Below are 57,671 nucleotides of genomic sequence, written 5' to 3' on the forward strand. Positions count from 1 at the left end.
TATCTGCTGGCCAGCCTGCTGCTGCCCGATGTCGCCGCCAGTCTGCGTGGTCTATACGGGGCCGAGGTCGCAGGGCAACTGAATCTCAGTCTGGGCTGGTGGCTCAGCGGCATTGGCGTCAGCCTCCTCGGCGCTCTGCTGGCCGGTGCCAACAGTTTGTTGCGAGCGGCGCGCCTGCCGCTGCTGGCGCTGGCCGATGCTCAAGCCTGGCAGCAGGCACATGCTCGCTGGTTGCGTCGTCAGGGTTGGGTGGCCGTGATCTTTGCCGTCGTGGCGGTCGTCGCACTTTGGCTGGGCGATTCGCTGGGATCAGGCTTCGTCATGGTCTCCGCATTGTTACTCGGCGCGGCATTGGGGCTGCCCGTTTTACTGGATGCAATGCTCGGCGGATTGTTGAAGCGCGGCCACTCGGTCACCGGTCAGTGGTTTTTCGCCGACTGCAGGCAACAGCTACCCACGCTGAGTCTGGCCTTGATGGCGTTGCTGCTGGCAATGGCCGCCAACATCGGCGCAGGCAGCATGACTTCGGGCTTCCGTGAAACCTTCAATAGCTGGATGGCACAGCGTCTGACCGCAGAGCTGTACGTCAGCCCCCAAGACCCGACCCAGGCTGAACCGCTGCAGCGCTGGCTGAGCCAGCAACCGGCGATCACGGCGGTGCTGCCCAACTGGCAGGTGCCGATCCAATTGCACGGCTGGCCCGCCGACCTGTTTGGTGTGATTGATCACAGCACCTACCGCCAGCACTGGGAACTGCTCGACGCTGCGGCGGGCAACCCTTGGGATCAACTGGCCGAGCAGGACACGATCATGCTCAGCGAGCAAATGGCCCGGCGGCTGAACGTGCGCCTTGGCGATACCCTGCCCCTTCCGATGCCTGGCGGCCCCTGGCCGGTACGCATCGTTGGCATCTATGCCGACTACGGAAATCCGAAGGGCCATCTGCTGGTCAATTCCACGAAGCTGCTTGCCCACTGGCCGCAGCTGAAACCGGTCCGGTTCAATTTGCGGATCGCCCCGTCCGACATCGCCCCTCTGATCGCCTCGCTGCAGAAGCAGTTCGTTCTGGATGACAGCCGCATCATTGATCAGAGCCAGCTCAAGGGCTGGTCCAGCCAGGTATTCGAGCGCACGTTCGCAGCCACTGCCGCCCTCAACAGCCTGACCCTGGGTGTAGCGGGCATCGCGCTGTTCATCAGCCTGCTGACCCAGAGTCAGAGCCGCCTCGGGCAGCTTGCACCGCTCTGGGCGATGGGCGTCACGCGACGACACTTGATGCTGCTCAACCTCGCTCAGACCTGGATGCTGGCGGTGCTGACCGTGATCCTGGCATTGCCGCTGGGCATCGCTCTGGCCTGGTGCCTGAATACCGTGATCAATGTACAGGCCTTCGGCTGGCGATTGCCGCTACGGGTCTTCCCGTGGCAATTGTTGCAGTTGATGAGCCTGGCGGTTCTGGCGACATTGCTCGCATCGGCCTGGCCGCTGTTCAGACTGTACAGAAGCCGACCGAGCGATCTGCTGAGGACCTTTGCCGATGAACGTTAAGTGGCTGGTCTTGATGGTCGCCCTGTTGCTGACGGCCTGCGATGACAAACCGGTCCCTGAATCCGGCTTCGCCGGGCTGGGCGACAAGGCGGACGCTTATACCCAGGTTGTGCCGGGCCGTGTGTTCGCTTTTCCAGAGGATCACGGACAGCATCCGGGTTTTCGGATCGAGTGGTGGTACATCACGGCCACCTTGAAAAATGACCAGGATCAACAATTCGGCGTGCAATGGACACTGTTTCGCATCGCGTTAGGTCCTGGCACTGAAAATGGCAGCGGATGGCATGACGGCACGATCTGGCTAGGGCATGCTGCCGCCACATCAGCCACGGGACATCACTTTGCAGGGCGCTCCGCACGTGGCGGCGTGGGGCAGGCCAACGTGACGACGACGCCGTTCTCCGCCTGGATCGACGACTGGTCGATGAGCAGCGACTCCAACACAGAAGATCCTCTGGCCAGTATGCACTTGGTCGCCAGTGGTGAGGACTTCCGTTATAACCTGCACCTGACGTCCAAGAAGCCTTTGGTACTGCAAGGTGACAAGGGTTACAGCCAGAAATCCGATGCAGGCCAGGCTTCCTATTACTACAGCCAGCCTTTTTTCGATGCCAAGGGCCGCGTAGAAATCGAAGGCAAAACCTATCAGGTCACCGGCAACGCCTGGCTGGACCGGGAGTGGAGCAGTCAACCCTTGACCGCCAATCAAACCGGCTGGGACTGGTTTTCCCTGCAATTGGCAGGTGGCGAGCGGCTGATGCTTTACCGGATTCGCCATAAGAATGGCGAGCACTACGTCACCGGGAACTGGATAGCGGCTGATGGGAGCACTCAATTGCTGAACGCGGGTGAAGTCAGCCTGGAGCCGCTCAACCTCACGGATATCGGCGATCGCCAGTTGCCTACACGCTGGTCGATCAAGATCCCCGGCAAGCACCTGGACATCACCACCAAGGCGCTCAACTCCAAAGCCTGGATGGGTCTGAATATCCCGTACTGGGAAGGTCCGGTGACGTTCGATGGCAGCCAGCGAGGCGTCGGCTACCTGGAGATGACCGGGTATTGAACGGCGTCCAGCCTGACATAAAGCTGCACGTAATCCGGGCTGCAGGCCGATAGCCACGCCCAGCGAGAGCCCCTTCTTATAACTTTTTGATCTAAAACTACCGCGATTGGCTCGGGTCAGTTTCTGGGTGACTGCACTTTCTCAGTCACCTCCCCAACGGAAACCCGGTAAGGACTTATGTGCGGATTAGCAGGTGAACTACGTTTCGACCATCAACCAGCGGACCTTGCCGCTGTTGAACGTATTACCCATGAGCTGGCGCCTCGCGGCCCGGATGCGTGGGGGTTTCACAGCCAGGGGCCGATTGCCCTTGGTCATCGCCGACTGAAAATCATGGACCTGTCCGATGGTTCGGCGCAGCCCATGATCGATAGCCATCTGGGCCTGTCGATGGCCTTCAACGGCGCGATTTATAACTTTCCGGAATTGCGTGCCGAGCTTGAAGCGCTGGGTTATTCGTTCCATTCCGGTGGCGACACTGAAGTGCTGCTCAAGGGCTATCACGCGTGGGGCGCAGACATGTTGCCCAAGCTCAATGGCATGTTCGCGTTCGCCATCTGGGAGCGCGACAGCAAGCGCCTGTTCATTGCTCGTGACCGACTGGGCGTCAAGCCGCTGTACCTGTCGAAAACCGACAAACGTCTGCGCTTCGCCTCGTCGCTGCCTGCGCTGCTCAAGGGCGGTGACATCAGCCCGCTGCTCGACCCGATTGCACTCAATCATTACCTGAATTTCCACGCCGTGGTGCCTGCGCCGCGCACTCTGCTCGCGGGTGTGGAAAAGCTGCCGCCCGCCAGCTGGATGCGCATTGATGCCAGTGGCCAGGTCGAACAAAAAGTTTGGTGGACACTGCCGTACGGTCCTCACGAGGACGAGAAAAACCTCACGCTGGAAGACTGGCGCGACCGCGTACTGGACAGCACCCGCGAAGCCGTGGCGATTCGCCAACGCGCTGCCGTGGATGTCGGTGTACTGCTTTCGGGCGGCGTCGACTCCAGCATGCTGGTCGGCCTGCTGCGTGAAGTAGGTGTCGAGGACCTGTCGACATTCTCCATCGGTTTCCAGGATGCCGGTGGCGAGCGTGGCGACGAGTTCCAGTATTCGGACCTGATCGCCAAACATTACGGCACCCGTCACCATCAGCTGCGCATTCAGGAAAGCGAGATCATCGAGCAGTTGCCCGCCGCGTTTCGTGCGATGAGCGAACCGATGGTCAGCCACGACTGCATCGCCTTCTACCTGCTGTCCCGTGAAGTGGCCAAACATTGCAAGGTGGTCCAGAGCGGCCAGGGCGCAGATGAACTGTTTGCTGGCTATCACTGGTACCCACAAGTCGATGGCGCGAAAGACCCGGTTGCGGCCTACCGCGATGCCTTCGTCGACCGCAGCTACGCTGAATACGCTGAAACCGTGCAGCCCAAATGGCTGACACCCAACGATGCGGCCGGTGATTTCGTACGCGACCACTTCGCCCAACCCGGTGCCAGCGCGGCAGTCGACAAGGCCCTGCGTCTGGACAGCACCGTGATGCTGGTGGATGACCCGGTCAAGCGCGTGGACAACATGACTATGGCCTGGGGCCTGGAAGCACGTACGCCGTTCCTGGATTATCGCCTGGTCGAGTTGTCGGCGCGCATTCCCGGCAAATTCAAGCTGCCGGATGGCGGCAAGCATGTGCTGAAAGAAGCCGCACGCATGGTCATTCCGTCCGAGGTCATCGACCGCAAGAAAGGCTATTTCCCGGTACCAGGCCTCAAGCACTTGCAGGGCGACACCCTCAATTGGGTGCGCGAGCTGCTGACCGATTCCAGCCAGGACCGTGGCCTGTTCAATCCGGCCATGATCGACAAGCTGTTGACCAATCCCGAGGGCCAGCTCACGCCACTGCGTGGCTCCAAGCTGTGGCAACTGGCTGCGCTGAACCTGTGGCTCAGCGAACAAGGACTGTGATCCATGAAACAGAATGCGACGACTTATAGCCAACGCCTGTTGCGCCGACAGTCGCCCTCGTATGAACGTCTGCAAGCGCGTTTCGCCGAAGACGGCAGCCAGCCGGATGCGGAGCCGCTGGCCCTGCACTGCGGCTGGGGGCGGCTGCTGATCGGCCATACCTTTCCGGATCCGGCGGCGCTGGCGCAGGACCTGCTCAACGAAAAGCCCGGCGAGCGTGACATTGCGCTTTACGTGGCCGCCCCGCAACAGGTTCTGGCGCAGGCCCCGCAACAGCTGTTTCTCGACCCTTCGGATACCTTGCGTTTGTGGTTCAGCGACTATCGCCCGGCGCATCGCGTGTTCCGTGGCTATCGCATCCGCCGTGCTCAGAGCGAATCCGACTGGCAGGCGATCAATAACCTGTACCTGGCGCGGGGTATGCTGCCTATCGATCACTCGCTGTTGACTCCTCGTCATCAGGGCGGTCCGGTTTACTGGATCGCTGAAGATGAGAGCACCAACACGGTGATCGGCAGCGTGATGGGCCTGAACCACCAGAAAGCCTTCAACGATCCAGAAAAAGGCAGCAGCCTGTGGTGCCTGGCGGTGGATCCGCAATGCACGCGTCCCGGTGTCGGTGAAGTGCTGGTCCGACATCTGGTCGAGCATTTCATGAGCCGGGGTCTCAGCTACCTCGACCTGTCGGTGCTACATGACAATGAACAAGCCAAGGCGCTGTATGCCAAGCTGAATTTCCGCAATCTGCAGACGTTCGCCATCAAGCGCAAGAACGGCATCAATGAGTCGCTGTTTCTCGGCCCAGGCCCGCAGGCGGAATTCAATCCCTATGCGCGGATCATCGTCGAAGAAGCCCACCGCCGCGGCATCGACGTGCAGGTGGACGACGCTGACGCCGGGCTGTTCACGCTCAGTTACGGCGGTCGGCGCATCCGCTGCCGCGAGTCGCTGAGCGATCTGACCAGCGCGGTGAGCATGACCTTGTGCCAGGATAAAAGCCTGACCCATCGAGCGCTTAAAGCCGCAGGCTTGCGTTTGCCTGCCCAGCAGCGGGCCGGCAGTGAAGAACAGAACCGTGCCTTTCTCGAGCAACACGGTCAGGTGGTGGTCAAGCCGCTGGATGGCGAACAGGGTCAGGGCGTTGCCGTGGACCTGCGTACGCTGGAAGACGTGCAGAACGCCATCGAACGTGCCCGTCAGTTCGATACCCGCGTGATTCTGGAAAGTTTTCACGAAGGCCTTGATCTGCGTATCGTCGTGATCGGTTTCGATGTGGTGGCGGCGGCGATCCGTCGCCCCGCTGAAATCATTGGTGATGGTCGCCACACCATCAAACAGTTGATCGAAGCGCAGAGCCGCCGCCGTGAAGCGGCGACCGATGGCGAGAGCCGCATCCCGATGGACGAGGAAACCGAACGTACCGTACGTGAGGCTGGCCACGACTATTCGAGCATTCTGCCGATGGACGAGCGCCTGGCTGTGCGTCGCACCGCCAATCTGCACACCGGTGGCTGTCTGGAAGATGTCACCGCGATCCTGCACCCGGTGCTGGTCGACGCCGCAGTACGTGCTGCACGAGCGCTGGACATTCCGGTGGTCGGTCTGGACCTGATGGTCCCGGCCGCCGATCAGCCCGAGTATGTGTTCATTGAAGCCAATGAGCGCGTCGGACTCGCCAATCACGAACCTCAACCTACTGCCGAACGCTTCGTCGATCTGCTGTTCCCGCACAGCCTGCCTGCGCACACCTAGACAGCTCCAGGTCCCGGGCCGAAGCGACGACCTGATCGTCGCTTGCGCCCGGTGCTTGCCGCTTTACCCAAGAGGAGCCTTCCATGACCCCTGCAACCATCCCCGATCCGGATCTGAAGTACCTGCAGAAAGTTCTGTTGGAAATGCTCGCGATCCCAAGCCCGACCGGTTTCACCGACACTATCGTGCGTTACGTCGCCGAGCGTCTGGAAGAACTCGGCATTCCGTTCGAACTGACTCGTCGTGGCACCATTCGCGCGACGCTCAAGGGCAAACAGAACTCGCCCGACCGCGCCGTCTCTGCGCACCTGGACACCATTGGTGCCAGTGTTCGCGAGGTCAAGGAAAATGGTCGTCTGGCCTTGGCGGCCGTTGGCTGCTGGTCGAGCCGCTTTGCCGAAGGCAGTCGGGTCAGTGTGTTCACCGACACCGGTATCATTCGCGGCAGCGTACTGCCGCTGATGGCCTCCGGGCACGCATTCAATACTGCGGTCGATGAGATGCCGATCAGTTGGGACCATGTCGAGTTGCGTCTGGATGCCTACTGCACCACCCGCGCCGACTGCGAATCGCTGGGTATCGGCATCGGCGACTTCGTGGCCTTCGACCCGCTGCCCGAGTTCACCGAAAGCGGGCACATCAGCGCTCGACACCTCGATGACAAGGCTGGTGTTGCCGCGCTGTTGGCCGCGCTGAAATCCATTGTCGACAGCGGTGCCGAGCCGTTGATCGACTGCCATCCGCTGTTCACCATCACCGAGGAGACCGGCACGGGTGCTGCGGGTGTGTTGCCGTGGGATGTGAGCGAATTCGTCGGCATCGACATCGCCCCCGTCGCGCCGGGCCAGCACTCCAGCGAACATGCGGTCAGCGTGGCCATGCAGGATTCGGGCGGCCCTTATGACTATCACCTGTCCCGCCATTTACTGCGCCTGGGCGTCGACAATGAATTGCCAGTGCGCCGCGACCTGTTCCGGTATTACTACAGCGACGCGCACTCGGCCGTCACTTCCGGCCACGATATCCGCACTGCCCTGCTGGCCTTCGGCTGCGATGCGACTCACGGTTACGAGCGCACGCACATCGACAGCCTCGCGGCCCTCAGCAAACTGCTGGGCGCCTACATGCTCAGTCCGCCGGTGTTCGCCAGCGACGCTAAACCGGGTCAGGCTTCACTGGAACAGTTCAGTCATCAGATCGAACACGATGCGCAGATGGAGTCAGACACCCGCGTGCCACCCGTGGACAGCCTGATCGGACAGAATCGCGAAGAGAACTGATCGAAAAAAACCGGTCGACAACGCAGCAAGGCCATTCCCGTGCAGGCCTGACGGGCGTGGTCTTGTTCGCCGGAACAGGACTTTGACCGCCTCACAAATTGCGACACCCTACGCTGCACACTATCATCGCCGGCTATCGACACGAGAACCGCCATGCTCATTCCCTACGACCAGCTTGAACCCGATACCCTCACCCGCCTGATCGAGGACTTCGTCACGCGGGAAGGCACTGACAATGGCGACGAGACGCCGCTGCAGACCCGCGTTCTGCGCGTACGTCATGCGCTGACCAAAGGTCAGGCGGTGATCTTCTTCGATCTGGAAAGCCAGCAGTGTCAACTGATGCTCAAGCACGACGTGCCCAAGGAGTTCTTTGACTGAAGGTCAGGCAGCCGGCGACCCGGATTGCTGCTGCGCCAGCTTGTTGGCGATACGCCGGAACACTTCGGCGCGGTGGATCTTGATGTCCTTGGGCGCATCGATGCCCAGCCGGACCTGATTGCCATTGACCCCCAGAATCTGCACGGTGATGTCATCACCAATCGAAAAGGTCTCACCGATTTCCCGCGTCAGTACCAGCATGTTCAACTCTCTTGTTGTTACAAAAGAGTCAGCGTGCAGTGCCGGACGGAGGGCAGCAATACGGTGTTGGCAAATCAGTAATGCCCTTCAAGCGCATCGGAATGCACCGAAGGACATGCCCTACTTTCAAGCCTAAAACGTAGGAAAACTCTCTTCTTACGCGCCCGACCGACACGAACGGTCAGTGCGACTGCCGGGCCTTGGCACGCATTTTCCCGCACATGACCGTCATTTCGTCGTACATCGCCTGCGGATGCTTGCGCTTCAATTCCCAGGCCAGGCGGCCCTCTTCGTGCGGCAGGATCATGAATTCGCCTTTGCCGACCTGCTCGAAAATGTGGTCGGCGATGTCACTGGCGGTGATCGGGGACTTCTCCAGCAGCCTGCCAATCTGCGCTTTCATGGAGGGCGTCGGTCCACGAAACGAATCCAGCAGGTTGGTCTGGAAGAACGAAGGGCAGACGACGTGCACATCAATTTCCTGATCGCACAACTCCACCAGCAGGCTTTCCGACAGCGCGACCACACCGGCTTTGGCAACGTTGTAGTTGCTCATCGCCGGAGCCTGCATCAAGGCGGCCATGGACGCGATATTGATGATTTTGCCCTTGCTGGCCTGGAGCATCGGCAGGAACGCCTTGCAGCCCTTGACCACGCCCATCAGGTTGATTGCGATCTGCCAGTCCCAGTCTTCCAGCGACAGCTCATTGAAGAACCCGCCTGACGCCACGCCCGCGTTGTTGACGATAACGTCGATGCCGCCGAAACGCTCTTCACAGGCCTGAGCGAAAGCGGTGAGCTGGCTGTAGTCGCGTACATCGCAACGCTGGACGAAACCGTCACCGCCCGCTTCGCGCACCATCGCAAGGGTTTGCTGCAGACCGGTGTCGTTGACGTCCGACAACGCCAGCCGCCAGCCTTCGCGCGCCCAGCGCAGTGCAATTTCACGGCCCAGACCCGAGCCTGCGCCGGTAATCATGATGCGGTTCTGCATAACGGAATGCCTTGTGATGTACGGGAGTAGACGGAGTGTAATCACAGCCGGGCCTGTGCATCCCCACCATCAAGACGCTGAATGCCTGGAGCAAACCCGCGGCTCAGCCGTGCCGCAATCTGCGAATTCCACGTACCAGCAACACGCCGTAGATCGATGCGTTGATCAACACAACGATACCGCCAAGCCAGAGCTGGATCTGAGGCGTAAGAGCTGCGGGATAGATCAGCGGGATCAGGTAATGCTCGATAAAACCGCCTTCATAACCCTGCTCGCCCGCCCGACTGCGCAGGGCATTTTCCAGCGGCGTCAACGGGCAATACAGGTGCAGGAATTCGACAGCCACGCCCCACAGCATGGCCGGGACGTGCAGCAGCGCCATCCATGACCAGCGCAACACGAACACGCCACCCAACAACACGAACAGAATGAACAACAGGTGGAAAAGCACCACACTGTCGGCAGCAAGGCGGTAGATCATTGGCACATCCTGAGTGATTTTAGAGCCATGACGCCGAGGCTTTAATTGCCCGTTAGTTCAATCTTTTATCACCGTTTAGCGAAGTATCTGCATCGGTAAAACCTGCAACGACTCAACTCAAGCCATTGATATAGAACAGTTTTAAAAATTGTAAGTTTTTATTCAAACCCGGTCGAACCTTTCATGAACCGCCAGAGTCGGATGTTTCAAGCAGGTAAAACTTTACGCCTTAGAGCTGGAAATTTTAACTGCAGGACCTCTAACCGGATTACAAGAAGGAACTCACCATGGGCATCGGCACTATTCTTATCATCGTTCTGATTCTGCTGCTGATCGGCGGCCTGCCGGTCTTCCCGCACTCGCGCAGCTGGGGCTACGGTCCGTCGGGCGTGATCGGTACGATTCTGATCATTCTGCTGATTCTGGTGTTGCTCGGCAGGATATAACCCGTCCGACAAAAACCCCGCTGTTGCCAGCGGGGTTTTTTATTGCCTTGTGTTTACCCATGAAAAAAGCAGCCCGAAGGCTGCTTTTCAATGCTGCATGCCGCTTAGTGTGACACCGCACCACTGGCACCCAGGCCGGTCTGCGAACGTACGAACTGCGGGAAGAACAAGGCGCGCTCGCCCTCCGCCGCTTTCGACTTGTCGGTGATGGAGAAGAACCAGACACCCACGAACGCGATGGCGATGGAGAACAACGCCGGGTATTCGTAAGGGAAGATGGCTTTCGGGTTATGCAGGATCTGCACCCAGATGGTAGGGCCCAGCACCATTAGCACGACCGCACTGATCAAGCCCATCCAGCCGCCAATCATAGCGCCACGGGTGGTCAGGTTCTTCCAGTACATGGAAAGCAGCAGGATCGGGAAGTTGCAGCTCGCCGCAACCGAGAACGCCAGGCCGACCATGAACGCGATGTTCTGGCTTTCGAAGGCGATACCCAGCAGGATCGCCACGACCGCCAGGGCGATGGTGGTGATCTTGGAGATGCGGATCTCATCCTTCTCGTTGGCCTTGCCTGCCTTGATCACGCTGGCGTACAGGTCATGGGACACCGCCGAGGCACCAGCCAGGGTCAGACCGGCAACCACTGCCAGAATAGTGGCGAACGCCACCGCAGAGATGAAGCCCAGGAACAGACTGCCGCCCACGGCATCCGCCAGGTGAACCGCCGCCATATTGTTACCGCCCAACAGCGCACCGGCTGCGTCCTTGAACATCGGGTTGGTGCTGACCAGCAGGATCGCGCCAAAACCGATGATGAAGGTCAGGATGTAGAAGTAGCCGATGAAACCGGTGGCGTAGAGCACCGATTTGCGGGCTTCCTTGGCATCACTCACGGTGAAGAAGCGCATCAGGATGTGTGGCAGGCCGGCAGTACCGAACATCAGTGCCAGGCCGAGCGAGAACGCCGAGATCGGGTCTTTCACCAGGCCGCCAGGGCTCATGATCGCTTCACCTTTGGGGTGAACCTTGATCGCCTCGGAGAACAGCATGTTGAAGTCGAAATTGACGTGTTTCATGACCATCAGCGCCATGAACGAGGCACCGGACAGCAGCATCACCGCCTTGATGATCTGTACCCAGGTGGTGGCCAGCATGCCGCCGAACAGCACGTACAGGCACATCAGGATACCGACCAGTACCACGGCAACGGTGTAATCCAGGCCGAACAGCAGCTGGATCAGCTTGCCTGCGCCGACCATCTGGGCAATCAGGTAGAACGCAACCACAACCAGCGAACCGCAGGCCGACAGGGTACGAATCTCTTTTTGCTTCAAACGATAGGACGCTACGTCGGCGAAGGTGTACTTGCCCAGGTTACGCAGGCGCTCGGCGATCAGGAACAGGATGATCGGCCAGCCCACCAGGAAGCCGATCGAGTAGATCAGGCCGTCGTAGCCGGAGGTATACACCAGCGCGGAAATACCCAGGAAGGACGCTGCCGACATGTAGTCGCCTGCGATGGCCAGACCGTTCTGAAAACCGGTGATCTTGCCGCCTGCGGAGTAGTAGTCCGACGCTGTCTTGTTTTTCTTCGACGCCCAGTAGGTGATGTAAAGCGTGAAGCATACGAACAACAGGAACATCACGATCGCCGAGACGTTCAGGGGTTGTTTCTGTACCGCCCCGGTCAGGGCATCTGCCGCCATGAGGGCCGGCGCACATACGGACAGGCCGAGGGCCACGGATAGACGACGAATCATTGCTGAGCCTCCTTGAGAATCGCATTGTTCAGATCGTCGAACTCGCCATTGGCCCGGCGCACGTAAATGGCCGTCAGGATGAATGCCGAGACAATCAGGCCTACCCCGATCGGCATCCCCCAGGTAATCGATGAGGTCGCGCTCAGTTTGGCACCCAGGATATGCGGCCCGTACGCAATCAATAAGATGAATGCGGCGTAAAGCCCGAGCATGATCGCCGAGAGAATCCAGGCGAAACGCTCTCTCTTGGAAACCAGCTCCTTGAATCGCGGGCTGTTTTGAATCGAGAGGTAAATGCTGTCGTTCATTGTTTTTGTCCTCGCAGCACAGATGAGATGTCACGCAATCCACTTTAGTCGGGTCCGGCGCGCACTCCAGACGACCTTAGTATTAGAACGACATTAGTTGTAGATCGACGGCTCTGCCGGATATCGGGAAAAGATCATGCAGCCAGCGCTTCACAACCTCCGGCGCCGGACAGACAAAAGGCCATCTGGCTGAAGTGCCAGATGGCCTTGAAAGGCTTGAAGCAGAAGCGTCAGGCGTTATTTGGCGGTCCAGGCGGCAACGCGATCAGGGTGCTTGGCGACCCATTCCTTGGCAGCGGCTTCAGGCTTGGCACCGTCCTGAATGGCCAGCATCACTTCACCGATCTCGTCCTTGGAAGCCCACTGGAATTTTTTCAGGAACGCCACCACGTCAGGCGCTTTTTTCTCAAGGCCCAGGCTTGCGACGTTGTCGACGGTCTCGGCAGCGCCATAGACGCCCTTGGGATCTTCCAGGAAGCGCAGCTTCCACTTGGCGAACATCCAGTGCGGCACCCAACCGGTTACGGCGATGGATTCGTTCCGCTTTTCCGCCCGGGTCAGTTCGGCAATCATGCCTGCGCCGGAGCTGGCCTGCAGCTTGTAACCGTCCAGCCCGTAATCCTTGATGGCCTGATCAGTCTTGATCATCACGCCCGAGCCTGCGTCGATGCCAGTGATCTTCTTCTTGAAGGAATCATCGGTCTTGAGGTCTTCGATGGTCTTGGCTTTCACGTACTCCGGCACGATCAGGCCGATCTTGGCGTCCTTGAAGTTGGGGCCGTAGTTGACGACCTGATCCTTGTACTTGCTGTAGTACTCGCCATGCGTACCCGGCAGCCAGGCGGACAACATCATGTCGAGCTTGTCGGTGGCAACCGCCTGCCACATGATCCCGGCGGCCACGGATTGCAATTTCACGTCATAGCCGAGCTTCTGTTTGAGCACCTCGGAGGCCACGAAGGTGGTGGCCACGCTGTCGGACCAGCCCTCTACATAGCCAATGGTCAGCGTCTTGGTTTGAGCAAGGGCCAGCGTGGAGCTGACAGCAAGTACCAGAGCGGCACCCGCGCCCAGGATTTTTCGCATCTTCATCGTCACTTCCCCGGAAGTCCTGCACCGACGAATGTCGGGCATGGTTAACGTTGTTCTTCAGGACCGCATGCCTGCCCGACTTTGGGGCAGGCTGCGACCTGCACGCTTCGATCGCTCCTGCGCGCAATGACACGCACCGCAACGCCACCTTGATCATCGACCTGCGCCGTGATCCGGCATGCTCTGCCTGCGACACCGGGACAACGGGAAACGACATCACACAGCCATCAACGACACGGCCAGGCGAAAAGCGTCCTCACCCTCATCTGTTTTTTGCGTACCGGACTGACCAGCGTGACGTCGTTTCACGAGAGAGTCGGCGCACGGGCCCGCTTGCCAGCCAGCGACACGCACCACGCTGGTTCGTCATGAAAGCGGAAACAGGATGTGTTACCGCTACCTCACTTGTGCCTCCCGATTCGGGTAACACGGAAACATACAGACCGTTTTTTGGTGCTACGCCCATCGAATAAAATTATTAAGCCATTGTTTTTATTGAATTTTTAAAAGTTGGCACAGCTTCTGCTATCTCTCCTGCACAACAAAAACAATAAATGCGCAGCAAACCAATAAGAACAAGACGTAACGGCTCTGACATAACAAGAACAACACGGACAGAGACGCAGCTAACAGATTTTTTTGGAGTGGATCAGCTTTACAGGGACTTCGGCTCACGAGGCTCCGCAACCGGACAGAGAACAATAAAACTGCCTCAAGGTAGCTCCAGAACCGGTTGGACCCCGACGTTGTGCAGACAGAGGGTTAAAGTGAATCAGCGCTCAAAAAAATACGTTTGCTCTTGATCCCGGATGGGGATCGCACAAGAACGCAGTAAAGGGACAGGTCGCCAAAAACAACAACAGGCCGCCCTATAACAATAAAAAGAGCACGCAAAACACATTAGAAGGAGAGCTCCGGCTCTCCTTTGTGCTGTCTGGCGTTCAGGTTTTATTTCCAGCGCAGCGAATCTTTTCTCGACGCGGCCCTCCAACCCCGTTCTGATACGCCGATATACCGTCTGAAACGGAACGACAGCGCATGTGCACCGGCAAAATCCGGTGGTGTGGAAAAAAAAGCACAGATCTGCATTGCAAAATCCACAGACCGTGTATTGTTCCGTCAGGTTTACAAGGTTCGCACCCGCAATGCGGCACTTTGGCACTACACCGGTGGTCATAGCCTGCGTACCTCATCAGCACTTCTTTCCCAAGGGATTTAGTCATGCTCCGTTTTCTGCGCTTCGCTACCGTTATTGGTGGCCTGTGTTTAAGTGCGTCCGCTCTGGCGACGAATGTCGACCCCGCCACTTATGGCTACCCGCTGACTAATCCGTTCGAAGCGACCATTGCAACAACACCTCCGGACCTGCGTCCCGACCTGCCCGATGACGAAGACATCGATCAGGATGTCTACACGCTCAACCTTCACCCTGAGCGGGAGTTCACCCTGCCCGACAATTTCTGGGCGGTGAAGAAGCTGCACTACCGGCTGGCCAGGCAGGATCACGCCGCGCCGCTGATTTTTCTGATCGCGGGCACCGGCGCGCCTTACAACAGCACCATCAATGAATTCCTGAAGAAGCTCTATTACGGCGCGGGTTACCACGTCGTGCAGTTGTCGTCGCCCACCAGCTACGACTTCATGAGTTCGGCCTCACGCTTCGCAACACCCGGCATCTCAAAGGATGACGCCGAAGACCTATACCGCGTGATGCAAGCGATTCGCGCACAACAGGCGCAACTTCCAGTGACAGACTATTACCTGACCGGCTACAGCCTCGGTGCGCTCAACGCAGCGTTCGTCAGCCAACTGGATGAAACCCGTCGCAGCTTCAACTTCAAGAAAGTGTTGTTGCTCAACCCGCCGGTCAATCTTTACACCTCGATCAGCAACCTCGACAAACTGGTACAGACCAACGTCAAGGGCATCAACAACACCACCACGTTCTATGAACTTGTACTGGCCAAGTTGACGCGTTACTTCCGCCAGAAGGGCTACATCGATCTCAACGATGCCCTGCTGTTCGACTTTCAACAGTCCAAGCAGCACCTGACCAATGAACAGATGGCGATGCTGATCGGCACCTCGTTCCGCTTCTCGTCAGCCGATATCGCGTTCACGTCCGATCTGATCAACCGCCGCGGCCTGATCACGCCACCCAAGTTTCCGATTACCGAAGGCACCAGTCTGACCCCGTTCCTCAAGCGTGCCTTGCAGTGTGACTTCGACTGCTACCTGACCGAACAGGTCATCCCGATGTGGCGCGCCCGCACCGATGGCGGCAGCCTGTTGCAACTGGTCGATCAGGTCAGCCTGTACGCCCTCAAAGATTACCTGCACAGCAACACCAAGATCGCGGTCATGCACAACGCTGACGACGTGATTCTGGGTTCCGGTGACCTAGGCTTCCTGCGCAAGACTTTCGGCGATCGCCTGACCGTTTATCCGTACGGCGGCCATTGCGGCAACATCAATTACCGCGTCAACAGCGACGCCATGCTGGAGTTCTTCCGTGGCTAAACGTCTTTTACTTCTTGCCGCCCTGCTCTGCGCAAGTACCGCACACGCCGCTGACGCGGCCACCAGCAACAAGGCCGAGCATCCGGCGACCGTTGCCCGCCAGCTGGACGCCGACGGTTTCACTCAGCCACTCAAGTCGCTGCAGTTCAACCCGGGCCTGGATCAGCGTGAGTTCGAGCGTGCGTCCATCAACGCCCTGGAAGTCTACGACCCGCTGGAATCCTGGAACCGCCGCGTCTACCACTTCAACTACCGCTTCGACGAATGGGTGTTCCTGCCCGTCGTGAACGGCTACCGCTACGTGACACCGGGCTTCGTACGCAGCGGTGTCAGCAACTTTTTCAGCAACCTGGGCGACGTGCCCAACCTGCTCAACAGCCTGCTGCAGTTCAAGGGCCAGCGCTCGATGGAAACCACCGGCCGCCTGCTGCTCAACACCACCATCGGCATCGCCGGCCTGTGGGACCCGGCGACCATGATGGGCCTGCCGCGCCAGAGTGAAGACTTCGGCCAGACCCTGGGTTTCTACGGCGTTCCAGCGGGTCCTTACCTGGTACTGCCGCTGTTCGGCCCTTCCAACCTGCGTGACACCGGTGGGTTGCTGTTCGATTACACCGCCGAGCAGCAGATCAACTTCCTGAACGTGGCAGAAGTCAGCAATGATCATCCGGAGATCATCGTGTTGCGGGGCATCGACAAGCGCTACGTGACCAGCTTCCGTTACGGTCAACTGAACTCGCCGTTCGAGTACGAGAAAGTGCGTTACGTGTACACCGAGTCGCGCAAGTTGCAGATCGCCGAGTAAGCGAAGCGCGCACAAAAGACGGCCAGCCCGAGTGATCGGACTGGCCGTTTTTGCAGCTGAATCGAGCCAATCACAAACAGTGCCACGCTCGACATATCGACTGGCACGATCAATTACAGCAGTTTTTCAGATCTTTTTATCGATTGGACAGGCATACCATGGCACCCATTGCCACCTGTTCAGGAGAGCCTTTTTCCATGTCTCAATTTCGTAAAGTACTGTCGATTCAGGCCGGCCAACCGACCTCAGATGGTGCTGGCGTACGCCTGACACGCGTGTTTGGCGGTCAGGGCGTTGAGCAGTTCGATCCGTTTCTGATGCTCGACGAGTTCGGCTCCGACATGCCGGACGACTACATCGCAGGCTTCCCGCCGCATCCGCATCGCGGATTCGAAACCGTGACCTACATGCTCGAAGGCCGTATGCGCCATGAAGACCACATGGGCAATGTTGGCCTGCTGCAGGGCGGCGGCGTGCAGTGGATGACGGCTGCGCGCGGGATCATTCACAGCGAAATGCCCGAGCAGGAGCAAGGCGTGATGCGCGGCTTTCAGCTGTGGCTTAACCTGCCGGGCAAGAACAAGCTGGCCGACGCCAGCTATCGGGATATCCAGCCGGAAAACATTCCCCGGCTGACCACGCAGGCGGGCGTGGACGTGGTAGTGATCGCCGGCCAGTTCGACGACGGACTGGTGCAGCAGACCGGCGCAGTGCAACGTCCTGACACTGAGCCACTGTATTTCGATTTCCACATGCCGACAGGCAGCCGTATCAGCCCGCGCATTCCGCAAGGCCACCGTGCGCTGCTGTACGTGTACGAAGGCAGCCTTAAGGTCGAAGGCTGCGCGCAATCGATCGGCGCCAGCCGTATGGTGCGTCTGGCTGACGAAGGTGAACTGCAACTGGACAGCGCCGAGGGCGCACGGGTGCTGCTGATCGCCGGGCGCCCGTTGCGCGAGCCCATTGCGCAATACGGCCCGTTCGTGATGAACACCCGCGAAGAAATCGAGCAGGCGCTGCGCGATTTTCGGGATGACCGTCTGACCGCGTGATACCGCAGGCCTCCTCCTGACGACGAGGAGGCCTTCTTCATGGCAGCCGCAGAAACCGCTTCAGTTCGGCACCCTGCGCAATCGCATCGTGCCGCCCCAGCTCGATCAACTCGCTGCAATATCCGGACTCGAACAGCAGATAGCTCAACACGCTGGCCCCACTGGTCTTGGTCGCTCCCGGCCCGCGCAGAAAGGTGCGCAGTGCAGGCGGCAATTCGCGACGGTGGCGAGCGGCGATCTGGTCCAGCGGCTGGCTTGGCGAAATCACCAGCACCTCCACCGGCGCCAGGCCTGGCTGAGTGCGGGCCTGCTCGTCAGCCAACAATGCGCTGGCGATGTTCAAACGCTCGAGCAGTTCGATATCGCTTTCAAGGTTATCGATGAACGTGCTGTTGAGCATGTGGCCGCTGATCTGCGCCAGACTCGGCTGCGCACCGCTTGCCGGACGAGGCGCCGGTTTTTTGGGCTGCAGGCCGCGCGGATTACCACTCACACCGATAACCAGCACCCGGTTGGCACCCAAATGCAGGGCCGGACTGATCGGTGCCGACTGACGCACGGCACCGTCGCCGAAATACTCATCCTCAAGCTTGATCGGCGCGAACAACAGCGGAATGGCTGAACTGGCCAGCAGATGCTCAACGGTGAGCTGAGTGGGCCTGCCGATCCGCCGATGACGCAGCCAGGGCTCGATGGTGCCGCGCCCCTGATAGAACGTGACCGCTTGTCCCGATTCGTAACCAAAGGCGGTCACTGCTACCGCACGCAGATGATGTGCTTCGATGGCCGCGTCGATTCCGCTGAGATCCAGCCGTTCGGTCAGCAAATCACGTAACGGCGAGCTGTTGAGCAAGGCAACCGGAATGTTGCGGCCCAGCCCGGTCATGCTGCGGCCAAAAAACCGGCCGGCCTGACGGATGACACCGGGCCAGTCACTGCGCAGTACCTGATGGCTGCGAAAGGACTGCCAGAACTCGGTCAACTGGTGGATGGCGATCCGAAAATGCAGCGCACCACTGGCCAGCTTCACGGCGTTGATCGCGCCTGCCGAAGTACCGACGATTACCGGAAAGGGATTGGCAGAACCGGGTGGCAACAGGTCGGCAATGCCGGCCAGGACTCCCACCTGGTAGGCGGCTCTGGCACCGCCGCCTGAAAGAATGAGCCCGGTGACGGGCTCGACATCGTTTGCAACAGGGATCGCTACGGCGGATTCTGGCATCTACAACTGACCTCGATGATCAACGACGCTTTTTATTTATGTTTCTTATATAGCTTCGGTTCACCGGCGGGTCGACTCTTGAAGCGTCGATGCGCCCAAAGATATTGCGACGGGCACTGTGTGACAGCACTTTCTACCCATTGATTGATGCGCAGACAATCGGCTTCGTCGCTCTCGCCCGGAAAATCCTGCATCGGCGGGTGTATGACCAGACGATAGCCGCTGCCGTCCGCCAGACGCTGCTGAGTGAACGGCACTACTTGAGCGCGCCCCAGCCTGGCGAACTTGCTGGTCGCGGTCACAGTCGCTGCCTGGATGCCGAACAATGGCACGAAGACGCTCTGCTTGGCGCCGTAGTCTTGATCCGGCGCATACCAGATGGCCCGGCCGGAGCGCAGCAGCTTGAGCATGCTGCGCACGTCTTCACGCTCGACGGCAAGCGAGTCCGGATTGTGACGCTCGCGTCCACGCCGCTGGATGAAGTCGAACAGCGCATTGCGGTGTTCGCGGTACATCCCGTCGATGGTGTGCTGCTGACCAAGCAGTGCGGCACCGATCTCCAGTGTCGTGAAGTGAAACGCCATCAGAATCACACCTTCGCCCTTCTGCCGGGCGTTGTGCAGATGCTCCAGCCCTTCGATATGGGCCAGCCTGGCCAGGCGCTGTTTCGACCACCACCAACTCATGGCCATCTCGAAGAAGGCGATGCCGGTGGAGGCGAAGTTCTCTTTCAGCAGTTGCTTGCGCTCGGCAGCGGACAGGTGTGGGAAACACAGCGCCAGATTGCGCGAGGCGATATATTTTCGATCAGTGGCGATGCGGTACATCACGGCCCCCAACAGCCGACCGATGACCAGCAACACGCGAAACGGCAACTGCACGATCAGCCACAGAAGCCCCAGACCCAGCCATAGCGGCCAGAAACGGGGGTGAAGGAAGTGGGCTTTAAAGCGCGGGCGATCCATTTGGGCTTCCGTCAGAACAAAGGCCGCGCATTCTACATCGGTTCGACCGGCTTGCGGCCTGCGGGCGTTCTCGTTATAAGTCTCGGCACTTTTAGCGACAAGCTGTTGTGTATGCCGACCATGAGCCAGATTGAATCGCAAAACTCCGAACCTGTATTTCAGCTCAAGGGCAGCATGCTTGCCATCACCGTGATGGAGCTGGCCCGAACCAATCTTGAAGCGCTTGACCGGCAACTGGCGGCAAAGGTCGCGCAGGCGCCGAATTTCTTCAGCAATACTCCGCTGATCCTGGCACTGGACAAGCTCGCGCCCAGCGAGGGCTCGGTGGACCTGCCGGGGATGATGCGTATCTGCCGCCAGCATGGCCTGCGAACCCTGGCGATCCGCGCCAACCGCATCGAAGACATCGCGGCGGCCATCGCCGTCGACCTGCCGGTACTTCCGCCATCCGGTGCCAGAGAACGCGTGCTGGACCCGGTCGAAGCCGAAGCGCCGAAAAAGATTCCGGAAAAACCACCCGAGCCCGTCATCAAGCCAACCCGCGTGATCACCGCGCCAGTGCGCGGCGGACAGCAGATTTATGCCCAGGGTGGCGACCTGGTAGTGGTGGCGCCTGTCAGTCCCGGTGCGGAACTTCTGGCCGATGGAAACATCCATGTGTACGGCCCGATGCGCGGTAGAGCGCTGGCCGGGATCAAAGGCGACACCAAGGCACGTATTTTTTGCCAGCAGTTGAGCGCCGAGCTGATTTCGATCGCCGGGCAATACAAGGTATCAGAAGACCTGCGCAGGGACCCGTTGTGGGGCTCGCCGGTACAAGTCAGCCTGTCTGGTGACGTGTTGAACATCATTCGGCTTTAACGGATACTGCCGCAATTTTCCAAGCATCTCTGATTCGTCGCGAAAACGTAGTAAAGGTTGTAGGAAATCCTGAGAAACACCGTTTCTCAGCGGGTAGTTGAGTTGAAAGTTGTAGCGCAGAGCTCTCTTTTCAGGATCAAGCTACCCGATTTCCGTGATTCTTCGACTCACGCCGCGTCAAGGGATGCTCTTCAGGGACCTAAAGTCCTTTTCCTCTAGGGGTGATTCACCTTGGCCAAGATTCTCGTTGTTACATCCGGCAAGGGTGGTGTGGGCAAGACCACCACCAGCGCCGCTATCGGTACAGGTCTCGCGCTGCGCGGCCACAAGACAGTCATCGTCGACTTCGACGTCGGTCTGCGTAATCTCGACCTGATCATGGGTTGCGAGCGTCGCGTGGTGTATGACTTCGTCAACGTGGTCAACGGCGAGGCCAATCTGCAGCAGGCCCTGATCAAGGATAAGAAGATCGAGGGGCTGTATGTACTCGCAGCCAGCCAGACCCGTGACAAGGAAGCCCTGACCAAAGACGGCGTCGAAAAAGTCCTGATGGAACTCAAGGAAACCTTCGAGTTCATCGTCTGCGACTCGCCCGCCGGCATCGAAACCGGTGCACACCTGGCGATGTACTTCGCCGACGAAGCCATCGTCGTGACCAACCCCGAAGTGTCGTCGGTACGTGACTCCGACCGCATGCTGGGCCTGCTGGCCAGCAAATCCCGTCGCGCCGAGCGCAACGAAGAGCCGATCAAGGAACACCTGCTGTTGACGCGCTACAACCCGGAGCGTGTCAGCAAGGGCGAAATGCTCGGTGTCGAAGACGTCAAGGAAATCCTGGCCGTTACTCTGCTGGGCGTGATTCCTGAATCGCAAGCCGTACTGAAAGCCTCCAACCAGGGCGTGCCGGTCATTCTCGACGACCAGAGCGACGCTGGCCAGGCCTACAGTGATGCCGTTGACCGCCTGCTGGGCAAAGACCGGGAACATCGGTTCCTGGATGTGCAGAAGAAAGGATTCTTTGAACGCCTGTTCGGGGGTAATTAATGAATATTTTTGACTTCTTTCGTGACCGCAAAAAAGAAAGCACGGCCTCGGTCGCGAAAGAGCGTCTGCAGATCATCGTTGCGCACGAACGCGGCCAGCGCAGTACACCGGACTACCTTCCTGCCCTGCAGAAAGAGCTGGTGGAAGTGATCCGTAAATACGTCAATATCGAGTCCGATCAGGTGCAGGTCGCTCTGGAAAACCAGGGCAGCTGCTCGATTCTGGAACTCAATATCACCCTGCCCGATCGCTGATCAGGCAGCCGCTTGCGGCGGTATCGGCGTCCTCCTCATGAGGTAGCGCCTTTACCGCCGTTGGCGCTTCTCGCGCTTCGAGGCCGTTGCATGCCGTTGTCGAACATCCGCATCATTTATCAGGACGCTGCCGTTCTGGTGATCGATAAGCCTACCCTGCTGCTCTCCGTTCCTGGTCGTGCCGACGACAACAAGGATTGCCTGATTACCCGTCTGCAGGAAAACGGCTACCCCGAAGCCCGCATCGTTCACCGGCTGGATTGGGAAACGTCAGGCATCATTCTGCTGGCGCGCGATACCGACACCCATCGTGAGCTGTCGCGTCAGTTTCATGACCGCGAAACCGAAAAAGCCTACACGGCACTGTGCTGGGGCCAGCCCGCGCTGGACAGTGGCAGCATCGACCTGCCGTTGCGCTACGACCCGCCGACCAAGCCACGCCACGTGGTGGACCACGAGGCAGGCAAGCACGCGCTGACCTTCTGGAAAATCATCGAGCGCCATGACACACACTGCCGGGTCGAGCTGACGCCCATCACCGGCCGTTCGCACCAGTTGCGCGTGCACATGCTGTCCATCGGGCATCCGCTGCTGGGCGACGGCCTGTATGCCCACCCCGAAGCACTGGCGGCTTATCCGCGCCTGTGCCTGCACGCCAGCATGCTGAGCTTCACGCACCCGGTGACCGGTGAACGATTGACCTTCGAGTGCCCCGCTCCATTCTGAACCCCTGCGCTGCCTTGCCTGGCTCGTGAGCGCCTGCGGGTTCATCATTGCGTGAACGCTCACCAGCAACGCGAGGCAGCAAGCGAGCCAATGCGGTAAACTCCCGCCATTGCTGTCTGGAGCTATTTATGCGCGAAGAGTTGAATAAAGGCCTGATCGATTTCCTCAAGGCTTCTCCTACCCCGTTCCATGCTACCGCCACCCTCGTACAACATCTTGAAGCCGCCGGTTTCCAGCGTCTGGACGAGCGCGACACCTGGTCCATCGAAACGGGTGGGCGCTACTACGTCACCCGCAACGACTCCTCCATCGTCGCCTTCCGCATGGGGCGCCAGTCGCCACTGACCGGCGGCATCCGCATGGTCGGCGCACACACCGACAGCCCATGCCTGCGCGTCAAGCCACAACCCGAGCTGCAACGTCAGGGTTTCTGGCAGTTGGGCGTGGAGGTTTACGGCGGCGCGCTGCTGGCCCCGTGGTTCGACCGCGACCTGTCGCTGGCCGGTCGGGTCACCTTCCGTCGTGACGGCAAGGTCGAAAGCCAACTGATCGATTTCAAACTGCCCATCGCGATCATTCCCAATCTGGCGATCCATTTGAACCGGACCGCCAATGAGGGCTGGGCGATCAACGCGCAGAACGAACTGCCACCGATCCTGGCGCAAGTGGCCGGTGACGAGCGCGCGGACTTCCGTGCCTTGCTGACCGATCAACTGGCGCGCGAGCATGGTCTGAATGCCGACGTGGTGCTCGATTACGAGCTGAGCTTTTACGACACGCAGAGCGCGGCAGTGGTTGGCCTGAATGGCGACTTCCTGGCCGGTGCGCGGCTAGACAACCTGTTGTCATGCTTCGCCGGTTTGCAGGCATTGCTCAACAGCGACAGCGATGAAACTGCCCTGCTGGTCTGCACCGACCACGAAGAAGTCGGCTCGTCTTCGGCCTGCGGTGCCGACGGCGCAATGCTGGAGCAGATCGTCCAGCGCCTGCTGCCCAGCGGCGAAGACTACGTACGCACCATCCAGAAATCGCTGTTGATCTCGGCCGACAATGCCCACGGCATACACCCCAACTACGCCGACAGGCACGACGCCAATCACGGCCCCAAGCTCAATGCCGGACCGGTGATCAAGGTCAACAGCAACCAGCGTTACGCCACTAACAGCGAAACCGCCGGATTCTTCCGTCATCTGTGCATGGCCGAGGAAGTGCCGGTGCAGAGTTTCGTGGTGCGCAGCGACATGGCCTGCGGCTCGACCATCGGTCCGATCACCGCCAGCCATCTGGGCATTCGTACCGTCGATATCGGCCTGCCGACCTTCGCCATGCACTCGATCCGCGAGCTGGCGGGCAGCCATGACCTGGCGCATCTGGTTAAAGTCCTCACTGCGTTTTACGCCAGTCACGAGTTGCCGTAATTTCAAACGCAGGATGAACAGGTTCGCGGGCACCCCGGCCCGCGAGCCGTTCAGCCCCTAGATATCGCGCACCATCGCACTCACGTGAATCGCATCGTGACGCCAGAACTCAAGGTCGCAGTCGATCAGCCGACCTGCCTGGTCGTAGTTGATGCGAGCAATGCGCAGGCCCGGACTGCCGATGGAGACTTTCAGTGCGGCGGCGGCGTCGGCATGCAAGGCAGTCGGAACCATTTCGAAACGTACCTGGCCATAGCGCAGGTCGTAATCGGTCGCGTACAGCTCGGTCAATGAGTGGCTCAGGTCATGGTCGAGAATGCCGGGAAAGTAATCCGGGTTCAGGTAGTGCTCCACGTACAGCACCAGACGCTGATCGATGCGTCGCGCCCGGCAGATCTGGATCACGCTGGACAGTGCTGGCAATTCGAGCATGGCGCAAATCATCGCAGAGGCCGGTTGCAGGCGAGCGGACAGCACCTGCGTCTGTGCGACACGCCCCTGTGCGGTGACCATGGCGTGAAAATGGCTGCGACGGATCAGGTCGTAGGCCAGCCGTGGCGGCGAGATAAACCAGCCGCGTCGCTCTTCGCGGTACACCAGCCCCTGAGCTTCGAGCTGGACGAGTGCCTCGCGCAGTGTAATGCGTGTGGTATTGAATACCTCGCTGAGCTTGCGCTCAGCGGGCAGCTTGCCACCCGGCGGCAACAAGCCGTGCTCGATCTGTTCCTGCAGGGCATTGCAGATGGTTGTTACCGCTCGTGGCACATCTTCGCGCATTCCGATACCTGTCTGGACTAGACCAGCCCTGTCACGGGGCACGCTTTGACCCCGATCGCCTTCATCAACCCTATCCAACCCAGCCTAGGCCCGGTCTATGACCGTCCCGTGACAGCGTGAATCATGATCCATGCCAACGCCTGTCAAAACAGCCTTGAAACCCTTGAAAAGCAAGCGTTCGGCTGTGGTCTACGCTTACCGCGAAGCAATGCCCGAATACCGGCAAAGTGGAATCAACCGGGCTGCCCGACACGAAAATGTCATGCAAAAGGCCTAACTTGGCTCAGGTATTGCTGATCTAGACCAAACCATCCGCCATGAACACTTCCAGCAAAGAAGTGCACTAGGAGCTTCGAATGAAACATCTTTTGTTGGCATCACTCCTCGGCTCAGCCATCGCCATGAGCTCCGCAGTCATGGCTGCGGACACAGACATCAAGACACTGGAAGCGGCCGCCAAGGCCGAAGGCGCGATCAACAGCGTCGGCATGCCGGATGACTGGGCAAACTGGGGAGGCATCTGGACCGATCTGGAAGCCAAATACGGCCTCAAGCACATGGACACGGACATGAGCTCGGCCCAGGAAATTGCCAAGTTCAAAGCGGAAAAAGACAACGCCAGCGCCGACATCGGTGACGTCGGCGCGGCGTTCGGCCCGATTGCCGTCGCTCAGGGCGTCACCCAGCCCTACAAACCCAGCACCTGGGAACAGATCCCGGACTGGGCCAAAGACAAAGAGGGTCACTGGGCGCTGGCTTACACCGGCACCATCGCGTTCATCGTCAACAAGAATCTGCTGCACGGATCCGAGGTCCCCAAAAGCTGGGCGGACCTGAAAACCGGCAAATACAAGGTGTCCATCGGTGATGTCGGCACTGCAGCGCAAGCCGCCAATGGCGTGCTGGCGGCGTCTTTCGCCATGAAGGGCGATGAAACCAACATCCAGCCGGGCCTGGAGTTCTTTACCGACATCGCCAAACAGGGACGCCTGTCCTTGGCCAACCCGACCATCCAGACCATCGAGAAAGGTGAAGTCGAAGTGGGTGTGGTCTGGGATTTCAACGGTCTGAGTTACAGGGCCAAGATGACCAAGCCTGACGATTACGTGGTGCTGATTCCATCGGACGGCTCGGTGATCTCCGGCTACACCACCATCATCAACAAGTACGCCAAACACCCGAACGCGGCCAAACTGGCACGTGAATACACCTTCAGCGACGAAGGCCAGATCAACCTGGCCAAGGGCAATGCACGTCCGATTCGCGCCGAACATATCAAGATGCCGGAAGAGGTTCAGGCCAAGCTGCTGCCGCATGAGCAGTACAAGAACGTAACGCCGATCAAGAAGCCGGACGCCTGGGAGAAAACCTCCAAGGAGTTGCCTCAGAAGTGGAACGAGCAAGTCATCATCGAGATGAAATGATCCTTCCCGCGACTCAAGGATGAGGTCGCATTTCATGCACGGGCGAGCCCTCCTCGCCCGTGCCGGGTAATGCCTTACCTTCACCCAAGCGAGCTGCTCATGAAACACAACGTCATCCTGATCGTACTCGATGGTCTGAATTACGAAGTGGCCCGGCACGCGATGGGCCACCTTCAGGCCTGGCATGCGGCCGGGCGCGCGGCGCTCTACAGGCTGGAATGCGAACTGCCCGCGCTGTCGCGTCCGCTTTACGAATGCATTCTGACCGGCGTCGCCCCCATCGACAGTGGCATCGTGCACAACAACGTCTCGCGCCTCTCCACCCAGCGCAGTGTGTTTCATTACGCCCGCGATGCCGGGCTGAGCACCGCGGCTGCGGCCTACCACTGGTTCAGCGAACTGTATAACCGCACGCCGTTCGATGCCGCCCGCGACCGCCACACCGATGCACCGGACCTGCCGATTCAGCACGGGCTGTTCTACTGGGCCGATCACTATCCGGATTCGCACCTGTTCGCCGATGCCGAAAGCCTGCGCCTTGCGCATGCACCGGACTTTCTGCTGATTCACCCCATGAACATCGACGACGCCGGGCACAAGCACGGCCTCGACACCCCGCAGTACCGCAACAGTGCGCGCAGTGCCGACATCATTCTGGCCGACTACCTGCAAGGCTGGCTGGACGCGGGCTATCAGGTGCTGGTGACCGCCGACCATGGCATGAACAACGACCGCTCGCACAATGGTCTACTGCCCGAGGAACGCGAAGTACCGCTGTTCGTACTGGGCGAAGCGTTCAGCCTGGACCCTGACGCCAAGCCACGCCAGACCGACCTGTGCGGCACCGTCTGCGAGCTGCTCGGCGTGCCTCACGACAAACCCGTCTGCCGGGAGATACTCAAGTGACCACCTTCACCCGAGGCAAGTGGCTGACGCTGTTGTGCCTGGTGCCGTTTGCGCTGTTCTTCATCGTGTTTCAGATCGCCCCACTGTTCTGGGTCGCGATCAACAGCCTGCAGAGCGACAGCGGCTGGGGCCTGGAAAACTTCAGCAAAGCTTTCAACTCACGCTTCTACCGTCAGGCGATGCAGTTGAGCCTGGAGATCAGTTTCTGGTCGAGCCTGTTCGGCATTCTGATTTCGATCCTTGGCGCCTACTCGCTGCGCAAGGTCGATTCGCGGCTGCGGGACTTCGTCAACGCGTTCGCCAACATGACCAGCAACTTCGCGGGCGTCCCGCTGGCGTTCGCGTTCATCATCCTGCTGGGTTTCAACGGCGCGGTGACCCTGATCCTGAAGCAGGCCGGCATCATCGATGACTTCAACCTGTATTCCAAGACCGGCCTGATCATCCTCTACACCTACTTCCAGATTCCACTGGGCGTTCTGCTGCTGTACCCGGCGTTCGACGCCGTGCGCGAGGACTGGAACGAATCTGCCGCACTGCTCGGCGCCAGCAACTTCCAGTTCTGGCGCTACATCGGGCTGCCGGTCCTGACGCCCGCCCTGCTCGGCACCTTCGTGATCCTGCTGGCCAATGCCCTGGGTGCCTACGCAACGGTCTACGCGCTGACCACCGGCAACTTCAACGTGTTGCCGATCCGCATCGCAGCCATGGTAGCGGGCGACATTACGCTCGATCCAAACATGGCCAGCGCCCTGGCGATGATTCTGGTGGGGATGATGACGCTGGTAACCGTGGTCCATCAGTGGCTGTTGAAAAGGAGCTACCATGTCACGCGTTGAGAAAGGGCCTGCCGGGCTCTACCACAAGACCATTGTCTACCTGCTGTTTCTGATTCTGCTGATGCCTCTGGCGGGCACCTTCCTGTATTCGATCGCGACCAGTTGGTCAGCCACCATTCTGCCTAGCGGCCTGACCCTCAAGTGGTACGCGGCGCTGTGGAGCGACCCGCGTTTTCTGACCGCATTCGGCCAGTCGCTGCTGGTCTGCGTGGGTGCGCTGATCCTGTCCGTGGTGCTGATTCTGCCGCTGCTGTTCGTGGTGCATTACCACTTTCCGCGCCTCGACGGACTGATGAACATTCTGATCCTGCTGCCCTTCGCGGTGCCGCCTGTGGTGTCGTCAGTGGGTCTGCTGCAGCTCTACGGTTCAGGCCCGATGGCAATGGTCGGCACGCCCTGGATTCTGATCGGCTGCTACTTCACCATCGCCCTGCCCTTCATGTACCGCGCCATCACCAACAACCTGCAAGCGATCAACCTGACCGACCTGATGGACGCGGCTCAATTGCTCGGCGCCAGCACCTGGCAAGCGGCATTTCTGGTAGTGCTGCCGAACCTGCGCAAGGGCCTGATGATTGCCCTGCTGTTGTCGTTTTCCTTCCTGTTCGGCGAGTTCGTGTTCGCCAACCTGCTGGTCGGCACCCGTTACGAAACCCTGCAGGTCTACCTGAACAACATGCGCAACAGCAGTGGCCATTTCAACAGCGCCCTGGTGATTTCCTATTTCCTCTTTGTGCTGGTGCTGACCTGGGCCGCCAATCGACTGAACAAGGACAAAGACTGAGATGAGTTTTGTCAGCATTGAAAACCTGCATAAAAGTTACGCCAGCACCGCCGTGTTCAGCGACATCAACTGCAACATCGAGAAAGGCGAGTTCGTCACCCTGCTCGGCCCTTCCGGCTGCGGCAAATCCACTTTGCTGCGCTGCATCGCCGGCCTGACCTCGGTGAACAGCGGCAGCATCGTGCTCGACGGGCAGAATCTGGTGCCGCTGACCCCGCAGAAACGCAACATCGGCATGGTGTTCCAGAGCTACGCGCTGTTTCCGAACATGACCGTGGAGCAGAACGTCGCGTTTGGCCTGCGCATGCAGAAGATCAGCACCGACGAAAGCCAAAAGCGGGTCGCCGAGATGCTCAAGCTGGTCGAGCTGCAAGATTTCGCCAAGCGTTACCCGCACCAATTGTCGGGCGGCCAGTGTCAGCGTGTGGCCCTGGCTCGCTCGCTGGTCACCCGCCCGCGTCTGTTGTTGCTGGACGAGCCGCTGTCGGCGCTGGATGCCCGGATTCGCAAACACTTGCGCGAACAGATTCGTGCCATCCAGCGCGAACTGGGCCTGACCACTATCTTCGTGACTCACGATCAGGAAGAAGCGCTGACCCTGTCGGACCGCATCTTCCTGATGAACCAGGGTCGCATTGTGCAGAGCGGCGACGCCGAAACCCTGTACACCGCCCCGGTGGACGTCTTCGCCGCAGGCTTCATCGGTAACTACAACCTGCTGGACGCCGAAGACGCCAGTCGCCTGATGCAGCGTCCGATCAGCGGCCGCGTCGCGATTCGCCCGGAATCCATCCGGTTGAGCCTGACCGGCGAACTGGAAGGTGAAGTGCGCAGTCACAGCCTGCTCGGCAATGTCATTCGCTATCGCGTGCAGGCGCGTGGCGTGGAACTGGTGGTCGACGTCCTCAACCGTAGCGCGGATGATTTACACCCCGACGGCCGCCGCGTGACGCTGACTATTGAACCTTCGGCATTGTGCCCGGTGGCCTGACAGACAAAATGATTTAAGGATGTACCCAATGGCTTTAGCAATTTTCGACCTCGACGAAACCCTGATCGGTGGCGATTGCGCCACATTGTGGAGCGAGCAGATGGGCCGCCTGGGCTGGGTCGACCCGGTATCGTTCATGCAGCGCAATGACGAACTGATGGCCGCCTACAGTGCCGGGAAGCTGGCGATGGAAGACTACATGGCCTTCAGCCTGGAACCGATGGCCGGTCGTACACCCGAAGAAATCGACCATCTGGTCGGGCCGTGGGTGGAAGACGTGATCGAACCGATCATCTACAGCGATGCCTGCAAATGCATCGCTCAGCATCGCGCCAAGGGAGATCGCATTCTGGTGATCTCCGCGTCGGGCGTGCACCTGGTCAAACCGATTGCCGAACGCCTGGGGATCGACGAAGTGCTCGGCATCGAGCTGGATGTGCAGCACGGGGTCTACAGCGGTGCAACGGTGGGTGTCCTGACCTATCGGGAAGGCAAGATCACCCGCCTGATGGACTGGCTGGACGCCGAAGGGGAAAACCTGGAAGGGGCGAGCTTTTATTCGGATTCGCGCAATGACCTGCCGCTGCTGCTCAAGGTCGACCACCCCAATGTGGTCAACCCCGATGCCGTACTGCTGGAGCACGCGCAGAAAGCAGGCTGGCCGGTGCACAGCTGGTCCTGAATGGCTTCAGCACCGTGCAGCCAGCGAGCGGCCCGTGAGGGCCGCCGTCATCACGTCAGACTTTCGTCGATCACCAGCACGATCTTGCCGGACACCTGATTAGTCGCCAGCTCTTCGAACGCGGCTTCGGCATCGTTGATCGCAAAACTTTTGGCCAGTTGCGGCTTGAGACGACCTTCGGTGAACAGCGGCCAGACGAACTGCCCCAGATCACGCAACAGATCGGCCTTGAACGTGTCGTCCCGGCTTCGCAGGGTCGAGCCCATCAAGTGGATACGCTTACCCAGTACATGGGCCATGTCCACCTGCGCTTCGCGCCCGCCCATCGTGCCGATCAAGACCCAGCGGCTGTCCAGGCCCAGCAGCCTGACGTTCATCTCGGCATAACTGCCGCCGACCGGGTCGAGGATCACGTCGAACGGTGCAAAATCGTTCAAACCGTCCAGACTTTCACTGCGCACCACGCCGCCCTGTGCGCCCAGTTCGACACAGTAGGCCAGACGTTCGGTCGATCCGACGCTGACCCAGACCGGGCTGCCGAACGCCTTGCAAAGCTGAATACCGGCTGAACCAACTCCACTTGCGCCCGCGTGCAGCAGGACCTTCTCGCCTGGCTTGACGCCCGCCAGCTGAAACAGGTTCAGCCACGCCGTGGCGTACACCTCGGGAATCGCCGCTGCTTCATGCAGCGACAGGCCTTCCGGCACAGGCAGCACGTGACGCGCATCGACCACGACTTCCTCGGCCATCGCCCCGCCCGCCAGCAGCGCGCAGACGCGGTCTCCCACCAGCCAGGACGTACCCGGACCGACTTCGGCAATGATCCCGGAGCATTCCAGCCCCAGCACTGTGGTGACGCCCGGCGGCGGCGGATACTTGCCCGCGCGCTGCAACAGATCGGCCCGATTCAAACCCGCCGCGGCGACTTTGATACGAACCTGCCCCACATCGAGAGCCGGACTCGGCTCTTCGACCCATTCCACATGTCCTTCAACGCCTTGCAATGCCTTCACAGTGCCTCCATAGTGAGTCCAGACTGAGCCCGTGGCTGTTTGCCCGGGCTTTTGCATTATGCGGCCGGGTCCAAAGGAACCGGCGACCTCAAAGACGGCCTAATATGCGTTATCAATTGTCCTCGCGTCGAATCAGCATGAAGCAACTATTCCCTAGCACCGCCCTCGCCCTGTTTGTCGGCCTCAGCGTCCTGCCGATGTCAGCCAGCACTTTTGCCGCCAACAGCTGGGATAATCTTCAGCCGGACCGCGACGAAGTGGTTGCCAGCCTCAATGTGGTCGAGCTGCTCAAGCGGCATCACTACAGCAAGCCGCCACTGGACGACAAGCGTTCAGCGATTATCTATCAGAGCTACATCAAGCAACTGGACCCGTCGCGCAGCTACTTCATGGCCAGCGACATTGCCGAATTCGACAAGTGGCAGTTTCAGTTCGACGACTTTCTTAAGAGCGGCGACCTGAACCCGGGGTTCACTATTTACAAACGCTATCTGGACCGCATCAAGGCGCGTCTGGATTTCGCACTCGCCGAACTGGGCAAGGGCGTCGACAAGATCGACCTCACGGCCAAGGAAACCCTGTTGGTGGACCGCAAGGACGCCGCATGGCCCAAGGACACCGCCGAACTCGACGAACTGTGGCGCAAGCGCGTCAAGGATGAGGTCCTGCGTCTGAAAATCGCGGGCAAGGACCCGGCGAAGATTCAGGAAACCCTGACCAAGCGTTACAAGAATCAGCTGGCCCGTCTGAACCAGACCCGCGCCGAAGATATCTTCCAGGCTTACATCAACACGTTTGCCATGTCCTACGATCCGCACACCAACTACCTGTCGCCTGACAGCGCGGAAAACTTCGACATCAACATGAGCCTGTCGCTGGAAGGCATCGGTGCCGTGTTGCAGAGCGACAACGACAACGTGAAGATCGTACGTCTTGTCCCGGCAGGTCCTGCGGCGAAGACCAAGCAGGTCGCGCCGGCCGACAAGATCGTCGGAGTCGCCCAGGGCGACAAGGAAATGGTCGATGTCATCGGCTGGCGTCTGGATGAAGTGGTCAAATTGATCCGCGGCCCGAAAGGCTCGGTCGTGCGCCTGGAAGTCATCCCGGCCAGCAATGCACCGAACGACCAGACCACCAAGATCGTGGCCATCACCCGTGAAGCGGTGAAGCTCGAAGAGCAGGCGGCGAAAAAATCGATTCTGCACATCAAACAGGATGGCAAGGATTACAAGCTGGGCATCATCGATATCCCGGCCTTCTATCTGGACTTCAAGGCGTACCGTGCCGGCGATCCGGAATACAAGAGCACCACCCGCGACGTGAAGAAACTGCTGACCGAGCTGCAGGCCGAGAAGGTCGATGGTGTGGTGCTGGATCTACGCAACAACGGTGGTGGTTCGCTGCAGGAAGCGACCGAGCTGACCAGCCTGTTCATCGACCGTGGCCCGACCGTACTGGTGCGTAATGCCGACGGCAAGGTCGATGTGCTTGAAGACGAAGCCAAGGGCGCGTTCTACAAAGGACCGATGGCCTTGCTGGTGAACCGCCTGTCTGCGTCGGCGTCGGAAATTTTCGCGGGCGCCATGCAGGACTACCATCGTGCTTTGATCATTGGTGGTCAAACCTTCGGCAAAGGCACCGTGCAGACCATTCAGCCGCTCAACCATGGCGAACTGAAGCTGACCCTGGCCAAGTTCTACCGGGTGTCCGGTCAGAGCACCCAGCATCAGGGCGTAGTACCGGATATCACCTATCCATCGCTGATCGACACCAAGGAAATCGGTGAGAGCGCCCTGCCCGAGGCCATGCCGTGGGACAGCATAAAACCGGCGATCAAGCCGGCCATCGATCCATTCAAGCCGTTCCTGGCTCAGTTGCAGGCACGTCATGAAGCCCGCTCCTCCAAGGATGCCGAGTTCGTGTTCATCGAGGATCGCCTGGCCCTGGCCAAGAAGCTCATGAACGAGAAGACTGTCAGCCTGAACGAGGCCGACCGCCGCGCCGAACACGCGTCTATCGAAAGCAAGCAACTTGCACTGGAAAACACTCGCCGCAAGGCCAAGGGTGAAGAACCGCTCAAGGAGCTGAAAAAAGAGGACGAGGACGCTCTGCCGGTCGAAGACGAAAAGACCAAGCCGGAAGACGATGCGTACCTGTCGGAAACCGGTCGAATCCTGATCGACTACCTGGGTATGAGTGCGTCAGTGGCGAAGAAATAAAGCCGACGCGACGGTTGATGGCCAATTAGCAGCAACGGTCATCAAACAGTCATGAAGCTGTCGTGAAATGACGGGCTGAACGCCAATGCGTTCAGCCCTTTTTATTGCCATCGAGATCATCATGACCGTGACTGAACAGCTGGGCGCACTGAGTTCCATTCTGGCGCGCAGCGACTTGCACAGTCTGTTTCAGCCAATCGTCTCGCTGTCGCAGCGCAGCATTCTGGGCTACGAGGCGTTGTCGCGCGGCCCGTCCAACAGTCCGCTGCATTCACCCCTGAACCTGTTCGCCATCGCCCGTCAGGCGGGCCGCCTGAGCGAGCTGGAGCTGACCTGTCGCGAAAGCGCTTGCCGTCGTTTCAGCCAGCAGCGATTGCCTGGCAAACTGTTCCTCAACGTGTCACCCGAATCACTGCTGGAAGCCTCACACCCGCCCGGTCGCACCCTCGAGATGCTGCGTCGTTACGACATCGCGCCGAAGAATGTAGTGATCGAGCTGACCGAACAGATGCCGACCGACGATTTCGATCTGCTCTACAACGCCCTGCACCACTATCGCGACATGGGTTTTTCCATCGCGCTGGACGATCTGGGTGCCGGGTATTCCAGCCTGCGTCTGTGGTCCGAACTGCGGCCCGATTACGTGAAGATTGATCGGCACTTCATCGACGGCATTCATCAGGACGCCGTTAAGCGTGAGTTCGTAGGTTCCATGTTGCAGATGGCCAGAGCCTCCAGAGCCATCGTGATCGCCGAGGGCATCGAGCTGCCGGAGGAACTGGCCACGCTGACCGACATGGGCGTGGACCTGGTTCAGGGCTATCTGCTGGCACGTCCGCAAGAACGTCCGCCGCGTGATACCCGCGCCATGCTGCTCAAGGCCGAATCGGCGACGCCTGCGCTGAACGAAGAAGCTGCCGACCTCTCGGCCCTGCTCAACGCGCATCCGTCGGTGAGCCACTCAACGCCGACCGCCGATGTGCTGGAAGCCTTTCGCCGACAGGCCAATCTCAACTCGCTGGCGGTGCTGGACGACGACGCCAGCCCATGCGGCATCGTGCATCGTCACTCGCTTTCCGAAGCACTGCTCAAGCCATTCGGCACCGAGCTGTTCGCTCGCAAGCCGATCAGCCGACTGATGAGCGACGACTTTCTCGCAGTGGACGTCAGCCAGTCGCTGCAGCAGGTCAGCCGCCTGCTCACCAGCCGGGCGCGCCAGCGCATCGAAGAAGACTTCATCATCACCCTCAACGGGGCGTATATGGGGATGGGCCGGGTTATAGACGTGCTCAAGCTGATCACCGAAATGAAGATTCAGCAGGCGCGTTACGCCAATCCGCTGACCCTGCTGCCAGGCAACGTGCCGATCCAGCAGTGCCTGACACGGCTGTTGCAACAGGGGCGCGAGTCGATGATCTGCTACGTGGACATCGACAGCTTCAAGCCTTTCAACGATATCTATGGTTACGCGCGCGGCGACGAAGTGCTGCTGTGCCTGGCGCAGTGCCTGAACGACCGCGTCGACCCGAGTCGGGACTTCGTCGGGCACATTGGCGGAGATGATTTTCTGATGGTGCTGGGCTTCGAGGACTGGGAGCGACGCCTGCACAACCTGCTGGATGACTTTCAGAACCAGTGTCGGCGTTTCTACCGGGCCGAGCACCTGGAGTCAGGCTGCTTCATCGCATTGAATCGACAGGGCCAGCGCCAGGAATTTCCGCTGCTGTCGCTGTCCATCGGCGTCGTGCATTTGCGTGAGGCGAGCTGTGCGCTGGTAAACGCCAGCCAATTGGCCGACCTGGCGTCACAGGCCAAACACTTCGCCAAAGACGTGGCAGGCGCAAGCATTCACGTTATCGACTCGACGCGTCTGGATCTGCTGGTGGACGCGTGAAGCGTTACCGCCCCGTCGATCACTCGGGACGCAAAACGTCCTGAAGCGCCTCGCGAACGAATTCAGTGAACAGGGCGATTGAAACCGTGCGATCAGACGCCACTCGCCTGCACTTCCACTTCCGGGTAGCTGTACTCAAACACGCGCACCACTTCCGCCGCATGCCAGGACGCCGCCGCCACGCCATCGGAAGGCCCGGAAAACCGTCCCAGCCGTTCGACGCACTCAAAAAAACCGGGGCGTGGCAGGCGGCTTGCACCCTGACTGATTACCAGTGAACTGCGCAGTGGCTGCTCAGCACGAGCATCCATCGCGGCCAGATGCTCAAGTGCCGCCGTCAGGGTCTGCATCGCCGGACTCGGTAGCTGCAAACGCTCGAGCAACGCACGGTAGGTCACCAGGTGCCGTTGGCGGCGTGCATGATTGAGCTCATTCAGCAGCCCTTCCCAATGCTGACGACTGATGCGTACGCTCATGACTCACCCCGCCAGCCCGGAACGCCAAGCTCCCATGCAAGACTGCGCTTGATGGCCGCGTCCGGCTCGCGAGTGCCGTTTTCGATGAGTTCGAGGTAAGACGGGCTGATGCCGACGGCACGTGCCAGCGTGGCAACCTCAAGTCCTTTGGCGATCCGCAAGGCACTCAATTGATCGAACCCGGGATGCACGGCCACTTCAGGTGTCGGCCGGTCGCTATCGGGACGGGGCTTTTCAGCGAACCCGGCGGCCTTGAGCAGCGCCTGATACTGAGCCCAGGGAAGGACTGCGTACTCCGGTTCGCCATCACGAGATATCACTTGAAGATCCATAGACTCCCCTTGCAGGACAAGGCCACATTCTGAATAGGCTTACTCCATATGCAGGCATCTTAACAGCGGAACGCTACGGCTTGTGCTCAAACGCTTCACTCAGTCAACGCGCTTCTCTTTTTCCAGCAGCGCCTGGCTTTCCGGCAGTCGCTCAACCACCACCAGCTTTTCAGGCGGCTGTTGATCGCGCCAGGCACGGAATGCGTCAAGCTCGTCGGTCAGGTGTTTCATGACCCAGGCCAGTACGGCGATGTCGTCGAACATGCCCAGCCCCGGAATCCAGTCCGGAATCGCGTCCAGCGGACTGAGGAAGTACATCAGACCTGCCACGATGGACAGAATCGCCTTGGGGCTGATGTCACGGTATTCGCCGCGCCAGTAAGCCAGACACAGGCTCTGCAACAGACGCAGGTCATCCTTGAGTTTGCCCAGCCGGCTGCCTTCGCTGTTGCCTTTGCGCGCGACCGCAAACAAGAGCGCGGGCAGACGTCCGGCCGCAATCAGACGACGGGCGCCGGGCAAGTAACGGATCAGATTCCACGGTGCTTTCATGTTCACTCCCGCTTAGAAAAGGTGGCGATACGCATCAGTCTCAAAACCTGTCAGACCGTGTTCAAGGTTATCCACATTAATTGTGGATAACCTTGTGAACAGCGGCCTGTTTTTGCCCTGAACCCCCCGTTATCAGGGGACTTGGGTTAAATCGGGCGTTTTTTACTCACATAAAAAATCCCGCGAATTCGTTGACTTGGGAGCCCGATTAAGGCTAATCCGTCGAACGTGACGGACTGTCGGACAATAATCCGGTGACCCTATGATAGTGGGACTGTGCAGACCGCCAAGCGTTCGGGAAATCCGGCGCACACAAAAACGCCCTGTCGAGACAGGGCGTTTTCAGTAGCCAGGTGTTGCGTTACTTCTTGGCAGGAGCAGCCTGTTTGGCTGGAGCCGGCTCTTCTTCGTCGGCATCCGGAGCAGGAGCAGCAGCCGGATCCTTGATACCCAGCAATTCGAGGTCGAAGACCAGAACCGAATTGGCAGGGATCAGCGGGCTCGGGCTCTGGGCACCGTAGGCCAGGTCGCTAGGGATGAAGAGTTTGATCTTCTCGCCCACGTGCATCAGTTGCAGACCTTCGACCCAACCCGGAATCACGCCACCTACCGGCAGATCGATCGGGCTGCCGCGCTCGACGGAGCTGTCGAACACCTTGCCGTCAGTCAGCTTGCCTTCGTAGTGAACGGTCACGACATCAGTCGGCTTGGGCTGAGCGCCGTCACCCTTCTTGATGATCTGGTATTGCAGGCCGGAAGCGGTCGTGACGACACCGTCTTTCTTGCCGTTCTCTTCGAGGAATTTCTTGCCGGCGGCTGCCGACTCTTCACTCATCTTGGCCATACGCTCTTCGGCACGCTTCTGCAGTGCAGCGAAGGCTTCAACCAATTCTTCGTCTTTCAGTTTCTGGTCTTTCTTGCCGACAGCGTCTTCGATACCCAGAGCCACAGCCTTGGAATCCAGATCGTCCATACCTTCCTGAGCCAGGCTTTTGCCCATGTTCAGACCGATGCCATAGGATGCTTTTTGTGCCGGAGTTTTCAGCTCGACGGTGCTGGCTTGTTTATCACAACCTGCGAGTACCAGACCGACCAGGGCAATCGCCGCTGCCAACCGATGCTGTTTCATGCTAATTCCTTGTTCATGCGCCAAAAGGGCAAACGAGTAAAGCCGCGAGCTTATCAGGCCGCCGCGATCAATGGCTACCGGCATGAGAGAGGCAAAAGGCCGATAAGTTCAGGTATCCAAAGGTTTTACCGGCCTGACACTTCACCGTTCAGTTGCAGTTCAGCTCACGGATTACGGATGTACCGGGCAGAGTCGACGCCAATCGCAACAACCTGGCGCATGAGCCTGCAGCGTGCCGCACCCGCATCGACAGCAGATTGAACGACGCAACGCCTGCCGAAAATGCTTTAGACGTCGGTATCGACATGAAATTAAAGATAATTTTTAACCGTTCCCGATTGTGGTTCGATCCGCTGCGAGGACCTGCCGGTCCGTCGTGTGCAGCCGGAACCAATGTTCGGGACTGCAAGTCGTTGTCCACTTTCAGGTAAGCCTATGCAGCCCACCAAGCGTCACCATTTCGAGGTTTCAGTAGCTCGACCAGCGCGACACAGGCTGTGCGCAATGGCTGTCATTGCTGCGGCAAGCCTGCTGACCGTCAGCAACAGCGCGCTCGCAACCGCCGCGCCCACGCAAGGTATCAAGGCCTTCCGGCTGTGCACGGGTTCAGACAATCTTTCGCACGTTGTGCGAGGCACCATCGATCAAAAGGCCATAACGGAGGTCAGCGGTCTGAACTTCAAGGAGTCGCCGCCGCACGCGACCTACGACTGGCATGCCGCGCCCGAGGCGCAGTACGTCATCACGCTTTCGGGCACGCTGGAGTTCTCGACCACGGGCGGCGAAAACTTCGTGCTGCACCCGGGCGAAGTCTTGCTGGCACAGGACACCACCGGCCCTGGTCATCGCTGGAAGTTGATCGACGATCAGCCCTGGCGGCGCGCCTACGTCATTTTGAAACAGCCTGACGATGGAAAAGGCTTCATACCCAGGGAAGGCAGCTCAAACAAGGGCGGTTGCCCGGACTGAAGCTGAAGGTCTTACGGCTCAGACTCGGGAGCGCTGACCCGGTCCAGATTGGCGAAACGCTCCACCAGAAAGTCGATCAGGCAGCGCACCCTGGCAGACAAATGCAATTGCTGGGGAAACACCGCATATACATCGGCTCGGGTGGGCGTCTGATCTTCCAGAACGAGGCGCAGACGCCCGCTTCTCACGTACCTGGCGATATCCCATTCGGCGCGCAACAGAATGCCGAACCCTTCCAGCGCCCAGTTCAGGGCGACTTCTCCGTCATTGCATCCCAACGCGCCGTGAACCTTGATGTTCTGCGTACGCCCGCCGTGGCTGAAGCTCCAGACCCCATAAGGCGTTTCGTTCTGGCGCAGAAAAATGCAGTTGTGACGCTGCAGGTCGGACAATCGTGCGGGGGTGCCGTGTCTTTCAAGGTACAGCGGCGATGCACACAGCAGACGACGATTGGAAGCGATCTTGCGCGCATGAAAGGCGGCGTCGGGAAGACTGCCGAAGCGAATGCCCAGATCGAACCCATGGCTTGCCAGATCCAGCGGATGGTCACTGATTTCAAGCTGGACCTGCACCTCAGGATAACGAGCGAAAAAAGCCGCCAGAGCAGGCCCGATATGCCGACGCCCGAACCCCAGTGACGCATTGACCCTGATCAGCCCCTTGGGGCTGTTACTGGTGTTGCTGATCAACTGCTCGACGTCATCGATCTGCGTGAGGATGCGCGCGGCGTGGCTGAAATACAGCTCGCCTTCAGCAGTCAGGCTCATGGAGCGCGTGGTGCGATTGACCAGTCGGGTACCGAGTCGCGCCTCCAACTGACTCAGACGCTTGCTGATGGCGGGAGGCGTGACACCCAGCTCGCGAGCAGTCGCGGCCAGACTGCCCTGCTTGGCCAGCAGGTGGAAAAACGACAGGTCCTGTGTCTTGTTCATTGATAACTCAACGTTAACTATGTAGTGATTTCTGGTAACTCAACGGCTTTTAATCACTACATATACTCCGCTCAACCCCTGATGAACACCCGGTTCTCAGGCACAACAAAAACATCGATGAGTGGAGTGAAAGATGAATAACTACACGATTGCAGCCGTGCCCGGCGACGGAATTGGCGTTGAAGTGATTGCCGCCGGCATCGAGGTCCTGCAAGCGCTCGCCAGCACGTCCGGCTTCGGCCTGAGCTTCAAGCAGTTCGACTGGAATTCGGACAACTACCTTAAGAACGGTCATTACATCCCGGAGGGCGGTCTGGCAGAGCTGAAAACCTTCGATGCCATCTTCTTCGGTGCCGTTGGCGCCTTGAATGTCCCGGACCATATTTCGCTGTGGGGCCTGCGTCTGCCCATCTGCCAGGGGTTCGATCAATACGCCAACGTGCGTCCGGCACGCGTCCTGCCCGGCGTCAAAAGCCCTTTGGCCAACGGCCGCGATATCGACTGGGTAGTGGTCCGCGAAAACTCCGAAGGTGAATATTCGGGCAACGGCGGACGCGTACACCGCGGCTTGCCGGAAGAAGTGGCGACCGAAGTGTCGGTGTTTACCCGCGCCGGCGTGGAGCGCATCCATCGCTTCGCCTTCGAACTGGCCCGCAGCCGGCCTCGCAAAAAACTGACCCTGGTCACCAAGTCCAATGCACAACGCCACGGCATGGTGCTATGGGACGAAATCTTCTATGAGGTGGCCAAAGACTTCCCTGAAGTGAACATCGACAAGGAACTGGTGGATGCCGTGACCACGCGCATGGTCCTCAAGCCTTCAACACTGGACGTGATCGTCGCCACCAATCTGCATGCCGATATCCTGTCTGACCTGGCGGCGGCGCTGTCTGGCAGTCTGGGCATTGCGCCGACCGCCAACCTCAATCCGGCACGCACCTTTCCCTCCATGTTCGAACCGATTCACGGCTCGGCTTTCGACATCACCGGCAAGGGTGTCGCCAACCCGATCGCCACCTTCTGGACCGCCGCGATGATGCTTGAACACCTGGGCGAAGCGGCAGCGGCCAGAACACTGATGTCGGCCATCGAAGCCGTCACCGAAAGCGGCGTCCACACGCCGGACCTCGGCGGCACGGCCACTACCCGGCAGGTCACCGACGCTGTGATTGAGCTGATCAACCGCTGAGCCCGCTACCGGGCACACGCCGTATCGCGGTATATCGCCCCGGAGGCTGGCGCGCCGTCCTCCGGGCATTTCCTGACAACAATAAAAACTCAGGACCCGATCATGAAAAAACTTCTTGGCAAACTCTACGTACAGGTTCTTCTCGCCGTCGTCCTGGGCGCCATCGTCGGCGTGCTGCTGCCTGAAACCGGCACCGCGCTAAAACCCATTGGCGACGCGTTCATAAAACTGATCAAGATGCTGCTGGCGCCGGTGATTTTCCTGACCGTCGTCACCGGTATCGCCCGCATGGAAAACATGAAGGAGCTGGGCCGCGTCGGCGTTCGTGCGCTGATCTATTTTGAAGTGGTCTCGACCCTGGCCCTGGTCATCGGCCTGGTGGTCGTCGATGTCTTCAAGCCCGGTGCCGGCATGAACATCGATGTGGCCACGCTGGACTCGTCCAGCCTGAGCACCTACACCAGCGCGGCGAAACACGCGTCGTTCATGGACTTTCTGATGGGGATCATTCCCGACACGATCATCGACGCCTTCGCCAAAGGCAACATTCTGCAGATTCTGCTGTTTTCCATTCTGCTGGGCATCGCGCTGGCCCATGTCGGACCTCGCGCCAAGCCCTTTGTCGATGCGCTGGACAGCCTCATGCAGGGCATGTTCCGGATCGTCAACATGGTGATGCGTCTGGCACCTCTCGGTGCGTTCGGTGCCATCGCCTTCACCATCGGCAAGTACGGCTTCGGCTCGTTGTTCTCCCTGGGCAAGCTGATGGCCTGTGTCTACCTGACCTGCGCGGTGTTCGTGATGTTCGTGCTGGGTCCGATCTGCCGCTACAGCGGCTTCAGCCTGTGGAAGTTTCTGCGGTTCATCAAGGAAGAGCTGTTTACCGTGCTAGGCACAAGTTCTTCGGAGTCCGTGCTGCCACAGATGATTTCCAAAATGGAAAAAGCCGGCGTGTCCAAGCCGGTGGCGGGAATGATCATTCCTTCCGGACTGACCTTCAACCCGGACGGCCAGGCAATCTATTACACCATTGCCGCCATCTTCATCGCCCAGGCAACCAATACGCCGCTGACCCTCACCGACCAGCTGATCGTGCTGGTGGTGTTGATGTTCACCTCGAAAGGCTCGGCAGGTGTGACCGGGTCGGGGTTCATCATTCTCGCCGCAACGCTGGCTTCGCTGGGCACGATTCCGGTGGCCGGCATGGTACTGCTGCTGGGTGTGGACCGGTTCATGTCCGAAGCACGCGCTATCACCAACACGATCGGCAATGGCGTGGGCACCATGGCCATCGCAAAATGGGTGGGTGCGCTGGACGCCGAAAAGATGCACAAGGCACTCAATGGCGAGAAAGAAGCGGAAAGCTGCGAGCAACCGACGGTACTGAAACCTGCTCACAGTCAGAAGGAGCCGTTGTTATCGCGGTAGAGCGAGGTCGCACGGCGACAGGGCAAAACGCGCTCCTGTCGTCGGCAATGATCACCCGTTCAGATAATGCCCAGCTTGCGCCACTGCGCACGCGTATCCGCGTCGATGCCGTGGGCCTCCAGCACCGCGTCGGTATGCTCACCCAATGTCGGCGCGGGCGAACGTACCTGACCCGGCGTGTCCTGAAGTTTGGGCAGGATGCCCGGCAGCGTGACTGGCGTGCCGTCGTCCAGCGTGCTTTGCAGCAACATGTCTCGCGCCTTGTAGTGCGGGTCGCTGGCGATGTCGGCCGCATCGTAGATCTTGCCTGCCGGAATCCGCGCTTCATTCAAGGCGGCGAGTACTTCTTCCAGCGAGCGTTCAGCGGTCCAGGTCGAGATGGCCGCATCAATACACGCCACATGCCTGACTCGCCCATCGTTGTGGGCAAGCTCCGGATCATCGGCCAGGTCCATGCGGCCAATCTTTTCCATCAGCCGTCTATAGATGCTGTCGCCATTGCCTGCGACCAGCGCGTATTTGCCGTCATTGCAGCGATAAGCATTGGTGGGCGCTATGCCCGGCATGCTACTGCCCGCCGGTTCGCGAACGACGTTGAACACTGAGTACTCGGGGATCAGACTTTCCATCATGTTGAACACCGACTCGTACAGCGCAACGTCGATCTGCTGCCCCGCCCCACCGTTCTGCTCACGATGCCGCAACGCCAGCAGAATGCCGATTACTCCGTGCAGCGCCGACAGTGAGTCGCCAATCGAAACCCCGACCCTGACAGGCGTACGCCCTGCCTCACCCGACAGGTGTCGCAAGCCACCCATCGCTTCGCCGATGACACCGAATCCGGGCAAGTCGCGGTAAGGCCCGGTTTGCCCATAACCGGACACCCGCAGCATGATCAGGCGCGGGTTGAGCGCATGGAGCTCTTCCCAGCTCAACCCCCAACCCTCGAGGGTGCCGGGACGGAAATTTTCGATGAGCACATCGGCCTCACGGATCAGGCGCCGTGCCGCTTCCTGTGCCTGAGGCTGGCGCAGGTCAAGGGTCACCGACTTCTTGTTACGCGACTGCACGGCCCACCACACCGATGTGCCGTTATGCAGCAGACGCCATTTGCGCAGCGGATCGCCGGTCAGCGGCGGTTCGACCTTGATGACCTCGGCACCGAACTCGCCAAGGATTTTCGCAGCGAACGGCCCGGCAATGAGTTGCCCAAGCTCCACGACCTTGATGCCTTGAAGAGGTAGATTCATGACATGTCCACTTGTTGTTCGAGGTCAGAGGATGATCCGCGCAAATGTGCTGGATGGAAAGTCGCCATCAACAGCACGCAAGAAGCCCCGCATTAAGCGAGGCTGGTTTGCAGGCGAATGTCAGTGAGTGCACGCCAGTTGAAAGCTCATTGCCGAGTCACCGGCGGCTTCGCTCTTGCCAACCATCAGACCCAGTACATTGACTTTCTCGGTCGTTGCTGCACCGCCTAACTTGGCATGGCCATAAAGCAGACGATCATAGTCAGACGTATCGATTGAGGACACCGAACAAAAAGCCGGCGCCTGTTTGAACAATCCGTTAACAAACCGGACTTCGTAAGTTGCGAAGTAATCTTTCTGGCGGGTCAGATTGACTGATTTGATCCAGGCAGAAGACTCGGCGACCACAACGCCGTCTTGGTCGATGGTGGCCGTGTGCAACCCAGGTTCTGCAAGGGCCCCGGCGGAGACGACCATTGCGCAGAAGGCCAGTGATGCTTTAATGCAGTTGCTCATAAAAATCCCTTTAATTTATTAAATACCCAATTCCTTTTCTGGAACGAACATCCTGAATGAGTCAGTCGCTCCAGGGTTGGTATCAATCCGTGATGAGTTCCAACCAACGCCATGCAGGTAATACCAGACACACGCGGAAATCAAGCTTAAAAAGGTGACTTTTGCCAACAACTTTAAAATCACAAGATACGATGAAACTTCTTACAACGAACACTATATAAACTCACAGAACACAACGCTTTTGACCTGGAAGCGTGACCGTTGTCGACATCTGTGCGGGCTTATTGAATGGGGTGGGCCAAGTCCGTACGAAACCGTTATCGCAATGAAACGCCCGGGCAAGCCGATTACTGTCATGCCTTGGCCACACACCAGCGGTAAGGTCGCTCGAGACGAGCGCTCTCCCCTTTTCGGCACCCGGCTCGAGGCCCCGACGGAATTGTTTCCATGACGAACCCCACCATGCTGCGCCGTACCTTCCTGTTTCAAGCCTGCACCATGACGGCCGGTACGGCGCTTGCCAGCTCGCCCCTGCTAACGATGTCACAAACCTCGGGCGATCAGCCTTACGACGTCAATCGCAAATTCTACGAAAACGGCAAAGCGCGGCCATTCGCTGGAAACACCATCATCAGCCAGATCCCGTTGCGCACGCCGTTCAGCGATGCACTGACGACCGTCAGGAACACCTTGGCCGCTCACGCGTTCAGTCAGTGTCTGAGCCTGCTGCCGCCGTCCAGTTACCACATGACGGTGTTCGAGGGCGTGATAGACGAACAGCGCGATCCGCCACTCTGGCCGACCCAAGTCGCCAAAGAGGCTACGGTTGAGGCCTGTACGGATTACTTCACGGAGCGCCTGAAGGACTTTGATCTCAGCGACGGTTTTCGACCCCGAATGCGGGTAGACGACTTCAATGTGCACAAGGACAGTGGCGCCACCCTGCACCTGCTACCGGTCGACGCGCAGGAAAGCAGGAAACTCCGCAACCTGCGCGATCGCCTGGCTGATCGCCTGGGCATCCGCGCGCCGAATCATGAGGTTTATGGCTTTCACGTTTCGCTGGGCTATCTGGTGAAGTGGATGACGGATCGGGAAACCCGGGACTATGCCGCTGTCCAGCAGGACTGCCTGGCGTTTCTACGCCAGACCTTCGACGTGATCGAGCTGGATACGCCACGCTTCTGTACTTTCAATGACATGCTGGCATTCGATGACAAGTTCGCCCTCGGCAAACGGCCGAACACGCTTGGCGCGGACTGACGCTTCAAACAGGCTTAGCGGGAATGACCTGCGCATGAGCAGGCATACGGCCCCCAGGCGGGCGTTTGGAAGATAACGGAAAGACAGAAAGCAGAAAGCCCGCACAAGGCGGGCTTTCTGTTTGCTTCAAGGAGTTCAAGGGCCTTGAAGCTGAATATGGCGCAGCGGACGGGACTCGAACCCGCGACCCCCGGCGTGACAGGCCGGTATTCTAACCGACTGAACTACCGCTGCGCGTAACACTAAGAGAGAGTTTGGTGGGTGATGACGGGATCGAACCGCCGACCCGCTGCTTGTAAGGCAGCTGCTCTCCCAGCTGAGCTAATCACCCTTCACTCTCGGTGTGGCGCGCATTCTACGGAGCGACCTTAAGTCTGGCAAGCACTTTTTTAAATAATTTTTATAATCCTTCCAAAGGCTTACAAACGCTCTGTACAGGGTTGGCCCCGGAGGCTGAGCAGCGAATAATGCCCACCTTTGTATAGAAGGAGAGATTCACCTCATGTGGTTCAAAAACCTGCTTGTCTATCGCCTGACCCAGGATCTGCCTTTTGACGCCGAGGCGCTTGAGACTGCACTGGCGACCAAACCGGCCCGCGCCTGTGCCAGCCAGGAGTTGACCACTTACGGTTTCGTCGCGCCATTCGGCAAGGGCGAAGACGCTCCGTTGGTCCACGTCAGCCAGGACTTCCTGCTGATCGCGGCACGCAAGGAAGAACGCATTCTGCCGGGCAGCGTCGTACGTGACGCGCTCAAGGAAAAGGTCGAAGAGATCGAAGCCGAGCAGATGCGCAAGGTTTACAAGAAGGAACGCGATCAACTCAAGGATGAAATCATCCAGGCTTTCCTGCCGCGTGCATTCATCCGTCGCTCGGCAACCTTCGCCGCCATCGCGCCCAAGCAAGGCCTGATTCTGGTCAACGCTTCCAGCCCGAAACGCGCCGAAGACCTGCTGTCGACCCTGCGCGAAGTGATCGGCTCGCTGCCGGTCCGCCCGCTGACCGTCAAGGTATCGCCAAGCGCGACCATGACCGATTGGGTCAAGACTCAGAAAGCGGCCGACCACTTCTTCGTTCTGGACGAGTGCGAGCTGCGCGACACACACGAAGACGGTGGCATCGTGCGCTGCAAGCGTCAGGACCTGACCGGCGACGAAATCCAGCTGCACCTGAGCACTGGCAAAGTCGTGACCCAACTGTCACTGGCCTGGCAGGACAAACTGTCCTTCGTGCTGGACGACAAGATGGTGGTCAAGCGCCTGAAGTTCGAAGACCTGCTCCAGGATCAGGCGGAACAGGACGGCGGCGACGAGGCTCTGGGCCAACTGGATGCCAGCTTTACCCTGATGATGCTGACTTTCGGCGAGTTCCTGCCCGAGTTGTTCGACGCCCTGGGTGGCGAAGAGATTCCGCAAGGCATCTAAGAGCAGCATTCTGCAGGTAGAAACAAAGCGCCGTCTCTCTAGACGGCGCATTCATGTCGCACTTATAAAAAGAAGGAGCAGACCATGCGCGCGCTGACCGCCTTGAGTCGTTTTGTCGGCAATACCTTTGCGTACTGGGTGCTGCTGTTCGCCATTCTGGCGTTCCTGTTTCCTCAGGTGTTCATCGGCCTCAAAGGCTGGATCGTGCCCTTGCTGGGCCTGGTCATGTTCGGCATGGGCCTGACGCTCAAACTCGAAGATTTCTCTGAAGTGGCGCGCAACCCTTGGCGCGTTGCGCTGGGCGTGGTCGCGCACTTCGTCATCATGCCCGGTATGGCGTGGTTGCTGTGCCAGGTGTTTCAACTGCCGCCGGAGATTGCCGTCGGTGTGATTCTGGTCGGCTGCTGCCCGAGCGGCACCTCATCCAACGTCATGGCCTGGCTGGCCAAGGGCGATCTGGCCCTGGCGGTCGCCATTGCCGCCGTCACGACCCTGCTCGCACCGCTGCTGACGCCCACACTAATCTGGTTGCTGGCATCGGCCTGGCTGCCGGTCTCGTTTCTGGATATGTTCTGGTCGATCCTGCAACTGGTGATGCTGCCGATCGTGCTGGGTGTTCTGGCACAACGTCTGCTGGGCGCACGGGTCAGCTATGCGGTAGACGTACTGCCGCTGGTCTCGGTGGTGAGCATCGTGATGATCGTCTGCGCGGTGGTCGCTGCCAGTCAGGCGAAGATTGCCGAGTCCGGCCTGCTGATCATGGCCGTGGTGATCCTGCACAACACTTTCGGTTTTCTGCTGGGTTACTTCACCGGCAAGGTCTTCAAACTGCCGTTGCCACAGCGCAAGTCACTGGCACTGGAAGTCGGCATGCAGAACTCGGGGCTCGGCGCGGCGTTGGCCAGCGCCCACTTCTCTCCACTGGCGGCGGTGCCCAGCGCACTGTTCAGCGTCTGGCACAACATTTCCGGAGCGTTGCTATCGACGTACTTCAGAAAGATGCCGGAGGAAGAAAGCGAAAGAGTGTCGCGTAAACCGGCAGTGGATTGACGTCGAACTGTCCACACTGATCGTTCCCCCCCGATCGTGCCAATGCTCCGCGCTGGCATCCAGCCCGTGATGCTCTGCGTCACATCAGGGCCGAACGCGGAGCGCGGGACAATCACCAACACGCCAGGCATGGGCGACAAGCGCCATGCCCGGCGACTGCCACTACCGCCCCGCGCCTCTCAATATTTTTACCTGCTCGCGCACGTCCACCGGCGCTGCTGCATCTGCCGGAATGGGAACACCTGCCACCAGTACGATCCGCGACCAGAAACGTCGAAACAGGCCCTTTTCAGGATCACGACTGAAAAAGCTGCCCCACAGCCCTTGCAGTGCCATTGGAATGACCGGCACTGGGGTTTCCTCGATAATGCGCGTCATGCCGCTCTTGAAACCGCTGATCTCGCCGTCCGAGGTCAGTTTGCCTTCCGGGAAGATGCACACCAGTTCGCCCTCCGCCAGGTACTGCGCGATGCGCTTGAACGATTGCTCGTAGATCTCTATGTCTTCGTTGCGACCGGCAATCGGGATGGTGCCGGCCGTACGGAAGATGAAATTGAGCACCGGCATTTGATAGATCTTGTAATACATCACGAATCGGATGGGCCTTCTGACCGCCCCGGCGATCAGCAGTGCATCGACGAATGACACATGATTGCAGACCAGCAGCGCAGCGCCTTCGTCGGGAATCCGGTTCAGGTCGCGATGCTCGACGCGGTACATGGAATGGCCGAGCAGCCAGATCAGGAACCGCATGGTGAACTCGGGCACGATGCTGAAGATGTAGACGTTGACCGCAATATTAAGCAGCGACACCACCAGAAACAGGTGCGGGATCGTCAGTTTGGCGAAGCTGAGCAGCAGGATCGAGACGATTGCCGACACCACCATGAACAACGCGTTGAGAATATTGTTGGCTGCGATAACGCGCGAACGCTCCTTTTCCGGTGTGCGCGATTGAATCAGTGCGTACAGCGGCACGATATAAAAGCCGCCGAAGACGCCGATGCCGAGGATATCCAGCAACACCCACCAGCCTTGCCCGTCACTCAGCACCGCCAGCCAGTCATTGGGCTGTGCGCCTTGCGGGAAGCCGCCCGAATGCCACCACAGCAGCAGACCGAAAATCGTGATACCCACCGAGCCGAATGGCACCAGACCGATTTCGACCTTGTGTCCCGACAAGCGCTCGCAGAGCAGTGAACCCAGCGCGATGCCGACGGAGAAAACAGTCAGGATCAGCGTGACGACCGTTTCGTCGCCATGCATCCATTCCTGGGCGTAGGCCGGAATCTGCGTCAGGTAAATCGCGCCGACGAACCAGAACCATGAGTTGCCGACAATGGAACGCGACACCGCGGGCGTCTGCCCCAGTCCCATGCGCAGGGTCGCCCAGGACTGAGTGAAGATATTCCAGTTGAGCTTCATTTCAGGCGAAGCGGCCGCTGCGCGCGGGATGCCGAAGCTGGCGAGAAAGCCCAGACAGGCAATCAGCACGATGGCCGCCGAGACAATCCACGCATAGTGTGTGGAAGACATCATCACGCCTGCACTGATGGTGCCGGCCAGAATCGCCAGAAACGTGCCCATCTCGACCAGTGCGTTACCGCCGACCAGCTCGCTCTCACGCAAATGCTGCGGCAGGATCGAATACTTCACCGGCCCGAACAGCGCCGAATGCGTACCCATGGCAAACAGAGCCGCCAGCATCATCCACAGGTGATTGAACAGAAAGCCTGCTGCCCCCACCGCCATGATTACGATTTCACCGAACTTGATGATGCGGATCAGCGCGTCCTTAGGGTATTTCTCGCCGAACTGCCCGGCCAGTGCCGAGAACAGAAAGAACGGCAGAATGAACAGCAAGGCGCACAGGTTGACGTAGATCGAACGATCCCCATCGATGGCCAGCTTGTAGAGAATGGCGAGGATCAGCGACTGCTTGAACACGTTGTCGTTGAACGCCCCAAGGGACTGGGTAACGAAAAACGGCAGAAAGCGCCGCTTTCCTAGAAGGCTGAATTGTGACTGCTGGCTCATCGTCCGTTGTCCTGAGAGGCTGTATGGCTGAAATGTCGAAACCAGCCGGTGCGCCATTGAAGACGTTCTGCAGGAAGATGTCGATAGTGATGAATTGGGCCTCGTAACGATGAGCCTTACTTCACAACTCCTTACTCTTTGCGCCGCGTCAGTCCGGACACTACAGCCACAAACAGCAAACTGAAGCCCCAACCGGCAAGAATCTCTACCCACATGACAAAGCGCACCAATCGTTTAAAGCTGAAAAACGACCAAAGCTCTGCAAACACATTCGCCTTAGGCGTTTCGATCAGAGGCGCCCAATCCTTTTCCTGATGCAGATCTACAAGCGGCAGCAACAGATCCAGAGAGAATGCCAAGGGGCTAAAACCTGTGTAGGCCTCAGGCAATGCAGCGCATAGATACCAGTTGCCGGTTCCAGCCGGCTGATGCTCGGTTGGAGGCATTGGCGGAAGACAAGATGCATATTTTTCGTTCTGGAACACTAAAGGATCGCTGGGGGCAAAAATCGCACCTTCGTTTGCCGCCCACCAATAGATACCTGAGCACAGTAGCCAGACGAACAGAAACGAGCGCAGCAGAAGCATGGGGCGATAGCCGTACCCCGTCAGCAAGCCATACATGACGTGCAGAAATGTCATGAGTTTTTTATAAAAAAAACGACGGGCCTCGCACCAATGCTCAGGGCTTTGGCCTATAAGGCCAGCAACGCGCAGGCACTTTTCAAACTCGACACCTACCTGTCTCGCTTCTTCGGCATGGCCCATCTCCTCGAGAATGCCTTGTAGATGTCGCCAAGGTTGTGGACGAAATTGCACAGCCTGCCCCTTGACGGAAGTGGCAAGCTTTTCATTGCCCAACCAATTGAGACGATCCGAAATAGACATCGCTGAATGCACATGGATGAACCTATATCGGAAACCATCGAGATTCGACTGATCGCCCCAAGAGTGCCTATCGTCATCCAGAGACTCACATCGTCCACCCGCGAACGACACGGCCTTCAAGGGTTCCACCAGACTTCTCAATACAAGAGCACCCTCAATTGCAACTCTCTTTGCTAATAGCCCGGTCAGGCTTTGCGCGCCCCTTAGTATCAGGTCTCCTTTGAGCTGCATCCCTTGCAGTGAGACATTCCCTTGCGCCTTGAATGCGCTACCCAGAAACAGCGATCCAGAAATGAATGAGGCCTGCAGGCTAAGTGCTTCACCACCTTGCCCATCAAAATGCCCACCGTTGCAATTGAATTGCCCATGCACTTTCGCGCCGGGAAACCTTACGGTGCCGACGGAGGAAAAGCCTTCGCCAAGAAAAACACTGCCCTTTACATGGATTCTGTCAGCTTGAAACGCGAACCGTTGAGTCTTAATGAATCGACTGTTCTTGCAGCCCAACTGTCCTTCAATACGAGCAGCCATCAGATTCACTCCACCCAGTGCCTCAAACTCGTTACTGAGTTGAAAATTGCCACCGCATACTGTGTTCTCTGCCGACAACGCCCATGATTCCTCTCCATTGAAATGTGCGCCGGAGCAGTTGATCTGACCCTGCACGTGAGCCCCATCAATATTGATCCTGCTGCTGGATACAGTGTCTTTTAACGTCATAAGCCCGGCAATTCGAACACGACTTGCGTCCAGCCCATTAATTGTCGAATTCACCGCAGCAAAGGTGTGAGCCAGATCGGCATCCGTGAGCATGATTCTCTTCTCGACAACGCAGTTACGCAGGGTAAGAGGCACAGGCACCCTGGCCGAGCTGAGGTTCAGATATCCCTCGACATAGGCACCCTCAAGTCGAATCCCGCGCTCATGCACGGGTGCGCTCTCATCACCACCTAACGCAAGAAAGCGAAGAAAATAGGCACGGACGCGATTAGCCTCAGTCGCTACATCGGGCTTAGTCGGGCTGATCTTCGCCACCGCACCCGAACGGCAGCACTCCAGCAGGGTTTTTTCGGCCGCATACAGATTCTTGAAATCAGTTAATGAACGTCCCTGCGCCTTCATCACACTTCCTTATCTATGCGGCACGAACTGAAACAGCTCTCGGATTGCCAGAACGAAAAGCAAACATGGTAGACATGAGGCCAGTAGCCATCAATCATTAATTCGAACGCAGTTCGATACCATGCGCTCTCCGCCACGCTCGACCTTGGTCGAGAAAGACGAACCGCAGCCGTCGTGCGAGACTGCGCGTTGTCGATACGTTCTGGAATCCGATATGTCGCTGTCCAGCGGGCTGATTGCCGCCGTTGCTCTTACCTACATGGCCATCATGTTCGCCATCGCCTTTTATGGTGATCGCTACAGCGCCTCGCTGCGCCCGACCATGCGCGCCTGGGTTTACAGCCTGTCGCTGGCGGTCTATTGCACCAGTTGGACGTTCTTCGGTGCGGTGGGTCAGGCGGCCGAACAACTGTGGTCGTTCCTGCCCATCTATCTAGGGCCGATCGTGCTGATGGTGCTCGCGCCCTGGGTGCTGCAAAAGATGGTGCTGATCAGCAAGCAGGAAAACATCACCTCGATCGCCGACTTCATCGCCGCGCGCTATGGCAAATCACAGTCGCTTGCGGTGATGGTCGCGCTGATCTGCCTGATCGGCATGCTGCCGTACATCGCGCTGCAGCTCAAAGGCATCGTGCTGGGGGTCAATATCCTCATCGGCGCGGTGGCCGATTCCACCGGCACGCGCGCCCAGGACACCGCGCTGGTGGTGTCGTTGATTCTCGCACTGTTCACCATCGTGTTCGGCGCCCGGAATCTGGACGTGACCGAGCACCATCGCGGCATGGTGCTGGCGATTGCCTTCGAGGCGCTGGTAAAGCTGTGTGCGTTCATGGCGGTTGGGGTGTTCGTGACCTTCGGCCTGTATGACGGCTTCGATGATCTGTTCAATCAGGCCAGGCTGGCACCGCGTCTTGAGGAATACTGGAAAGACACCATCAACTGGCCGTCGATGTTCGTTCAGACTGGCGTGGCGATGATGGCGATTGTCTGCCTGCCTCGGCAGTTTCACGTCACCGTGGTGGAGAACATCGAACCGCAGGACCTGAACCTGGCCAAATGGGTGTTCCCGGCCTATCTGGCACTGGCCGCCCTGTTCGTGGTGCCGATCGCACTGGCGGGCCAGATGCTGCTGCCGGACTCGATGCTGCCAGACTCCTTCGTCATCAGCCTGCCGCTGGCCCACGCGCATCCGTCGCTGGCGCTGCTGGCGTTCATCGGCGGCGCATCCGCCGCAACCGGCATGGTGATCGTGGCCTGCGTAGCCCTCTCGACCATGATTTCCAACGACATGCTGTTGCCCTGGCTGCTGCGCCGCAAGAACACCGAGCGCCCGTTCGAGGCCTTCCGGCACTGGATGTTGTCGGTGCGCCGCATCAGCATCGTGATGATTCTGCTGCTGGCCTATGTCAGCTACCGAATGCTGGGCTCGACCGCCAGCCTGGCGACCATTGGCCAGATCGCCTTTGCCGCGATTACCCAACTGGCACCCGCCATGTTCGGCGCGTTGTACTGGAAGCAGGCCAACCGGCGCGGCGTGTTTGCAGGGCTTGCGGCCGGGATTTTCATCTGGTTCTACACACTGGTTCTGCCGGTCGCCGCCCACGGCATGGGTTGGTCGCTGGAGACCTTTCCGTTACTGGCCTGGCTGCACAGCAACCCGTTCGACCTGCCGATCACGCCCATGACCCAAGGCGTGCTGCTGTCGATGGCGGGCAATTGCACGCTGTTCGCCTGGGTTTCCATGCTGTCGCGCACGCGAGTGACGGAGCACTGGCAGGCAGGTCGCTTCATCGGCCAGGAAACCCAGGGGCGCGCTTACATGCGTCCGTTGCTGGCCGTGCAGATCGAAGATCTGCTCAGCCTGTCGGCGCGCTTTGTCGGCGAAGAGCGTGCGCGTCAGAGCTTTACCCGTTTCGCCTACCGCCAGGGCAAGAGCTTCAACCCCAATCAAAACGCCACCGGCGACTGGATCGCCCACACCGAGCGGCTGCTGGCCGGTGTGCTGGGGACGTCATCGACCCGTGCGGTGGTCAAAGCGGCCATCGAGGGCCGGGACATGCAGCTTGAGGACGTGGTGCGCATCGCCGACGAGGCCTCCGAAGTGCTGCAGTTCAATCGCGCCCTGCTGCAAGGCGCCATCGAAAACATCACGCAGGGCATCAGTGTGGTCGACCAGTCGCTGCGGCTGGTGGCGTGGAATCATCGCTATCTGGAACTGTTCAATTACCCGGAAGGCCTGATCGGCGTCGGTCGGCCGATCGCCGACATCATTCGCTACAACGCCGAACGCGGGCTGTGTGGGCCGGGCGAGGCGGAAGTGCATGTGGCGCGGCGGCTGCACTGGATGCGTCAGGGTCGGGCGCACACGTCCGAACGGCTGTTTCCCAATGGTCGGGTAATTGAGCTGATCGGCAATCCAATGCCGGGCGGCGGGTTTGTCATGAGTTTCACTGACATCACCGCGTTCCGTGCCGCTGAGCAGGCGCTCAAGGGCGTCAACGAGAGCCTGGAGCAGCGTGTCGCAGAACGCACCCACGAACTGTCGCAACTCAATCAGGCCTTGACCGAAGCCAAGGGCACGGCCGAAGCGGCCAACGAATCGAAAACCCGTTTTCTGGCTGCCGTCAGCCATGACCTGATGCAACCTCTGAATGCCGCCCGGCTGTTCTCCGCAGCGCTTTCGCATCAGGAAGACGGCATTTCCAACGACGCTCAGCAGTTGATCCAGCACCTGGACAGTTCGTTGCGCTCGGCCGAAGACCTGATCAGCGACCTGCTAGACATTTCGCGCATCGAAAACGGCAAGATCACGCCTGATTGCCAGCCATTTCCGCTCAACGCGCTGTTCGACACCCTGGGCGCGGAGTTCACGGCCCTGGCGCACGAGCGCGGCTTGAAATTCCGCGTCAGGGGCAGTGCCTTGCGGGTGGACAGTGATATCAAGCTGCTGCGCCGCGTCCTGCAAAACTTCCTGACCAATGCGTTTCGTTATGCCCAAGGACCGATTCTGCTGGGTATCAGGCGTCAGGGCAGGCATCTGAGCCTGGAAGTCTGGGACCGTGGTCCGGGCATTCCCGAGGACAAGCGCCAGGTGATTTTCGAAGAATTCAAACGGCTGGACAGTCATCAGACCCACGCGGCCAAAGGCCTGGGCCTCGGGCTGGCAATTGCCGATGGCTTGTGTCGCATTCTCGAACACCCGTTGCAGGTGCGTTCATGGCCCGGCAAAGGCAGTGTGTTCAGCGTGCAGGTGCCACTCGCTTCGGTCCTGGAGCCCGTGCCCGCCAAGCGGGTCGAAACCAACCGGCCAGTGTTGAACGGTACACAGGTACTGTGCGTTGATAACGAAGACAGCATCCTGATCGGCATGAACAGCCTGTTGTCACGCTGGGGCTGTCAGGTCTGGACGGCGCGCAACCGGCAGGAATGTGAGGTTCTGCTGAACAATGGCGTGCTTCCGCAGATCGCGCTGGTGGACTACCACCTGGACGACGGTGAAACCGGCACCGAACTGATGGCCTGGCTGCGCACACTACTTGGTCAGCCAGTGCCGGGTGTACTGATCAGCGCCGACGGCCGCCCTGAACTGATCGCTCAGGTCCACGCCGCCGGGCTCGATTACTTGCCCAAACCGGTCAGACCCGCGGCACTGCGCGCGTTGCTGAGTCGGCATGTCAGTTTGAATTGAGGGCGGACCGACGTTCAACTGCGCCGATACGGAAACACATCGATCACCTTGCCGCTGCGAATCGCCACCTGCAGCGCCTGCCAATACCCGGCGTCATACAGCTCGCCATGCAGGCTGTCGAACACGCGGCGAAGGCCCGGGGCGGGAAACAGGAACGGCGCGAACTCCTCGGGAAACACGTCCAGCGGCCCGATGGAATACCACGGCTCCGACGCCATTTCGTCCTCGGGCGTGCGCGGTGCCGGAATGCGCCGGAAGTTGACGTCAGTCAGTAAACAGATCTCATCGTAGTCGTAGAACACCACCCGTCCGTGGCGCGTCACGCCAAAATTCTTCAGCAGCATGTCGCCGGGAAAGATATTGGCCGCAGCCAGTTGCCGGATCGCCCAGCCGTAGTCATCCAGCGCCTCACGGATCTGCAAGGGGCTGGCGGTTTCCAGATAGAGATTGAGCGGGGTCATGCGCCGCTCGGTCCAGCAATGCCGGACCAGCACCGTATCTGCGCCTTCGACCTCAATGGTGGAGGGCGCCACCTGCAGTAATTCACTCAGACAATCGGGATCGAACCTGCTCAGCGGAAAACGGAAGTCGGAGAATTCCTGGGTGTCGGCCATGCGCCCTACCCGATCGACCTGTTTCACCAGCCGGTATTTGTCGATGACCGTCTTGCGATCGACGTTCTTGGACGGTGAAAAGCGATCCTTGATGACCTTGAAGACCGTATTGAAACCCGGCAGCGTGAACACGCTCATGACCATGCCACGCACGCCCGGTGCCATCACGAAGCGGTCATCGGTACTGGCGAGATGCTCGATCAGCGCACGGTAAAACTCAGACTTGCCATGCTTGTAAAAGCCAATCGAGGTGTACAGCTCGGCAATGTGCTTGCCCGGCAGAATGCGCTGCAGCAGCGCCACGAACTCTGCCGGAACCGGTACATCCACCATGAAGTACGAGCGGGTGAAGGAGAAGATGATCGAAACCTGTGCCTCATCGGTGATCAGGGTGTCGATCACGATCCCCTGCCCCTCGACATTCAGCAACGCAATCACCAGCGGCCATTGCTCATCAGGGTTGAAGAGCCGTCCGACGAGGTACGCCCCTTTGTTGCGATAGAACACTGACGAGAACAGTTCGACTGTCAGCGCTGAATCCTTGCATACCCAGTACGGCAGGCTGGCGCGCAGCTGCGCGTCGAGACGTGGCAGATCCCTTGCAAGGTCCGCATAAGGCACGCCGAAGCGGTAATCGGTGAACACCCGCGCCAGCAGCCCGGCCAGATCGCCGTGCGGCGCATATAAGCGGGTCTGAGCAACTCGGGCACAGTCGTGCCTGGCGGGTCGGGTGCTGTGGATGAACATGCAGCGGTCGTTGATCTGGTCGTGCCGGAACAGGCCGCAGAAGATCGAGTTGAACCAGGTTTCGGCCAGCTCATCATCGGCCCGTGCTTCGATCAGGGCTATATAGGCGTGTTTGATTTCAGGCCAGTGCTCGACCGCCAGCAGTTGATCTGCAGGGACGTCAACGCGCAGACGCGTGATGACGTCGCCAGCGTTCTGTTCGTAGAGATTGATTCGGGCGGCGGCAGCGCATTGGGTTTCTGACCATTGCGCCTGCTCGAAACGGGTTCGGGCGCCGTCGGTGATCTGCCGGAAATGCTTGCGGTAATCGTCGAAGCCTTCAAGGATCCGGCGTGCGATGTCGGCATGGGGCTGAGGCTGCGACATGGATGGACCTCCATATGAGCATCAATTTGTAGCCAGTACCGAC

50 protein-coding genes and 2 tRNA genes are annotated in these 57,671 nt (G+C 59.2%); 30 read left to right on the plus strand and 22 right to left on the minus strand.

All coding sequences use genetic code 11. The features are described 5' to 3' along the window. The 6 genes from BZK31_RS19140 to BZK31_RS19165 form a co-directional block, all read left to right on the plus strand. The coding region (locus BZK31_RS19140) for an ABC transporter permease (protein ID WP_157900767.1) at nt 1–1,548 on the plus strand (1,548 nt) is incomplete at its 5' end. Continuing rightward, entirely contained in the window at nt 1,538–2,614 is a 1,077-nt protein-coding gene (locus BZK31_RS19145; RefSeq protein ID WP_167378049.1) for a lipocalin-like domain-containing protein, read from the plus strand. The genes BZK31_RS19140 and BZK31_RS19145, both read left to right, overlap by 11 nt. A gap of 177 nt (nt 2,615–2,791) precedes the next feature. After that, entirely contained in the window at nt 2,792–4,564 is a 1,773-nt protein-coding gene (locus tag BZK31_RS19150) for an N-acetylglutaminylglutamine amidotransferase (RefSeq protein WP_083184507.1), read from the plus strand. Nucleotides 4,565–4,567: 3 nt separating this feature from the next. Beyond that, on the plus strand, nt 4,568–6,316 hold the full coding sequence (ngg, locus tag BZK31_RS19155) for an N-acetylglutaminylglutamine synthetase (protein WP_083184508.1): 1,749 nt from the start codon (nt 4,568–4,570) through the stop codon (nt 6,314–6,316). 83 nt (nt 6,317–6,399) lie between these two features. Beyond that, nucleotides 6,400–7,596, plus strand: coding sequence for an osmoprotectant NAGGN system M42 family peptidase (locus tag BZK31_RS19160; RefSeq protein WP_083184509.1), 1,197 nt, complete (start codon nt 6,400–6,402; stop codon nt 7,594–7,596). Between the two features lie 153 nt (nt 7,597–7,749). Then, nucleotides 7,750–7,977 (plus strand): YheU family protein, encoded by a 228-nt coding sequence (locus BZK31_RS19165; protein WP_004879420.1) that lies wholly within the window; start codon nt 7,750–7,752, stop codon nt 7,975–7,977. 3 nt (nt 7,978–7,980) lie between these two features. Here the strand turns inward: BZK31_RS19165 and csrA are convergent, their stop codons facing one another. The 3 genes from csrA to BZK31_RS19180 all read right to left on the minus strand — a co-directional run bounded on the left by csrA (nt 7,981) and on the right by BZK31_RS19180 (nt 9,653). Next, a complete protein-coding gene (csrA, locus tag BZK31_RS19170) occupies nt 7,981–8,178 on the minus strand; it encodes a carbon storage regulator CsrA (protein WP_083184510.1) in 198 nt (65 codons plus the stop codon). A 181-nt stretch (nt 8,179–8,359) separates the two neighbouring features. Beyond that, the gene (locus BZK31_RS19175) at nt 8,360–9,172 is read right to left on the minus strand and encodes an SDR family oxidoreductase (RefSeq protein ID WP_083184511.1); all 813 of its coding nucleotides are present in this window, start codon (nt 9,170–9,172) and stop codon (nt 8,360–8,362) included. A gap of 103 nt (nt 9,173–9,275) precedes the next feature. Beyond that, entirely contained in the window at nt 9,276–9,653 is a 378-nt protein-coding gene (locus tag BZK31_RS19180; RefSeq protein WP_083184512.1) for a DUF2784 domain-containing protein, read from the minus strand. 287 nt (nt 9,654–9,940) lie between these two features. Between BZK31_RS19180 and BZK31_RS19185 the strand changes: the two genes are divergently transcribed. Beyond that, complete coding sequence (locus BZK31_RS19185) at nt 9,941–10,099, plus strand: DUF3309 family protein (protein ID WP_083184513.1); 159 nt, start codon at nt 9,941–9,943, stop codon at nt 10,097–10,099. A 104-nt stretch (nt 10,100–10,203) separates the two neighbouring features. On the opposite strand, the gene BZK31_RS19190 is transcribed toward BZK31_RS19185, so the two are convergent. The 3 genes from BZK31_RS19190 to BZK31_RS19200 form a co-directional block, all read right to left on the minus strand. Beyond that, on the minus strand, nt 10,204–11,862 hold the full coding sequence (locus BZK31_RS19190; RefSeq protein WP_083184514.1) for a cation acetate symporter: 1,659 nt from the start codon (nt 11,860–11,862) through the stop codon (nt 10,204–10,206). Next, nucleotides 11,859–12,170 carry a DUF485 domain-containing protein gene (locus BZK31_RS19195; protein ID WP_083184515.1) on the minus strand — a complete coding sequence of 104 codons (312 nt, stop codon included), beginning with the start codon at nt 12,168–12,170 and terminating at the stop codon, nt 11,859–11,861. The genes BZK31_RS19190 and BZK31_RS19195 overlap by 4 nt, the downstream gene beginning before the upstream one ends. 237 nt (nt 12,171–12,407) lie before the next feature. Further along, nucleotides 12,408–13,262 (minus strand): glycine betaine ABC transporter substrate-binding protein, encoded by an 855-nt coding sequence (locus BZK31_RS19200; RefSeq protein WP_083184516.1) that lies wholly within the window; start codon nt 13,260–13,262, stop codon nt 12,408–12,410. Between the two features lie 1,221 nt (nt 13,263–14,483). Between BZK31_RS19200 and BZK31_RS19215 the strand changes: the two genes are divergently transcribed. From BZK31_RS19215 to BZK31_RS19225, 3 genes are all read left to right on the plus strand, one after another. Continuing rightward, nucleotides 14,484–15,782 (plus strand): serine/threonine protein kinase, encoded by a 1,299-nt coding sequence (locus BZK31_RS19215; protein WP_083184517.1) that lies wholly within the window; start codon nt 14,484–14,486, stop codon nt 15,780–15,782. Beyond that, nucleotides 15,775–16,587: an MlaA family lipoprotein gene (locus BZK31_RS19220; RefSeq protein WP_083184518.1), complete on the plus strand. Its 813-nt coding sequence runs from the start codon at nt 15,775–15,777 to the stop codon at nt 16,585–16,587. The genes BZK31_RS19215 and BZK31_RS19220 overlap by 8 nt, the downstream gene beginning before the upstream one ends. A gap of 197 nt (nt 16,588–16,784) precedes the next feature. Beyond that, nucleotides 16,785–17,639, plus strand: a complete 855-nt coding sequence (locus BZK31_RS19225; RefSeq protein ID WP_083184519.1) for a pirin family protein — start codon at nt 16,785–16,787, stop codon at nt 17,637–17,639. Between the two features lie 37 nt (nt 17,640–17,676). On the opposite strand, the gene BZK31_RS19230 is transcribed toward BZK31_RS19225, so the two are convergent. After that, on the minus strand, nt 17,677–18,861 hold the full coding sequence (locus tag BZK31_RS19230; protein WP_083184520.1) for a patatin-like phospholipase family protein: 1,185 nt from the start codon (nt 18,859–18,861) through the stop codon (nt 17,677–17,679). Between the two features lie 32 nt (nt 18,862–18,893). Beyond that, complete coding sequence (locus tag BZK31_RS19235; RefSeq protein WP_083184521.1) at nt 18,894–19,826, minus strand: lipid A biosynthesis lauroyl acyltransferase; 933 nt, start codon at nt 19,824–19,826, stop codon at nt 18,894–18,896. Nucleotides 19,827–19,946: 120 nt separating this feature from the next. Between BZK31_RS19235 and minC the strand changes: the two genes are divergently transcribed. The 5 genes from minC to BZK31_RS19260 all read left to right on the plus strand — a co-directional run bounded on the left by minC (nt 19,947) and on the right by BZK31_RS19260 (nt 24,129). After that, nucleotides 19,947–20,687 carry a septum site-determining protein MinC gene (gene minC, locus BZK31_RS19240; protein ID WP_083184559.1) on the plus strand — a complete coding sequence of 247 codons (741 nt, stop codon included), beginning with the start codon at nt 19,947–19,949 and terminating at the stop codon, nt 20,685–20,687. Nucleotides 20,688–20,918: 231 nt separating this feature from the next. Then, the gene (gene minD / locus BZK31_RS19245; RefSeq protein ID WP_083184522.1) at nt 20,919–21,731 is read left to right on the plus strand and encodes a septum site-determining protein MinD; all 813 of its coding nucleotides are present in this window, start codon (nt 20,919–20,921) and stop codon (nt 21,729–21,731) included. Further along, nucleotides 21,731–21,985, plus strand: coding sequence for a cell division topological specificity factor MinE (gene minE / locus BZK31_RS19250; RefSeq protein ID WP_004879390.1), 255 nt, complete (start codon nt 21,731–21,733; stop codon nt 21,983–21,985). The genes minD and minE overlap by 1 nt, the downstream gene beginning before the upstream one ends. Nucleotides 21,986–22,075: 90 nt before the next feature. Then, nucleotides 22,076–22,711: an RluA family pseudouridine synthase gene (locus tag BZK31_RS19255; protein WP_083184523.1), complete on the plus strand. Its 636-nt coding sequence runs from the start codon at nt 22,076–22,078 to the stop codon at nt 22,709–22,711. Nucleotides 22,712–22,839: 128 nt separating this feature from the next. Beyond that, nucleotides 22,840–24,129, plus strand: a complete 1,290-nt coding sequence (locus BZK31_RS19260) for a M18 family aminopeptidase (RefSeq protein WP_083184524.1) — start codon at nt 22,840–22,842, stop codon at nt 24,127–24,129. A 57-nt stretch (nt 24,130–24,186) separates the two neighbouring features. On the opposite strand, the gene BZK31_RS19265 is transcribed toward BZK31_RS19260, so the two are convergent. Further along, nucleotides 24,187–24,906, minus strand: a complete 720-nt coding sequence (locus tag BZK31_RS19265) for a UTRA domain-containing protein (protein WP_083184525.1) — start codon at nt 24,904–24,906, stop codon at nt 24,187–24,189. 356 nt (nt 24,907–25,262) lie between these two features. Between BZK31_RS19265 and BZK31_RS19270 the strand changes: the two genes are divergently transcribed. From BZK31_RS19270 to BZK31_RS19295, 6 genes are all read left to right on the plus strand, one after another. Next, entirely contained in the window at nt 25,263–26,330 is a 1,068-nt protein-coding gene (locus tag BZK31_RS19270; RefSeq protein ID WP_083184526.1) for an ABC transporter substrate-binding protein, read from the plus strand. Nucleotides 26,331–26,429: 99 nt separating this feature from the next. Next, entirely contained in the window at nt 26,430–27,236 is an 807-nt protein-coding gene (locus tag BZK31_RS19275; RefSeq protein WP_083184527.1) for an alkaline phosphatase family protein, read from the plus strand. Next, the gene (locus BZK31_RS19280; protein ID WP_083184528.1) at nt 27,233–28,075 is read left to right on the plus strand and encodes an ABC transporter permease; all 843 of its coding nucleotides are present in this window, start codon (nt 27,233–27,235) and stop codon (nt 28,073–28,075) included. The genes BZK31_RS19275 and BZK31_RS19280 overlap by 4 nt, the downstream gene beginning before the upstream one ends. After that, nucleotides 28,062–28,859 (plus strand): ABC transporter permease, encoded by a 798-nt coding sequence (locus BZK31_RS19285; protein WP_083184529.1) that lies wholly within the window; start codon nt 28,062–28,064, stop codon nt 28,857–28,859. The genes BZK31_RS19280 and BZK31_RS19285 overlap by 14 nt, the downstream gene beginning before the upstream one ends. 1 nt (nt 28,860) lies before the next feature. Beyond that, on the plus strand, nt 28,861–29,850 hold the full coding sequence (locus BZK31_RS19290) for an ABC transporter ATP-binding protein (RefSeq protein ID WP_083184530.1): 990 nt from the start codon (nt 28,861–28,863) through the stop codon (nt 29,848–29,850). Between the two features lie 28 nt (nt 29,851–29,878). After that, nucleotides 29,879–30,532, plus strand: a complete 654-nt coding sequence (locus BZK31_RS19295; protein ID WP_083184531.1) for an HAD family hydrolase — start codon at nt 29,879–29,881, stop codon at nt 30,530–30,532. Between the two features lie 50 nt (nt 30,533–30,582). On the opposite strand, the gene BZK31_RS19300 is transcribed toward BZK31_RS19295, so the two are convergent. Then, nucleotides 30,583–31,545, minus strand: coding sequence for an NAD(P)H-quinone oxidoreductase (locus BZK31_RS19300; RefSeq protein WP_083184532.1), 963 nt, complete (start codon nt 31,543–31,545; stop codon nt 30,583–30,585). Between the two features lie 137 nt (nt 31,546–31,682). On the opposite strand from BZK31_RS19300, the gene BZK31_RS19305 reads away from it, so the two are divergent. Beyond that, nucleotides 31,683–33,764 carry a carboxy terminal-processing peptidase gene (locus tag BZK31_RS19305; RefSeq protein ID WP_208617213.1) on the plus strand — a complete coding sequence of 694 codons (2,082 nt, stop codon included), beginning with the start codon at nt 31,683–31,685 and terminating at the stop codon, nt 33,762–33,764. Nucleotides 33,765–33,885: 121 nt separating this feature from the next. Continuing rightward, nucleotides 33,886–35,658, plus strand: coding sequence for a bifunctional diguanylate cyclase/phosphodiesterase (locus tag BZK31_RS19310; RefSeq protein WP_083184561.1), 1,773 nt, complete (start codon nt 33,886–33,888; stop codon nt 35,656–35,658). 92 nt (nt 35,659–35,750) lie between these two features. Here BZK31_RS19310 and BZK31_RS19315 read toward each other — a convergent pair whose 3' ends face one another. The 4 genes from BZK31_RS19315 to bamJ all read right to left on the minus strand — a co-directional run bounded on the left by BZK31_RS19315 (nt 35,751) and on the right by bamJ (nt 38,147). Continuing rightward, the gene (locus BZK31_RS19315) at nt 35,751–36,134 is read right to left on the minus strand and encodes a hypothetical protein (RefSeq protein ID WP_083184534.1); all 384 of its coding nucleotides are present in this window, start codon (nt 36,132–36,134) and stop codon (nt 35,751–35,753) included. Further along, nucleotides 36,131–36,466 (minus strand): helix-turn-helix domain-containing protein, encoded by a 336-nt coding sequence (locus BZK31_RS19320; protein WP_083184535.1) that lies wholly within the window; start codon nt 36,464–36,466, stop codon nt 36,131–36,133. The genes BZK31_RS19315 and BZK31_RS19320 overlap by 4 nt, the downstream gene beginning before the upstream one ends. A 99-nt stretch (nt 36,467–36,565) precedes the next feature. Continuing rightward, nucleotides 36,566–37,018 carry a YkvA family protein gene (locus tag BZK31_RS19325; protein WP_083184536.1) on the minus strand — a complete coding sequence of 151 codons (453 nt, stop codon included), beginning with the start codon at nt 37,016–37,018 and terminating at the stop codon, nt 36,566–36,568. Between the two features lie 361 nt (nt 37,019–37,379). Continuing rightward, nucleotides 37,380–38,147 carry a BamJ family beta-barrel-assembly machinery protein gene (gene bamJ, locus BZK31_RS19330; protein ID WP_083184537.1) on the minus strand — a complete coding sequence of 256 codons (768 nt, stop codon included), beginning with the start codon at nt 38,145–38,147 and terminating at the stop codon, nt 37,380–37,382. Between the two features lie 435 nt (nt 38,148–38,582). On the opposite strand from bamJ, the gene BZK31_RS19335 reads away from it, so the two are divergent. Continuing rightward, entirely contained in the window at nt 38,583–39,116 is a 534-nt protein-coding gene (locus BZK31_RS19335; protein WP_083184538.1) for a cupin domain-containing protein, read from the plus strand. Between the two features lie 11 nt (nt 39,117–39,127). Here BZK31_RS19335 and BZK31_RS19340 read toward each other — a convergent pair whose 3' ends face one another. Beyond that, nucleotides 39,128–40,048 (minus strand): LysR family transcriptional regulator, encoded by a 921-nt coding sequence (locus BZK31_RS19340; RefSeq protein WP_083184539.1) that lies wholly within the window; start codon nt 40,046–40,048, stop codon nt 39,128–39,130. 133 nt (nt 40,049–40,181) lie between these two features. Here BZK31_RS19340 and BZK31_RS19345 point away from each other — a divergent pair, with 133 nt between their 5' ends. Then, complete coding sequence (locus tag BZK31_RS19345; RefSeq protein WP_083184540.1) at nt 40,182–41,237, plus strand: tartrate dehydrogenase; 1,056 nt, start codon at nt 40,182–40,184, stop codon at nt 41,235–41,237. A gap of 102 nt (nt 41,238–41,339) precedes the next feature. Further along, nucleotides 41,340–42,665 (plus strand): dicarboxylate/amino acid:cation symporter, encoded by a 1,326-nt coding sequence (locus tag BZK31_RS19350; RefSeq protein WP_083184541.1) that lies wholly within the window; start codon nt 41,340–41,342, stop codon nt 42,663–42,665. 59 nt (nt 42,666–42,724) lie between these two features. On the opposite strand, the gene BZK31_RS19355 is transcribed toward BZK31_RS19350, so the two are convergent. Together BZK31_RS19355 and BZK31_RS19360 are read right to left on the minus strand one after the other, a co-directional pair. After that, complete coding sequence (locus BZK31_RS19355) at nt 42,725–43,915, minus strand: CaiB/BaiF CoA transferase family protein (protein ID WP_083184542.1); 1,191 nt, start codon at nt 43,913–43,915, stop codon at nt 42,725–42,727. A 120-nt stretch (nt 43,916–44,035) separates the two neighbouring features. Beyond that, nucleotides 44,036–44,431, minus strand: coding sequence for a hypothetical protein (locus tag BZK31_RS19360; RefSeq protein WP_083184543.1), 396 nt, complete (start codon nt 44,429–44,431; stop codon nt 44,036–44,038). A 447-nt stretch (nt 44,432–44,878) separates the two neighbouring features. Between BZK31_RS19360 and BZK31_RS19365 the strand changes: the two genes are divergently transcribed. Continuing rightward, nucleotides 44,879–45,694, plus strand: a complete 816-nt coding sequence (locus BZK31_RS19365) for a DUF1868 domain-containing protein (protein WP_083184544.1) — start codon at nt 44,879–44,881, stop codon at nt 45,692–45,694. A 157-nt stretch (nt 45,695–45,851) separates the two neighbouring features. On the opposite strand, the gene BZK31_RS19370 is transcribed toward BZK31_RS19365, so the two are convergent. Both BZK31_RS19370 and BZK31_RS19375 read right to left on the minus strand, forming a co-directional pair. Continuing rightward, nucleotides 45,852–45,928: transfer RNA gene (locus BZK31_RS19370), tRNA-Asp, on the minus strand. A 21-nt stretch (nt 45,929–45,949) separates the two neighbouring features. Then, a tRNA-Val gene (locus BZK31_RS19375) sits at nt 45,950–46,025 on the minus strand. Between the two features lie 171 nt (nt 46,026–46,196). On the opposite strand from BZK31_RS19375, the gene rdgC reads away from it, so the two are divergent. Further along, nucleotides 46,197–47,117, plus strand: a complete 921-nt coding sequence (gene rdgC, locus BZK31_RS19380; RefSeq protein ID WP_083184545.1) for a recombination-associated protein RdgC — start codon at nt 46,197–46,199, stop codon at nt 47,115–47,117. A gap of 84 nt (nt 47,118–47,201) precedes the next feature. Then, nucleotides 47,202–48,167 (plus strand): bile acid:sodium symporter family protein, encoded by a 966-nt coding sequence (locus tag BZK31_RS19385; RefSeq protein ID WP_083184546.1) that lies wholly within the window; start codon nt 47,202–47,204, stop codon nt 48,165–48,167. A gap of 162 nt (nt 48,168–48,329) precedes the next feature. Here the strand turns inward: BZK31_RS19385 and BZK31_RS19390 are convergent, their stop codons facing one another. Both BZK31_RS19390 and BZK31_RS19395 read right to left on the minus strand, forming a co-directional pair. Beyond that, complete coding sequence (locus tag BZK31_RS19390; RefSeq protein WP_083184547.1) at nt 48,330–50,204, minus strand: MFS transporter; 1,875 nt, start codon at nt 50,202–50,204, stop codon at nt 48,330–48,332. A gap of 131 nt (nt 50,205–50,335) precedes the next feature. Further along, a complete protein-coding gene (locus BZK31_RS19395; protein ID WP_244182705.1) occupies nt 50,336–52,213 on the minus strand; it encodes a membrane-associated oxidoreductase in 1,878 nt (625 codons plus the stop codon). Nucleotides 52,214–52,427: 214 nt separating this feature from the next. Here BZK31_RS19395 and BZK31_RS19400 point away from each other — a divergent pair, with 214 nt between their 5' ends. Continuing rightward, a complete protein-coding gene (locus BZK31_RS19400) occupies nt 52,428–55,901 on the plus strand; it encodes a PAS domain-containing hybrid sensor histidine kinase/response regulator (protein WP_083184548.1) in 3,474 nt (1,157 codons plus the stop codon). A 14-nt stretch (nt 55,902–55,915) separates the two neighbouring features. Here the strand turns inward: BZK31_RS19400 and aceK are convergent, their stop codons facing one another. After that, the gene (gene aceK, locus BZK31_RS19405; RefSeq protein WP_083184550.1) at nt 55,916–57,628 is read right to left on the minus strand and encodes a bifunctional isocitrate dehydrogenase kinase/phosphatase; all 1,713 of its coding nucleotides are present in this window, start codon (nt 57,626–57,628) and stop codon (nt 55,916–55,918) included. Between the last annotated feature and the right edge of the window lie 43 nt (nt 57,629–57,671).

The sequence above is a fragment of the Pseudomonas floridensis genome (genome assembly GCF_002087235.1).
Taxonomy (GTDB): domain Bacteria; phylum Pseudomonadota; class Gammaproteobacteria; order Pseudomonadales; family Pseudomonadaceae; genus Aquipseudomonas; species Aquipseudomonas floridensis.

Bases quoted from the DNA above. Each gene is read 5' to 3' on its own strand.
- BZK31_RS19145 (WP_167378049.1), top strand. From the start codon at position 1,538: ATGAACGTTAAGTGGCTGGTCTTGATGGTCGCCCTGTTGCTGACGGCC.
- BZK31_RS19150 (WP_083184507.1), top strand. From the start codon at position 2,792: ATGTGCGGATTAGCAGGTGAACTACGTTTCGACCATCAACCAGCGGAC.
- ngg (WP_083184508.1), top strand. From the start codon at position 4,568: ATGAAACAGAATGCGACGACTTATAGCCAACGCCTGTTGCGCCGACAG.
- BZK31_RS19160 (WP_083184509.1), top strand. From the start codon at position 6,400: ATGACCCCTGCAACCATCCCCGATCCGGATCTGAAGTACCTGCAGAAA.
- BZK31_RS19165 (WP_004879420.1), top strand. From the start codon at position 7,750: ATGCTCATTCCCTACGACCAGCTTGAACCCGATACCCTCACCCGCCTG.
- csrA (WP_083184510.1), bottom strand. From the start codon at position 8,178: ATGCTGGTACTGACGCGGGAAATCGGTGAGACCTTTTCGATTGGTGAT.
- BZK31_RS19175 (WP_083184511.1), bottom strand. From the start codon at position 9,172: ATGCAGAACCGCATCATGATTACCGGCGCAGGCTCGGGTCTGGGCCGT.
- BZK31_RS19180 (WP_083184512.1), bottom strand. From the start codon at position 9,653: ATGATCTACCGCCTTGCTGCCGACAGTGTGGTGCTTTTCCACCTGTTG.
- BZK31_RS19185 (WP_083184513.1), top strand. From the start codon at position 9,941: ATGGGCATCGGCACTATTCTTATCATCGTTCTGATTCTGCTGCTGATC.
- BZK31_RS19190 (WP_083184514.1), bottom strand. From the start codon at position 11,862: ATGATTCGTCGTCTATCCGTGGCCCTCGGCCTGTCCGTATGTGCGCCG.
- BZK31_RS19195 (WP_083184515.1), bottom strand. From the start codon at position 12,170: ATGAACGACAGCATTTACCTCTCGATTCAAAACAGCCCGCGATTCAAG.
- BZK31_RS19200 (WP_083184516.1), bottom strand. From the start codon at position 13,262: ATGAAGATGCGAAAAATCCTGGGCGCGGGTGCCGCTCTGGTACTTGCT.
- BZK31_RS19215 (WP_083184517.1), top strand. From the start codon at position 14,484: ATGCTCCGTTTTCTGCGCTTCGCTACCGTTATTGGTGGCCTGTGTTTA.
- BZK31_RS19225 (WP_083184519.1), top strand. From the start codon at position 16,785: ATGTCTCAATTTCGTAAAGTACTGTCGATTCAGGCCGGCCAACCGACC.
- BZK31_RS19230 (WP_083184520.1), bottom strand. From the start codon at position 18,861: ATGCCAGAATCCGCCGTAGCGATCCCTGTTGCAAACGATGTCGAGCCC.
- BZK31_RS19235 (WP_083184521.1), bottom strand. From the start codon at position 19,826: ATGGATCGCCCGCGCTTTAAAGCCCACTTCCTTCACCCCCGTTTCTGG.
- minC (WP_083184559.1), top strand. From the start codon at position 19,947: ATGAGCCAGATTGAATCGCAAAACTCCGAACCTGTATTTCAGCTCAAG.
- minE (WP_004879390.1), top strand. From the start codon at position 21,731: ATGAATATTTTTGACTTCTTTCGTGACCGCAAAAAAGAAAGCACGGCC.
- BZK31_RS19255 (WP_083184523.1), top strand. From the start codon at position 22,076: ATGCCGTTGTCGAACATCCGCATCATTTATCAGGACGCTGCCGTTCTG.
- BZK31_RS19260 (WP_083184524.1), top strand. From the start codon at position 22,840: ATGCGCGAAGAGTTGAATAAAGGCCTGATCGATTTCCTCAAGGCTTCT.
- BZK31_RS19265 (WP_083184525.1), bottom strand. From the start codon at position 24,906: ATGCGCGAAGATGTGCCACGAGCGGTAACAACCATCTGCAATGCCCTG.
- BZK31_RS19270 (WP_083184526.1), top strand. From the start codon at position 25,263: ATGAAACATCTTTTGTTGGCATCACTCCTCGGCTCAGCCATCGCCATG.
- BZK31_RS19275 (WP_083184527.1), top strand. From the start codon at position 26,430: ATGAAACACAACGTCATCCTGATCGTACTCGATGGTCTGAATTACGAA.
- BZK31_RS19285 (WP_083184529.1), top strand. From the start codon at position 28,062: ATGTCACGCGTTGAGAAAGGGCCTGCCGGGCTCTACCACAAGACCATT.
- BZK31_RS19290 (WP_083184530.1), top strand. From the start codon at position 28,861: ATGAGTTTTGTCAGCATTGAAAACCTGCATAAAAGTTACGCCAGCACC.
- BZK31_RS19295 (WP_083184531.1), top strand. From the start codon at position 29,879: ATGGCTTTAGCAATTTTCGACCTCGACGAAACCCTGATCGGTGGCGAT.
- BZK31_RS19305 (WP_208617213.1), top strand. From the start codon at position 31,683: ATGAAGCAACTATTCCCTAGCACCGCCCTCGCCCTGTTTGTCGGCCTC.
- BZK31_RS19310 (WP_083184561.1), top strand. From the start codon at position 33,886: ATGACCGTGACTGAACAGCTGGGCGCACTGAGTTCCATTCTGGCGCGC.
- BZK31_RS19315 (WP_083184534.1), bottom strand. From the start codon at position 36,134: ATGAGCGTACGCATCAGTCGTCAGCATTGGGAAGGGCTGCTGAATGAG.
- BZK31_RS19320 (WP_083184535.1), bottom strand. From the start codon at position 36,466: ATGGATCTTCAAGTGATATCTCGTGATGGCGAACCGGAGTACGCAGTC.
- BZK31_RS19325 (WP_083184536.1), bottom strand. From the start codon at position 37,018: ATGAAAGCACCGTGGAATCTGATCCGTTACTTGCCCGGCGCCCGTCGT.
- bamJ (WP_083184537.1), bottom strand. From the start codon at position 38,147: ATGAAACAGCATCGGTTGGCAGCGGCGATTGCCCTGGTCGGTCTGGTA.
- BZK31_RS19335 (WP_083184538.1), top strand. From the start codon at position 38,583: ATGCAGCCCACCAAGCGTCACCATTTCGAGGTTTCAGTAGCTCGACCA.
- BZK31_RS19340 (WP_083184539.1), bottom strand. From the start codon at position 40,048: ATGAACAAGACACAGGACCTGTCGTTTTTCCACCTGCTGGCCAAGCAG.
- BZK31_RS19345 (WP_083184540.1), top strand. From the start codon at position 40,182: ATGAATAACTACACGATTGCAGCCGTGCCCGGCGACGGAATTGGCGTT.
- BZK31_RS19350 (WP_083184541.1), top strand. From the start codon at position 41,340: ATGAAAAAACTTCTTGGCAAACTCTACGTACAGGTTCTTCTCGCCGTC.
- BZK31_RS19355 (WP_083184542.1), bottom strand. From the start codon at position 43,915: ATGAATCTACCTCTTCAAGGCATCAAGGTCGTGGAGCTTGGGCAACTC.
- BZK31_RS19360 (WP_083184543.1), bottom strand. From the start codon at position 44,431: ATGAGCAACTGCATTAAAGCATCACTGGCCTTCTGCGCAATGGTCGTC.
- BZK31_RS19365 (WP_083184544.1), top strand. From the start codon at position 44,879: ATGACGAACCCCACCATGCTGCGCCGTACCTTCCTGTTTCAAGCCTGC.
- rdgC (WP_083184545.1), top strand. From the start codon at position 46,197: ATGTGGTTCAAAAACCTGCTTGTCTATCGCCTGACCCAGGATCTGCCT.
- BZK31_RS19385 (WP_083184546.1), top strand. From the start codon at position 47,202: ATGCGCGCGCTGACCGCCTTGAGTCGTTTTGTCGGCAATACCTTTGCG.
- BZK31_RS19390 (WP_083184547.1), bottom strand. From the start codon at position 50,204: ATGAGCCAGCAGTCACAATTCAGCCTTCTAGGAAAGCGGCGCTTTCTG.
- BZK31_RS19395 (WP_244182705.1), bottom strand. From the start codon at position 52,213: ATGAAGGCGCAGGGACGTTCATTAACTGATTTCAAGAATCTGTATGCG.
- BZK31_RS19400 (WP_083184548.1), top strand. From the start codon at position 52,428: ATGTCGCTGTCCAGCGGGCTGATTGCCGCCGTTGCTCTTACCTACATG.
- aceK (WP_083184550.1), bottom strand. From the start codon at position 57,628: ATGTCGCAGCCTCAGCCCCATGCCGACATCGCACGCCGGATCCTTGAA.